Source organism: Enterococcus sp. S53 (genome assembly GCF_016516865.1).
GTDB classification, from domain to species: Bacteria; Bacillota; Bacilli; order Lactobacillales; family Enterococcaceae; genus Enterococcus_D; species Enterococcus_D innesii.
The window spans coordinates 57,672-114,795 of sequence record NZ_JACVUH010000009.1; the positions used below are offsets into that span (position 1 = coordinate 57,672).

59 protein-coding genes, 1 pseudogene and 1 other annotated feature (2 of these 61 only partly in view) are annotated in these 57,124 nt (G+C 41.8%); of the genes and pseudogenes, 15 read left to right on the plus strand and 45 right to left on the minus strand.

Annotation, left to right across the window (positions count from 1 at the left end; all coding sequences use genetic code 11):
- From alr to IAE45_RS12060, 5 genes are all read right to left on the minus strand, one after another.
- Nucleotides 1-1,111, minus strand: the 5' portion of a protein-coding gene (gene alr / locus IAE45_RS12040; RefSeq protein WP_086291642.1) for an alanine racemase. 11 nt of this gene lie to the left of the window's left edge; 1,111 of the gene's 1,122 nt are visible here — the first part of the coding sequence; its start codon is at nt 1,109-1,111; its stop codon lies off the left edge, out of view.
- A gap of 122 nt (nt 1,112-1,233) precedes the next feature.
- A complete protein-coding gene (acpS, locus tag IAE45_RS12045; RefSeq protein WP_077452274.1) occupies nt 1,234-1,599 on the minus strand; it encodes a holo-ACP synthase in 366 nt (121 codons plus the stop codon).
- Nucleotides 1,600-1,802: 203 nt separating this feature from the next.
- Complete coding sequence (gene cshA / locus IAE45_RS12050) at nt 1,803-3,329, minus strand: degradosome RNA helicase CshA (protein ID WP_200126446.1); 1,527 nt, start codon at nt 3,327-3,329, stop codon at nt 1,803-1,805.
- 290 nt (nt 3,330-3,619) lie between these two features.
- Complete coding sequence (locus IAE45_RS12055; RefSeq protein ID WP_200126449.1) at nt 3,620-4,969, minus strand: UDP-N-acetylmuramoyl-tripeptide--D-alanyl-D-alanine ligase; 1,350 nt, start codon at nt 4,967-4,969, stop codon at nt 3,620-3,622.
- Nucleotides 4,970-5,055: 86 nt separating this feature from the next.
- Entirely contained in the window at nt 5,056-6,150 is a 1,095-nt protein-coding gene (locus IAE45_RS12060) for a D-alanine--D-alanine ligase (RefSeq protein WP_061053332.1), read from the minus strand.
- Between the two features lie 182 nt (nt 6,151-6,332).
- Here IAE45_RS12060 and IAE45_RS12065 point away from each other — a divergent pair, with 182 nt between their 5' ends.
- Nucleotides 6,333-8,075 carry an ABC1 kinase family protein gene (locus tag IAE45_RS12065; protein ID WP_200126451.1) on the plus strand — a complete coding sequence of 581 codons (1,743 nt, stop codon included), beginning with the start codon at nt 6,333-6,335 and terminating at the stop codon, nt 8,073-8,075.
- A 52-nt stretch (nt 8,076-8,127) separates the two neighbouring features.
- Here IAE45_RS12065 and IAE45_RS12070 read toward each other — a convergent pair whose 3' ends face one another.
- The 6 genes from IAE45_RS12070 to IAE45_RS12095 form a co-directional block, all read right to left on the minus strand.
- The gene (locus tag IAE45_RS12070) at nt 8,128-8,580 is read right to left on the minus strand and encodes a YaiI/YqxD family protein (protein ID WP_015510428.1); all 453 of its coding nucleotides are present in this window, start codon (nt 8,578-8,580) and stop codon (nt 8,128-8,130) included.
- A gap of 157 nt (nt 8,581-8,737) precedes the next feature.
- Nucleotides 8,738-9,403 carry an ABC transporter ATP-binding protein gene (locus tag IAE45_RS12075; RefSeq protein WP_081117782.1) on the minus strand — a complete coding sequence of 222 codons (666 nt, stop codon included), beginning with the start codon at nt 9,401-9,403 and terminating at the stop codon, nt 8,738-8,740.
- A 10-nt stretch (nt 9,404-9,413) separates the two neighbouring features.
- The gene (locus tag IAE45_RS12080) at nt 9,414-10,898 is read right to left on the minus strand and encodes an ABC transporter permease (RefSeq protein ID WP_077452279.1); all 1,485 of its coding nucleotides are present in this window, start codon (nt 10,896-10,898) and stop codon (nt 9,414-9,416) included.
- 170 nt (nt 10,899-11,068) lie between these two features.
- Entirely contained in the window at nt 11,069-12,925 is a 1,857-nt protein-coding gene (locus IAE45_RS12085; protein ID WP_086291638.1) for a carbohydrate-binding domain-containing protein, read from the minus strand.
- Nucleotides 12,926-12,940: 15 nt separating this feature from the next.
- On the minus strand, nt 12,941-13,618 hold the full coding sequence (locus IAE45_RS12090; RefSeq protein ID WP_077452281.1) for a DUF4956 domain-containing protein: 678 nt from the start codon (nt 13,616-13,618) through the stop codon (nt 12,941-12,943).
- Nucleotides 13,608-14,330, minus strand: coding sequence for a polyphosphate polymerase domain-containing protein (locus tag IAE45_RS12095; protein ID WP_077452282.1), 723 nt, complete (start codon nt 14,328-14,330; stop codon nt 13,608-13,610). Before IAE45_RS12095 ends, IAE45_RS12090 begins: the two co-directional genes overlap by 11 nt.
- Before the next feature lie 131 nt (nt 14,331-14,461).
- Here IAE45_RS12095 and IAE45_RS12100 point away from each other — a divergent pair, with 131 nt between their 5' ends.
- From IAE45_RS12100 to IAE45_RS12110, 3 genes are read left to right on the plus strand one after another with little or no spacing between them, the layout of a single operon-like run.
- A complete protein-coding gene (locus tag IAE45_RS12100) occupies nt 14,462-15,136 on the plus strand; it encodes a response regulator transcription factor (RefSeq protein ID WP_077452283.1) in 675 nt (224 codons plus the stop codon).
- A gap of 3 nt (nt 15,137-15,139) precedes the next feature.
- The gene (locus tag IAE45_RS12105) at nt 15,140-16,456 is read left to right on the plus strand and encodes a sensor histidine kinase (protein ID WP_140965377.1); all 1,317 of its coding nucleotides are present in this window, start codon (nt 15,140-15,142) and stop codon (nt 16,454-16,456) included.
- A 13-nt stretch (nt 16,457-16,469) separates the two neighbouring features.
- Nucleotides 16,470-16,943 (plus strand): GNAT family N-acetyltransferase, encoded by a 474-nt coding sequence (locus IAE45_RS12110; RefSeq protein ID WP_200126453.1) that lies wholly within the window; start codon nt 16,470-16,472, stop codon nt 16,941-16,943.
- A gap of 347 nt (nt 16,944-17,290) precedes the next feature.
- Here IAE45_RS12110 and udk read toward each other — a convergent pair whose 3' ends face one another.
- The 3 genes from udk to IAE45_RS12125 all read right to left on the minus strand — a co-directional run bounded on the left by udk (nt 17,291) and on the right by IAE45_RS12125 (nt 19,412).
- Nucleotides 17,291-17,914: a uridine kinase gene (gene udk / locus IAE45_RS12115; protein WP_005227927.1), complete on the minus strand. Its 624-nt coding sequence runs from the start codon at nt 17,912-17,914 to the stop codon at nt 17,291-17,293.
- 83 nt (nt 17,915-17,997) lie between these two features.
- Entirely contained in the window at nt 17,998-18,681 is a 684-nt protein-coding gene (locus tag IAE45_RS12120; protein WP_194195233.1) for a YjjG family noncanonical pyrimidine nucleotidase, read from the minus strand.
- A 14-nt stretch (nt 18,682-18,695) separates the two neighbouring features.
- Nucleotides 18,696-19,412, minus strand: a complete 717-nt coding sequence (locus IAE45_RS12125; protein ID WP_194195234.1) for a 16S rRNA pseudouridine(516) synthase — start codon at nt 19,410-19,412, stop codon at nt 18,696-18,698.
- Between the two features lie 300 nt (nt 19,413-19,712).
- Here IAE45_RS12125 and IAE45_RS12130 point away from each other — a divergent pair, with 300 nt between their 5' ends.
- The 3 genes from IAE45_RS12130 to IAE45_RS12140 all read left to right on the plus strand — a co-directional run bounded on the left by IAE45_RS12130 (nt 19,713) and on the right by IAE45_RS12140 (nt 22,256).
- Entirely contained in the window at nt 19,713-20,327 is a 615-nt protein-coding gene (locus IAE45_RS12130) for a 50S ribosomal protein L25/general stress protein Ctc (protein ID WP_005227923.1), read from the plus strand.
- 317 nt (nt 20,328-20,644) lie between these two features.
- Nucleotides 20,645-20,962, plus strand: a complete 318-nt coding sequence (locus IAE45_RS12135; protein ID WP_200126455.1) for a DUF960 domain-containing protein — start codon at nt 20,645-20,647, stop codon at nt 20,960-20,962.
- Between the two features lie 241 nt (nt 20,963-21,203).
- Nucleotides 21,204-22,256 carry a helix-turn-helix domain-containing protein gene (locus tag IAE45_RS12140; protein WP_200126457.1) on the plus strand — a complete coding sequence of 351 codons (1,053 nt, stop codon included), beginning with the start codon at nt 21,204-21,206 and terminating at the stop codon, nt 22,254-22,256.
- A 38-nt stretch (nt 22,257-22,294) separates the two neighbouring features.
- Here IAE45_RS12140 and IAE45_RS12145 read toward each other — a convergent pair whose 3' ends face one another.
- The 6 genes from IAE45_RS12145 to IAE45_RS12170 all read right to left on the minus strand — a co-directional run bounded on the left by IAE45_RS12145 (nt 22,295) and on the right by IAE45_RS12170 (nt 27,197).
- Nucleotides 22,295-23,149 carry a MetQ/NlpA family ABC transporter substrate-binding protein gene (locus IAE45_RS12145; RefSeq protein ID WP_077452288.1) on the minus strand — a complete coding sequence of 285 codons (855 nt, stop codon included), beginning with the start codon at nt 23,147-23,149 and terminating at the stop codon, nt 22,295-22,297.
- Between the two features lie 44 nt (nt 23,150-23,193).
- A complete protein-coding gene (locus tag IAE45_RS12150) occupies nt 23,194-23,880 on the minus strand; it encodes a methionine ABC transporter permease (RefSeq protein WP_060791558.1) in 687 nt (228 codons plus the stop codon).
- Entirely contained in the window at nt 23,873-24,907 is a 1,035-nt protein-coding gene (locus IAE45_RS12155; RefSeq protein ID WP_077452289.1) for a methionine ABC transporter ATP-binding protein, read from the minus strand. Before IAE45_RS12155 ends, IAE45_RS12150 begins: the two co-directional genes overlap by 8 nt.
- A gap of 71 nt (nt 24,908-24,978) precedes the next feature.
- Nucleotides 24,979-25,228 (minus strand) — a binding site (T-box leader).
- Between the two features lie 77 nt (nt 25,229-25,305).
- Entirely contained in the window at nt 25,306-25,644 is a 339-nt protein-coding gene (locus IAE45_RS12160) for a glycine cleavage system protein H (protein ID WP_010749086.1), read from the minus strand.
- Nucleotides 25,626-26,003, minus strand: coding sequence for an arsenate reductase family protein (locus tag IAE45_RS12165; protein WP_005233612.1), 378 nt, complete (start codon nt 26,001-26,003; stop codon nt 25,626-25,628). The genes IAE45_RS12160 and IAE45_RS12165 overlap by 19 nt, the downstream gene beginning before the upstream one ends.
- 9 nt (nt 26,004-26,012) lie before the next feature.
- Nucleotides 26,013-27,197, minus strand: coding sequence for an FtsW/RodA/SpoVE family cell cycle protein (locus tag IAE45_RS12170; protein WP_034872154.1), 1,185 nt, complete (start codon nt 27,195-27,197; stop codon nt 26,013-26,015).
- A gap of 558 nt (nt 27,198-27,755) precedes the next feature.
- Here IAE45_RS12170 and IAE45_RS12175 point away from each other — a divergent pair.
- From IAE45_RS12175 to IAE45_RS12205, 7 genes are read left to right on the plus strand one after another with little or no spacing between them, the layout of a single operon-like run.
- A complete protein-coding gene (locus tag IAE45_RS12175) occupies nt 27,756-29,699 on the plus strand; it encodes a BglG family transcription antiterminator (protein ID WP_086291631.1) in 1,944 nt (647 codons plus the stop codon).
- A 2-nt stretch (nt 29,700-29,701) separates the two neighbouring features.
- On the plus strand, nt 29,702-30,157 hold the full coding sequence (locus tag IAE45_RS12180) for a PTS sugar transporter subunit IIA (protein WP_005233600.1): 456 nt from the start codon (nt 29,702-29,704) through the stop codon (nt 30,155-30,157).
- Between the two features lie 15 nt (nt 30,158-30,172).
- Nucleotides 30,173-31,513: a PTS galactitol transporter subunit IIC gene (locus tag IAE45_RS12185; RefSeq protein ID WP_016612941.1), complete on the plus strand. Its 1,341-nt coding sequence runs from the start codon at nt 30,173-30,175 to the stop codon at nt 31,511-31,513.
- Nucleotides 31,514-31,525: 12 nt separating this feature from the next.
- Nucleotides 31,526-31,810 carry a PTS sugar transporter subunit IIB gene (locus IAE45_RS12190; protein WP_010749080.1) on the plus strand — a complete coding sequence of 95 codons (285 nt, stop codon included), beginning with the start codon at nt 31,526-31,528 and terminating at the stop codon, nt 31,808-31,810.
- Between the two features lie 12 nt (nt 31,811-31,822).
- Nucleotides 31,823-32,671, plus strand: coding sequence for a class II fructose-bisphosphate aldolase (locus IAE45_RS12195; RefSeq protein ID WP_200126459.1), 849 nt, complete (start codon nt 31,823-31,825; stop codon nt 32,669-32,671).
- Entirely contained in the window at nt 32,671-33,363 is a 693-nt protein-coding gene (locus IAE45_RS12200; RefSeq protein WP_200126461.1) for a triose-phosphate isomerase, read from the plus strand. Before IAE45_RS12195 ends, IAE45_RS12200 begins: the two co-directional genes overlap by 1 nt.
- Before the next feature lie 4 nt (nt 33,364-33,367).
- Nucleotides 33,368-33,883, plus strand: coding sequence for a YjbQ family protein (locus IAE45_RS12205; protein ID WP_008379364.1), 516 nt, complete (start codon nt 33,368-33,370; stop codon nt 33,881-33,883).
- A 514-nt stretch (nt 33,884-34,397) separates the two neighbouring features.
- Here the strand turns inward: IAE45_RS12205 and IAE45_RS12210 are convergent.
- Complete coding sequence (locus tag IAE45_RS12210) at nt 34,398-35,189, minus strand: type II toxin-antitoxin system PemK/MazF family toxin (protein WP_200126463.1); 792 nt, start codon at nt 35,187-35,189, stop codon at nt 34,398-34,400.
- A 189-nt stretch (nt 35,190-35,378) separates the two neighbouring features.
- Between IAE45_RS12210 and IAE45_RS12215 the strand changes: the two genes are divergently transcribed.
- Nucleotides 35,379-36,134 (plus strand): hypothetical protein, encoded by a 756-nt coding sequence (locus tag IAE45_RS12215; RefSeq protein ID WP_200143131.1) that lies wholly within the window; start codon nt 35,379-35,381, stop codon nt 36,132-36,134.
- A gap of 43 nt (nt 36,135-36,177) precedes the next feature.
- Here the strand turns inward: IAE45_RS12215 and IAE45_RS19305 are convergent.
- The 24 genes and pseudogenes from IAE45_RS19305 to IAE45_RS12330 form a co-directional block, all read right to left on the minus strand.
- Nucleotides 36,178-36,315 (minus strand): annotated as a pseudogene (locus IAE45_RS19305) (phage holin); the annotation flags it as partial.
- A gap of 827 nt (nt 36,316-37,142) precedes the next feature.
- Nucleotides 37,143-38,150, minus strand: coding sequence for an Abi family protein (locus IAE45_RS12220; protein WP_200126467.1), 1,008 nt, complete (start codon nt 38,148-38,150; stop codon nt 37,143-37,145).
- 425 nt (nt 38,151-38,575) lie between these two features.
- Nucleotides 38,576-39,619 carry an N-acetylmuramoyl-L-alanine amidase gene (locus IAE45_RS12225; RefSeq protein ID WP_200126469.1) on the minus strand — a complete coding sequence of 348 codons (1,044 nt, stop codon included), beginning with the start codon at nt 39,617-39,619 and terminating at the stop codon, nt 38,576-38,578.
- A gap of 17 nt (nt 39,620-39,636) precedes the next feature.
- A complete protein-coding gene (locus IAE45_RS12230; protein WP_200126471.1) occupies nt 39,637-39,900 on the minus strand; it encodes a DUF6275 family protein in 264 nt (87 codons plus the stop codon).
- A gap of 231 nt (nt 39,901-40,131) precedes the next feature.
- A complete protein-coding gene (locus IAE45_RS12235) occupies nt 40,132-40,731 on the minus strand; it encodes a hypothetical protein (RefSeq protein ID WP_200126473.1) in 600 nt (199 codons plus the stop codon).
- 85 nt (nt 40,732-40,816) lie between these two features.
- Nucleotides 40,817-41,260, minus strand: coding sequence for a phage holin family protein (locus IAE45_RS12240; RefSeq protein WP_233619045.1), 444 nt, complete (start codon nt 41,258-41,260; stop codon nt 40,817-40,819).
- Between the two features lie 79 nt (nt 41,261-41,339).
- A complete protein-coding gene (locus tag IAE45_RS12245) occupies nt 41,340-41,477 on the minus strand; it encodes an XkdX family protein (RefSeq protein WP_200126477.1) in 138 nt (45 codons plus the stop codon).
- On the minus strand, nt 41,470-41,784 hold the full coding sequence (locus IAE45_RS12250) for a hypothetical protein (RefSeq protein WP_233619046.1): 315 nt from the start codon (nt 41,782-41,784) through the stop codon (nt 41,470-41,472). Before IAE45_RS12250 ends, IAE45_RS12245 begins: the two co-directional genes overlap by 8 nt.
- A gap of 5 nt (nt 41,785-41,789) precedes the next feature.
- Entirely contained in the window at nt 41,790-43,250 is a 1,461-nt protein-coding gene (locus tag IAE45_RS18975; RefSeq protein ID WP_233619047.1) for a BppU family phage baseplate upper protein, read from the minus strand.
- Between the two features lie 13 nt (nt 43,251-43,263).
- Nucleotides 43,264-43,485, minus strand: a complete 222-nt coding sequence (locus tag IAE45_RS12260; RefSeq protein WP_200126481.1) for a hypothetical protein — start codon at nt 43,483-43,485, stop codon at nt 43,264-43,266.
- Nucleotides 43,472-43,912: a DUF1617 family protein gene (locus IAE45_RS12265; protein ID WP_200126483.1), complete on the minus strand. Its 441-nt coding sequence runs from the start codon at nt 43,910-43,912 to the stop codon at nt 43,472-43,474. Before IAE45_RS12265 ends, IAE45_RS12260 begins: the two co-directional genes overlap by 14 nt.
- Nucleotides 43,909-47,082: a phage tail spike protein gene (locus IAE45_RS12270; protein ID WP_200126485.1), complete on the minus strand. Its 3,174-nt coding sequence runs from the start codon at nt 47,080-47,082 to the stop codon at nt 43,909-43,911. The genes IAE45_RS12265 and IAE45_RS12270 overlap by 4 nt, the downstream gene beginning before the upstream one ends.
- On the minus strand, nt 47,079-47,834 hold the full coding sequence (locus IAE45_RS12275; protein ID WP_200126487.1) for a phage tail protein: 756 nt from the start codon (nt 47,832-47,834) through the stop codon (nt 47,079-47,081). The genes IAE45_RS12270 and IAE45_RS12275 overlap by 4 nt, the downstream gene beginning before the upstream one ends.
- Nucleotides 47,831-52,489 (minus strand): tape measure protein, encoded by a 4,659-nt coding sequence (locus tag IAE45_RS12280; protein WP_200126489.1) that lies wholly within the window; start codon nt 52,487-52,489, stop codon nt 47,831-47,833. The genes IAE45_RS12275 and IAE45_RS12280 overlap by 4 nt, the downstream gene beginning before the upstream one ends.
- Nucleotides 52,476-53,057 carry a Gp15 family bacteriophage protein gene (locus IAE45_RS12285; protein ID WP_200126491.1) on the minus strand — a complete coding sequence of 194 codons (582 nt, stop codon included), beginning with the start codon at nt 53,055-53,057 and terminating at the stop codon, nt 52,476-52,478. The genes IAE45_RS12280 and IAE45_RS12285 overlap by 14 nt, the downstream gene beginning before the upstream one ends.
- Before the next feature lie 4 nt (nt 53,058-53,061).
- On the minus strand, nt 53,062-53,442 hold the full coding sequence (locus IAE45_RS12290; RefSeq protein ID WP_233619048.1) for a hypothetical protein: 381 nt from the start codon (nt 53,440-53,442) through the stop codon (nt 53,062-53,064).
- 53 nt (nt 53,443-53,495) lie between these two features.
- Complete coding sequence (locus IAE45_RS12295; protein WP_200126495.1) at nt 53,496-54,014, minus strand: phage tail tube protein; 519 nt, start codon at nt 54,012-54,014, stop codon at nt 53,496-53,498.
- Entirely contained in the window at nt 54,015-54,413 is a 399-nt protein-coding gene (locus tag IAE45_RS12300) for a phage tail terminator protein (protein WP_016610911.1), read from the minus strand.
- Nucleotides 54,413-54,778, minus strand: coding sequence for a minor capsid protein (locus IAE45_RS12305; RefSeq protein WP_200126497.1), 366 nt, complete (start codon nt 54,776-54,778; stop codon nt 54,413-54,415). The genes IAE45_RS12300 and IAE45_RS12305 overlap by 1 nt, the downstream gene beginning before the upstream one ends.
- Nucleotides 54,778-55,113, minus strand: coding sequence for a putative minor capsid protein (locus IAE45_RS12310; protein WP_200126499.1), 336 nt, complete (start codon nt 55,111-55,113; stop codon nt 54,778-54,780). Before IAE45_RS12310 ends, IAE45_RS12305 begins: the two co-directional genes overlap by 1 nt.
- Complete coding sequence (locus IAE45_RS12315; protein ID WP_200126501.1) at nt 55,110-55,565, minus strand: hypothetical protein; 456 nt, start codon at nt 55,563-55,565, stop codon at nt 55,110-55,112. The genes IAE45_RS12310 and IAE45_RS12315 overlap by 4 nt, the downstream gene beginning before the upstream one ends.
- 29 nt (nt 55,566-55,594) lie before the next feature.
- Nucleotides 55,595-55,714, minus strand: coding sequence for a HeH/LEM domain-containing protein (locus IAE45_RS12320; protein ID WP_233619049.1), 120 nt, complete (start codon nt 55,712-55,714; stop codon nt 55,595-55,597).
- 65 nt (nt 55,715-55,779) lie between these two features.
- On the minus strand, nt 55,780-56,664 hold the full coding sequence (locus tag IAE45_RS12325; RefSeq protein ID WP_200126503.1) for a hypothetical protein: 885 nt from the start codon (nt 56,662-56,664) through the stop codon (nt 55,780-55,782).
- A gap of 13 nt (nt 56,665-56,677) precedes the next feature.
- A protein-coding gene (locus tag IAE45_RS12330; protein WP_200126505.1) for a hypothetical protein crosses the window boundary here: on the minus strand, nt 56,678-57,124 show its 3' portion. Its footprint extends 129 nt past the window's final position; the window shows 447 of its 576 coding nt (coding positions 130-576); its start codon lies beyond the right edge, outside the window; it ends in the stop codon at nt 56,678-56,680.

A 57,124-nucleotide genomic window follows, 5' to 3' on the forward strand; every position in this document is an offset into this window, starting at 1 on the left:
ATTCTCGCGGAACCCTTGCTGAGAGGGTGCACGCTACTTCATAGTGAATCGTTTCTAACTGGTCTGCAACATCCTGCATCGTAATTCGTTTCCCATGATTCTCACCAATCAACGTGACCGTTGTACCGACAGCAAAAGCTCGTGGCAAACGAATCATCAGTTGATCCATACACACCCGACCGACGATTTCACAAGGTTCGCCTTCTACTAAGATCGAGAATCCTTGCATTTTTCGTAACCAGCCATCCGCATAACCGATAGGCACGGTGCCGATCCATTCCTGACGGGGCGTGATATATGTCTCACCATAGCCAATCCCCGCTCCTTTTTCAAGTAATTTCACTTGGATCAGTTCAGAAACAAGTGAAAGGGCTGGTTTTAAGGAGAATGGTTCCTTCAATGTATGACCTGACGGATTCAATCCATACATCGCGATCCCAAAACGGACCATATTCCCAACAGCCTCTTTGTGCCACAAGGAGGTCGCACTATTGCCTGTATGTATATATGTCGGCAAATAAGGCAAAACAGTTAAGACTTCTTTAAATCGCTGGTGCTGGGTTTCCCAATAAGTCGTATCAGCTTGATCGGCTGTAGAGAAATGGGTAAAGATTCCTTCCCAATCAAAAGAGGGATGATCTTCCAACCAAAGAACGGCTTGACGCACTTCTTCTGGGGTCAAAAAGCCGATTCTCCCCATGCCGGTATCCACTTTGACATGTACTTTAAGGGATGTCTTTATAGGATTTTCCTTTAAATAAGTATCAGCTTCTACCAACCAGTCCATCGAAGCGACTGGAAAAGAAAAATCGTATTCCGCAAGTAAGGGAATGTCATGCACGTTCACAACTCCTAAAATCAGTAGCGGCTCATTGATCCCTGCTTCTCGCAATTCGATCGCTTCATCAATCGTCGCAACGCAAAAACCTACTGCGCCGCCTTCTTTGGCTGCTTGAGCCGTTTGTACCGCTCCGTGTCCGTACCCGTTAGCTTTGACTACCGCAAAAAGAAACGTCTCACTTGGTAAGTGAGCAATCTCGTTTTTGATGTTTTCGGTAATCGCTGTTGTGTCAATAATCGCTTTCGTTGGTCTATGGTAAGCAACCACCATTTCCAGTTCCTTCTTTCTACTAATGCTTGATCAGACAAACAAATTAAGTTGGTTTTATGTAGTCGTCTGTTCGTCCATAAAGTATCGTAATTTTCTTCACCAAGTGACGACTTCCACTCAGATTACTCGCTATCCGATACTTCTAAGATAATTTGTGCAAAGGCAGTATCGTTTGTATGAGTGATACTGACAAAAATTTTTTCTAAAGGGTGCGGTGCTTTGGTGACGATCGGTGCACCGAATTCATTGGTCAAGACTTCAATATCGTGAAAAGAAACTTTGCCGATCCCTGTCCCCCAAGCTTTCGAGAACGCTTCTTTGCAGGCATAGCGCCCCCCGAGGAACTCAACTTGACGTTTCAGGGGCAAACGGGCAAATAATTTTGCTTCCTTCTCTGTTAAAATACGCGTTATAAACTGCGGTTTTTTTTCAATTAATTCTTTCATTCGAGGCAGCTCGACTGCATCGATCCCGATTCCTTTGATCATCCTTCTCGCTACCTTTACTTAAGATAGGGGTTTCCAAATTGGAATTGGCCCTTGTTTAGCTAGTTACCATTCTACCAAAAAAATGGCGAATTACCATTCAAATCTGACGAGTTTATACGGAGATTAAGATTTTCAATCACTGGCATTTGTTTTTTATATAAAAAAAGACCTTGCAAGTTTCCTTACAAGGTCCACAAACTTAATTAGTCTTGGTTATTTCTGATAACGAAACCGCGTTTTTTGTCGTTGCTGCGGCGATTGTTTTTACGGACACCATCTTTTGAATAGTTGCCGCGGGCTTTATTACCGTTGCCGCCGCCTCGGTTCCCACCGTTTTCTTTGCGGTTACGATTGCCGCCATTGCTGTTATTGCTGCGACGACCATTTTTGTTGAATGATTTTTTACCTTGAGGCAATGGACGCTCTGGTGTGATCTTGACTGGTGCTAAATCAGCAGGATCTTTCGCCATGGTTTTTAGAAGCAATGCTGCTAAATCTTGTGCAGAATAACGTTCTAATAGATCGTCGGCTGCTTGCAAGTATTTATCCAAACCATTTTCATCCAATTTGGTTTCAACAGATTCGATTGCGGCACCTAGTTGACCTTTGAATGCTTCTTTTTCGGTCGGTGGGCGCATTGGTGTCATCCGTTTTTTCGTTAAGTTTTCAATGACGTGCAGATAGCTCATTTCGTTTGGTGTAACGAAAGTCACAGACATTCCGCCTTTTCCAGCACGGCCAGTACGTCCAATCCGGTGAACATAGCTTTCAGGATCTTGAGGAATATCGTAGTTATATACGTGTGTCACGCCAGAGATATCCAATCCACGAGCTGCAACGTCTGTGGCAACTAAGATATCTAGTTGACCACTCTTGAATGAACGCAAAACGCTCATTCGTTTTTGTTGAGAAAGGTCTCCATGAATGCCTTCTGCTTTATAGCCGCGGGCTTCTAAGCCGCGCGCCAATTCATCGACACGACGTTTCGTACGACCGAAAACGATGGTCAATTCTGGCGTTTGCACATCCAATAAGCGAGTCATGATATCAAATTTTTCGTAGTCTTTTGAACGAACATAGTATTGATCGATCAAATCAGCGGTCATTTCTTTGGCTTTGATCTGTACATGTTCAGGCTCTTTCATGAATTTCACACCGATATTTTTGATTGCTGGCGGCATTGTTGCTGAAAATAGCAACGTTTGACGAACATCTGGAACTTGGCTGATGATTTTTTCAATATCTTCCAAGAAGCCCATGTTCAACATTTCATCCGCTTCATCTAATACAAGCGTTTCAACGGTGCCTAATTTCAAGGTGTGGCGGTTGATATGGTCTAACATACGACCTGGTGTACCAACTACGATGTGGGGACGATCTTTTAGTTGACGGATTTGACGGCCGATATCGGCTCCACCGTAAACTGCTTGTACACGAATTTTTTTGTCTTTACCAAGACGGTACAATTCTTCTTGGGTTTGGATCGCTAATTCACGGGTTGGGGCAATCACTAATCCTTGTAGTTGATGGTTCGTTGGGTCAATTTTTTCTAACATTGGCAAACCAAATGCGGCGGTTTTACCAGTACCGGTCTGTGCTTGACCGATCACGTCTTTGCCTGCTAAGGCTAATGGAATCGTTGCTTCTTGGATGGGTGTTGCTTCTTCAAAGCCGGCACGCTCAACAGAAGTCAATAATTCGTTGGATAATTCTAGATCTTTAAATTTCAAATGGATCCTCCTAGGCTGGTCATCTTTTCGATGCCTGTTTTTCTATCATCGAAGCGTAGGTTAGTTCTTCAGAAACACAAGAGTAGTCCCATTTACTCTTATCTTTCTCTCGGTACCGAAAAACCGCTTCACGAAGGCATTATAAAAGGCTAAAACAAGTGTTGTTTGTCTCAGCCATCATTTTATCTCAAAACGTCAATGTTTTTTACAGTAATCATTCTGTGCTTCATCTTTCGGCGTTAGATAAGTATAACACGTTTTGAAAGTTTCAGCAAGATTTCAACTCCCCTTTACATTCCTTTTAGTGCATCAACGACTTCGCTCAAGCCCATGCCATTGCTCCCTTTGATTACCAAGCTGTCGGAAGGTTCTAAAGTTTCCTTTAAGGAGGCGATCAGTTGCGGTTTTTCATCTGTCGCAAAATAGCGCACCTTATCAGCAAGTGGTGACTGAGCTAGTCGTTTTTGCAATGCTTGCATTTCTTTGCCATAAAGAAAAACTAGTTGGAACGAGTCGTCTAAGTGTTCGGCCATCTGCTCGTGCATTTGTGCAGAATCTGGTCCTAATTCAAGCATATCTGCTAATACGGCGATCCGTCGTCCTGCTAATGGCAATTTGCGGAAACTATCCAATACGAGACCCATGGCAGTCGGATTGGCATTGTAAATATCACTCAAAATCGCTGCCCCATTATCGGCAGTCACCCATTGGGTCCGATTTTTCGTTAATTGAAAATGCGCCAAGCCTTCCTTGATAGCTTCATCTGCTACACCAAAATGACGTCCTAACCCAATCGCGATCAAGGCATTTTTGACATTATAGCCGCCTAATACCGGCAGGGTAAAGGTGGTACCTGCAACCGTAAAAATCGTATGGTCTTGCGATTCCTCTACGATGTCTCCTTGCAGGTCTCCCTCAGTTAAGCCAAAAGTTTCAATGGTTTGCGTCAAATTAGGAACAAAGGGCTCTAACAATGGTTCATCTGCCGGCATCATAAAGAAGCCGTCTTTTTTCAATCCTGCGGTGATCTCCATTTTGGCTTTGGCGATCCCTTCTCTGGATCCTAAATTTTCAATGTGGGCTTCCCCAATCAAAGTGATCGCCGCTGCATCAGGTTCTGCTAAGCGCGAAAGGACCTCGATTTCTCCTGCATGATCCATTCCCATTTCTAAAATCAACACTTGGGTATCTTCTGGTGCATGCAAGATAGTCAAAGGCACGCCTAATTCATTGTTGTGGTTGCCTTGGGTTTTATAGGTCTGGTACTTTTGGGCCATGACCGCTTCCACCATATCTTTGGTGGTCGTTTTCCCGTTACTTCCAGTAATACCGATGATTTTCGGTGCAAGCTTTTCTTTATACGCTCGTGCCAATTGTTGAAACGCTTTGACGGTATCCGTGACAGGAATCACAAGGATGTCTTGCGGCGGTTCGATCGTAGGGTGGCTCCACAGTGTGGCGATCGCACCATTGTCTTTGGCTTGCTGGGCAAATTCATGTCCATCACGGGTCCCCGCTAAGGGAACAAAAAGACTGTTTTCTTTGATCAGACGGCTGTCGAATTCCACAGAGGCAAGTGGCGTTTCATTTTCAATTTGCTGACCAAATACGGCAGCGGCTTCTTTTACAGTAAAATTCATCAGGTTTGCTCCTTTTTTACAAAAAAAGAAAGCACAAGATCGCTTCAAGTATTTTCCTTGAGTTGAGCTGGCTTTCTTCCTGCTATTTATTCTGCTTCGTTTTCGTTTTCTGCTTCCGTTTCGGTTGCTTCTACGTTGGTCAAGAACGAACGTCTTTGGTTGAAACGATTCATCCCTAATTGGATCAATTCTTCAATCAAATCCCCATAAGGCAAGCCGGTCTTCTCCCATAACAGTGGGTACATGCTAAATTCAGTGAACCCTGGCATCGTGTTCAGCTCATTTAAAAAGAGCTCATTTTTATTGGTCAAAAAGAAATCACAACGGCTCAATCCGCTGCCGCCTAGCATTGTATAGGCTTTTTTCGCAAACTCTTGGGCTTTGGCTTGTGTTTCTTCGGGGATTTGTGCAGGAATCTGCATCTCGATTCGGTTGTCAATGTATTTGGAATTGTAATCATAAAAGGCAACATCTTTCACGATTTCTCCCGGCATGGTGGTCCGCACGTCTTCGTTTCCAAGAACAGCGACTTCGATCTCACGAGCTTCGATTCCTTGTTCAACGATCGCTCGGGTATCGTAGCGATACGCTTCTTGCAACGCATTTTGCAGTTCTTCGCGGTTCTCGGCTTTCGAGATACCGACACTTGAGCCCATGTTGGCTGGTTTGACAAACATCGGATAAAGGAGACTGCCTTCGCATTGATCGAAAATCTTTTTCGGATTTTCTTTCCACGCATTTTTCAAGACTGGTACATACGGAACTTGCGGAATTCCCGCAGCTTGCAAGATGTACTTGGTCATGATTTTGTCCATCCCACAGGCACTAGTCAAGACACCGGCTCCGACATAAGGCATTCCTATGGTTTCTAAAAACCCTTGGATCGTGCCGTCTTCGCCATTTGGTCCGTGAAGTAAAGGAAAGACGATCGCGTCTTCTTCATAGATTGCCCCAGGTGAAATTTCTTCCCCTTTGGTCTCTTCATTGGTCAATGCCAAAGTATCTGGTGACGTTGGCGCCTCAGACAATAATGGGCCTTTTAACCAGCGTCCTTCTTTGGTGATCATTACTAATTGAACTTGGTAGTAATTATAATATACAGCATTAACAACTGAAAAAGCGGATAACAGTGATACCTCATGCTCTGCACTGCGTCCCCCGTATAATAAAATGATTTTCAAAAGAATTTCCTCCTGTATTCATTGATTCTACCAAACTAAGTCTTCCACATTTTAGCACAAAATCGACCAACCGGCATTAAATCTTGCAGAAATTTCTTTAAGCTTACACAGTCGTTAGTTGAATGTTTTTGATTTTGTCAGTACTATGAATATATCACGGCACGTTTAAAGAGGTGGGACCTATGACAGAACAAACCGCTCCTTCTAGAAAAGGACGATTAAAACAAATCGTTCATGTCTTTTTGAAATACAAAGTCGTTCAAAATATCAGCAAACAGCAGCACCCCGAAATGGTGCGGCAAGCGTTTGAAGAATTAGGACCAACATTTATCAAAATCGGGCAGATGCTTTCGGTCCGCAATGATCTGCTTTCCAGCACTTTCGTTGATGCCTTCAAGCAGCTGCAGGACAATGTCAAAAGCGATCCATTTCCCAAGGTCAAAGCACTGCTGGAAACAGAACTGCAGCAGCCGTTAACGGAAGTTTTTTCCGCTTTTGATGAGATTCCAGTCGCCTCAGCTTCCATCGGACAAGCCCATCGAGCAAACTTGCTCAGCGGCAAAGAAGTGATCGTCAAAGTACAGCATCCGGGGATCATTGCGGCGATCCAAGTGGATCTCGATCTTTTTGAAAAAGCCCTGCCGTTGGTTCGCGCAATTCCAGAAGCCAATGTAGTGGATTTAAAAAGCGTGCTAAGCGAAGTCCGACGATCCCTTGCCAATGAAACGAATTTTTTGCAAGAGATGAAAAATGCACAGGAATTCTACCGCAACAATCACCAAGACCCGCAGTTGGCATTGCCTAAAGTTTATCCCGAATGGTGTACTCAAAAAGTATTAGTCATGGATTACATGGCCGGTGAAAGCTTGAATTGCTTGCTGACCCGCAACAATCAAGACATCGTTTATGACAATCAGTCCGTGAAAGCCGTGAAAAAACAAGTGGGCACGCTATTAGTCGAAAACTTTATGAAGCAAGTCTTTGAAGATGGCTTCTTTCACGCTGATCCGCATCCTGGCAATCTGTTCTTGCATGTCTTCACAGATCAAGCCAATCGACCAAAACCATTTCAGGTCAAGCAGCGCGTCGGTGTCCTTGGCGGTGTCGATTATTCGTTGAAATGGCAAGAAGAAGCGGTCATGCCGCCTTACCAAGTGATTTTCTTGGACTTTGGGATGATGGGGCATTTGGATCAGTCTTTACGCAGCCGTTTAGCCGATGCGTTGATTGCTCTTTATACCCAAGACACCCAAGAAGTCGGTAAAGCTGTCTTACGGTTGTGCAACAGCAGCGGCAGTTCCTTTGACGAAGTCGCCTTCTACCAAGACCTACAAAAATTTGTTGAAAATTACTATAATATGCCGCTAAAGGATATCGACTTGCAAAAAGTGATGGCGGAAGTCATCACAATCTGCCATGATAACCAACTGCAGATGCATCGAGACATCACCTTGCTGATCAAGGCTTTTGGCACCTTGGAAGGTGTAATCAAAGCTTTAGACCCCGAATTGTCAATGATGGAAGTCACTCAGCCCTTTGCACAAAAATATTTCCTACAGCAGCTGAGTATTGAAGATGAGGTGAAAAAAAGCGCCTTGGCAACCGCAAAAAGCTTGCGGGCACTTAGCCATCTTCCTGATCGGACCTTGGCTGTCTTAGACACGTTTGCGACTGGTAAACACCGGTTGAATCTAGAAATCCGCGAACAAAAACAGCTATTGGACCGCTTTGATCAGATGGTCAATCGACTGGTGATCGGTATTATTCTAGCTGCGGTCATCCTTGGTTCTTCTTTATTGGTGGTGGCCAGTCCGCAACAAGGAGCTTTCGTCCATCAGATGGGGATCTTCGGATATACCTTGGCATTTTTCGCGATTGTGGCTTTAGTTGGTAAATACTTCTATGATCGTTTTCGTAAGAAATAAATAAGCACCTTCAATTCCCGTGTTTCATGCAGAAGCTGGGTCTTGAGGGTGCTTATTTTGCAAGGGTCTGTCGCAATTCGTTTTCAAAGATTCGTTTGAAGGCTTCCCGATCCTCTTTCGTAAAAGGCTTCGGTCCTTTTGTGCGCTTGCCTGCTTTACGCATCTGCGCACCTAAGTAGCGTTGTCCGAGTAAAAAATCGATCGTTTCTGGCAAATACTCTGTGCCATTATGGTGAAAAACCCGCGCTTTTTTCGGCAAGACCAACGAGGCTAAGCCATAATCTTGGGTGACGAGAAAATCGCCGGGTTCTATTTCCTTCACGATTTCATAATCCGCGCGATCCGAGCCTTTGTCGACATAGACAAAGTGAACGTGGGCAGGATAATCTTTGGTCGTATAATGATCGACACTGGTCACGATCACTACCGGCAGCTGATACTGCTGAGCCAGTTCAATCACTTCATTTTTCACTGGCGAACCGTCGCCGTCAATAAAAAGCCGCATCTGCTTGCTCCTCTCACAAATTTCTTCGTTTACAATTACTTCTATTGTAAGAGGAGCACCTAGAAGATGCAAGCAGACTTTGCGGTATTTTCATTTCAGTCTTGCTCAATGAGGGAACTAGAATGACGATCTTTCTTTCACTAACGAGCAGTTAAGCTCACCTATCAACTTTAGAAAAGGCTCGTTCCTTCAGCTCATAAACGACATCGCAAGCCTTTGCTACTTCTTGTTCATGGGTCACTAAGATAATACATTTTTTTTGCTCATGGGCAATTTCTTGAAACAGTTTAACGATTTCTTTGGAGGTCGTTTCATCCAAGTTTCCAGTCGGTTCATCGGCTACGATCAGCTCATGCTCACAGCACAACGCGCGAACGATAGCGACCCGCTGCTGTTGCCCACCCGATAATTGGGTCACTTTTTTCAGTGCCAGCTCTTCTGTGATGCCAACTTTGGCTAAGTTGGCTAAAGCATAGGCCTTTTTATCGGCTTGCTGTGACTTGGCGATCGCCATGGCTGTGATCACATTGTCCAGTGCCGACATATAAGGCAGTAGATTATAGGCTTGGAACACGATGGAAACATCTTTGCGACGATATTCCCGCAATCCGATTTTCGCTAACGTTTCTTCGTTGTAAAGGATCTTTCCTTCTTTCGGGGTATCTAGGCCCGTGATCAACGACAAGAAGGTTGTTTTCCCCGATCCGCTGGAACCTAAGATCGCATACATCTTGCCAGGTTCAAAGGTCAAATCAACGCCACGAAACAGCGCTTCTGCTTCGCTTTGATACCAATAGCCTAATTGTTCTGTTCGTAATGTCATGTCGTTCCTCCTAAGAAACCAAGATTTTTTTCGGATTCAACCGCAAAATGCCCGCGGAAGAGAGTAAGATCGAGCCAAAACTGATCCCTAGACCGAGTAATGCCAATAGACCAATTTGTTGAGGGGAAACGGTGATTTCTAAGGACTCCACTTCTGCTGATTGGGTGAAGGATGGGAAAGAACCACCACGATTGCCGCCCATTTGCGGCATCTCCCCGCCTCCAGGACCAGCGTTTTCAGTGGCTGCTTGGTCAGTCGTCGTCTCCGTTTGTTGCGCCAATAATTGCTCTCCGACAGCATTACCGACAAGATTGCCGCTAGCGGCCGCAATCCCTAAAGCAAACACCATACAGACAAAAATCTCTGTGAAAAATTGTAGAATCACTTTGGCCCGTGACTCACCTAAAGAGAGCAATACGCCAATCTCATAGCGACGTTCCCGAATCGACATCATCACGATCAACGTCAAAATAATGATACCGGCAGCAGCAACTAAGACAATAATATTTTTTGCAAAGCTAGCAACATTATTCAACGGTGTCAGCATCGATTGATACATTTGATCGTTGGTTTGGATGCTGTAGGTTTCTGTATCGATCAACCCTTCTGCTTCTTCCACGAATGCTGTCATTTCAGACGGATCACTCAAGGTATAAGTTGCCGAATCAATGGTGTCCTCATTGCCGCTCAACGTATTGGCAAGGGTATAAGAAGCAAAGATCGTGTTGGCTGGGTTGAGAAAGTTAAACATTTGGCTCATGCTGTTGCCAACTTCACTCGTTTCATAGATCCCTTTGATAGTCACTTCTACTTCATTGTCCTCTGCATCAGTGATCGAAAACGTATCTCCGACCGCCAAATCATTCGCTTCAGCTAGTGAGGATTCGATCAGGACTTGGTTCGTACCTTCATCCTCAGAAGTAATGCCTTCCCCATCCGTGATGGTCGCTGTTCCTTCCGAAAAAGTCGTATACGCCGCACTGGTTGATACGCCAGTGATTTGGAAATCACCTGTACTCATACTCCCACCAGGCATACCTCCTGGCATACCGCCCATTTGCCCCGACTCGCTGCTATCGGTTGCTTCTGACTCTGTCGAGGAGTCACTGCTAGAGATCGGTTCGATCCCGCTGACGGCATCAGCGGAGGTACTGACTTCAAAACTATATGAAGCAACCCCGTCTAAATCAGCGATTGCTTGGGCATCTGTGATCGCTACGGGTGTCGATTGAAAACTCCCTGGATCTGGACGTGTGCTCTGGTCATCGCTGTCAGATGAAGAACTTCTTTGCTGAAAAGCCTGCTCACGGTTGGCTTGCAACGTCACGGTTGCGCCGACACTTTTCTGAGCATTTTCAGTCGCTACTAGCGCTGCACTGCGAATCGTCAAACCCGCCAATACAAAAATCAAGATTGCAGAAAATACAGCGATCAGCAACAGGCTCCGGCCTTTTTTCGCCCATAAACTTTGAAGACCTCGTTTCAAAAAATTCATCTTTGTTCCTCCTGAATAGCTATTTATTGTCTTTCGACTATAAGGATCCTAGCTTAAATTGAACTTAAACCATCTCCTGATTTTTTGAATCGTAGAAACAGACCGCAGCTGCTTCCTGCGATCTGTTGATTTTTTTGATAAACATTTGGTGATGATTGGTGAAACTTCAACTAACGACCAAAACCACCGCCCATCTGATTGGTTGTCGCCGTTGCACCTGATTGGGTCAAGTTAGCGATCGTATCCGTGACGGACAATGTTCCTAATTCTGTCCCATCACTAAGGGTTCCGCCAGCATAATAACCGGAGACTGCTTGTGCATCATTTGTTCCCCCACTGACCAATGTATAGCTGCTATCGGTCAAATCTGGGCTAGAAAGAACCACGTGTTGGTAGCTTTTGCTTGGTGCATAAGACAAGATCGTCTGTCCTTGACTATCCTTTAAGGTCACTAGGGTCTCTGCTGATTGGGTTTGATCGAAACTGATTCCGATCGACTGTTGACTACCACCGCTAACGTTCATGGCCATATCGGTCGTGCCTGCCGCTAACAAGACGCCGCCGGTGAGTTCAAATGTGCCGTTATAGTCCAAAGCACCATTACCTCCGGTCGTTGGACCATTTACGATGACGACGCCATCACTCATGGTGACATTGCCATTACTATCCAGGCCATCCCCTTCGGCATCAATGACCAACGTTCCACCAGTGATCGTGATCTGTTTACTGTCATCCGCGGTATCGCCACCGCCAGGGCCGCCGCCAAAACTGTCTTGACCAAATTGTCCCGTTGTTTCATCCGTATCACTGCCACCACCGGCATTGATCCCGTCATCGCTAGCCACGACGTGTGTCGTGCCACCTGCAATCGTGATTACACTTGCTTCTAAGCCCTCATAGGATTCTTCGATAGAAATCGTTCCGTCGGAGATCGTCAATTCATTGTCGGCGTGGATCCCATCATCGCCACTGCTGGCAGTGATCGTGCCACCTGCAATGTTGATCGTATCATTGGCATGCAAGCTATCATCCGCACTATCGATCGCAAAGGTACCACTGGTGATGGTCATCACACCGCCAGCTTTCAATCCTTTGTAACTTTCATCCGTCACTAGCGACTGACTTTGTGCCCCATCAGCCGTTTTGATCGTAATATCAGCTGATTGTACGCTTAAATTTGTTTCTGCTTGAATCCCGTCACGACCACTTTGGATCGAAAAAGTACCACCATCGATCGCAACGTAGCCTTTTTCCTCATCTTCCGTATTATTCGCTTGGATACCATCTCCTTCAGTGGTGTTCAGTGTGTAGTTCCCCGCCAAGATCGATACGGAATCTTTTCCTTTGATGGCGTTGTTTTTCGCTGTGATTTCAATCGTACCACCTGCTAAAACCAAATCATCTTTGCTGCGCAGTCCGTTGCTGTAATTTCCTGTGATCACCAGCGTCCCATCGCCATTGATGGACAAATCTTCTTTACTATAAAAGGCAGCATCTGGTTCTGTCTCGCCTTCAGCCAAGGTGTAGCTGCTGCCATCCGTCAGAGTATTCGTCGTATCACTGGCTAAGGTCGTGATGACTTTTTCTGCTTGTTCGATGACGACGGCCGCCCCGTCTTCATTGGTGATCGTGACACCTGCAAAGATCAGATGGACTTTTTCTTCTTTGTTGACGTTGACAACCAGTTGCCCATTACTTAACGACCCGCTGACGACATAGGTGCCGGCTTGGGTGATCGTCACGGTTTGGTCTTCCACTGAAACGCCATCAACAGCCGTCGTGTCGCTGCCATTCAATTCAAGTTGCGTAGCAGTTGCCTCATCGTAGGAAGCATCAACATCTTCTTCTTCGTAACTACCGTAATAGTCCACAGAATCATCAAGGGTCGTTGAAACGTTGGTCACTGCGGCCGAACCAGAAACAGCTGCTGCGGAACTGGAACTGCTGCTCGTGCTAGTACTATCGGTTTGCCCGCAAGCGCCTAAGAGCAGTGATGAGAGCAAGAGTGGATAAATGAGTTTTTTCATAAAAGGTTCCTCCTTCTACAGCTCATCGCGGTTAGCGGTGAGCTTGCCTAAAACAACAGGTAAATTGCCATTACGAACCCGAACTTCATCAATGATTTGCTTTTCTTGCGCTTGGTCTTTTAACAGCAACTGATAGCGCAATTCATACAAGCTTCCCATCGTCGTCGTTCGAACCGATGTCAGTTTGGCAGAATGCGTATATTTTTCAAAGAGATCATCGAATAATTGCGGATAATCCAAATCTTCCGGAATCGTGACCTTCAGTTCCCGTTCACTCGTAGCTTGTCGATCGCCAAAGGGCACCGTATATAAAAGGGTCAAGAAAAGCGCCACGATAATGGAAAAAATGACCACATAGCCGACATACCCCATCCCAGTTGCCAGACCGATCCCCATCGACCAAAAGACGCTGGTGATCTCTCTAGAACCCCCGGGAACCGAGCGGAAACGAATCAAACTGAAAGCGCCTAAGATCGCCACCCCTGTGCCAAGATTGCCGTTGACTAGCATGATCACCGATTGAACGAGAATCGGTAAGACTGCCAAGGTAATGACGAAGTTTTTCGTATAGACATTGCGGATCATATGGATCGCTGCCACTAATAACCCTAAAAGCAATGAGGCGGCGATACAGATCAATAAGCTACTCCATTCAAGGGTGCTCGTATCGCCAGAAAATAGACTAGATAACATGTAACCGTTCCTCCTTCTTGAATAAATGCCGTTGATAGGTTTGGGCATACTTTGAAAAGCTGCCTTTGCGCACACTGTATTTGTTCAGTAGTTCCACAAACCATATTGGATAAGAGCCGAGGGCTTTGACTTCCATCAACACTCCGACTTCCGGTGCGACTAGCGCACCGTCACTGCCAGAACCTAACATGAGATCACAGGTGCGAAAGCGAATGTTTTGATCGAACGTCACGCGAAATTCACTATCATCATCAACAAACAGCGACAGGCGATCATAGGCAATCAAGACTTTCGGCAGTAGGTCCGGGTTTTTCTTAAATAACCAGTGGATCTCCGCGGCGATTTGCGGGGCTTCCTCCATTGACGGCAAGACCCCCGTTTGCATCCAACGGCAATAGTCAGCATAGGGCATCGGAACGCGGCGTTTGTAGACCACGCCACTGACTTTCTTTTTGATCTCTAAAAAAATCAACTGTTGTTCTGTCGGTACCCCATAGCTACGGACCCGAAATTTTTCTTTGTATTTCGGTTTGTCCATCGAATGACGAATAAAGCGGTAATCCTGGGTATCGTAATACAAGGACATAATCGTGTGTTGCCCATATTCATCGATCGCCATTTTTTGCTGCAACTCGCCAAGAAATGCTGGAAATTGCTCCTTAGTTAATAGATATTTCGTCTCTTTTCTTTGAAAGACTTTTTTTAATTTCATAAAATGTTCCTCCCTTGAAATCCATGCACTGAATTTACGGCAGCTATCTTAAATGCAGCTTAAGACAAAACAGTTTTTTTAAGCATTTTTTATGCTATTCGTGCTATTCTTATCCTTAAAGAGGTGGGAACATGATTAAATTATTAGTAATCGAAGATGACAAAACATTATCTGAAAATATGAAAGAAATCATCAGCGAAATCGGTGAAGTCACTCAAGCATATGATGGCAGCGAAGGCTTGTACGAGGCAGAAACGGGGATCTATGACTTGATTATTCTTGACTTGATGATGCCTGAGATGAACGGCTATGAGGTGCTTTCAGCATTGCGAAAAAAAGGACTCCAAACACCCGTCCTGATTTTGACCGCTAAAGACGGCTTAGAAGACAAAGTAACCGGCTTTCAAAAAGGGGCTGATGATTATTTGACTAAGCCTTTTTATCGGGAAGAGTTATTGATGCGGATCAAAGCGTTACTAAAACGCTCCTTAGGTTTGTTCAATGAAAATACACTGGAATATAATGGATTGCTCTGTAACCTTGGCACCAACGAGGTCAGCTACCAAGGAGAGCTTTTACCGATTCAAGGGAAAGAATTTGAGCTACTGCTTTATTTTCTACAAAATAGAAACATTATTTTGACCAAGGAACAGATTTTTGATCGCATCTGGGGATTTGATTCAGAAACGACCCTAACTGTCGTCGAAGTCTACATGAGCAATCTGCGAAAACACTTGCGCCAGACAGGAATCGACAAAGAGATCCGCACGTTGCGAAATGTCGGCTATATCATGCAAGGAGCCTAGTCTATGAACAAAGAACGCACTAAGAGACAACGACTGCACTCTTTTCTCCTAAATGTCAGTGCCTTTGCCTTGGTTTTCTTACTTTTAGGAACCATCGTCCTCCAATTATTCAACCAATCGGCTTATCGACAAACCGACATTTCTTTGGAACAAGCAGTCAAAGATACCCGCTTGATCCAAGCAGAGATCAGCGCTTCGCAATCCAATCTAGAGGTATTGCCGCCGGATAGTGCCATGCCAAAGATCCCTGGGACCAATCGCTTCAATACCCAGTTGATCCTCTGGTCTGAGGACGGCGAGATTTTAAACAAACAGACCTTAGGCGGACGTTTTTCACAATTGGCAAGTCTATCTTTAGATACGAGCCACTTAGACAGTATCACGTCTTTTTCAGTGGTGGATCAGTCCTTGTCAGAGGAAGAAGAAACCCTTTTGTTTCGCTCAATCACCACTAAAGCCCCAACCAATGACGCCGGGGTCGGCTATATCCAAGTCTTAGCGAACACCAATCAAATCAAAAATGCCATGAACAATTTCCAAACCATCTTGATTTTATCGATGATTTTTTTCTGGATTCTCTCGATCGGGATCAGCTACTTGCTTTCCAGCTTGAACATGCGCCCGATTTTAGCCTCGTGGAAGAAACAACAAGAATTTGTCGAAAATGCTTCTCACGAGCTGCGCACACCATTGACGATCATTCAAAACAGTCTGGAGCGCCTGTTTACCAAGCCCAATCATACGATCATTGAAGAATCTGAAAGCATTGCCCAAGCGTTAGCGGAAACCCGGCGGCTGACTGGTTTAACGGCGGACCTGCTGACGATCGCCCGCAGTGATTCCAATCAACTGCTGTTAACGAAAGAAACCGTCGAATTAGCTCCGTTTATCGATGACTTAGTCAAACCTTTCAAAGAAATTGCCGAATTGGATCAAAAACATTTTATTGTCGAAAATTTTGCCAAAACGACCGCTTGCTTTGACCAAAAGAAAATTCATCAAGTCCTCGTGATTCTCCTAGATAATGCCTTAAAATATACCAGCAGCGGTGATAAAATTACGCTCTTATCGGAGATTTCTAACAAGCAATGGCTGCTCGAGGTCAAAAATACTGGCCCAACTATTTCCGATGAAGAGAAAGCTCGCATCTTTGACCGCTTCTACCGCGAGGATCGTTCCCGCTCCAAGGAGACCGGCGGCTATGGTTTAGGCTTAGCAATCGCCAAGCAAATCGTCGAAGAGCACAAAGGACAAATCCAGGTCAAAGATTTGCAGCCACGAGGGGTTATTTTTCAGATTCGCTTACCTAAAGAAGGATAAAGGAGAAAAACAAATGCAGGTCATCACCCTTAAAGAACAACCTGAATACTTAGCAGAAGCCATTCGTTACTTCCAAAATCAGTGGGCTAGCCCCAACTCCCTCATGGTTTATGAGGATAGCCTGACCCATAGTTTTTCAGCAAATCCTTTGCCGCAATGGCTGCTGCTGGTCAACGAAGAAATCGCAGCAGACGGACGTTATCAAATCATCGGCTGCGGCGGCTTGATCCCCAACGACTTCATCAGTCGGATGGATTTGACCCCTTGGCTTTGCGCCTTGTATGTGGACCCTTTGTGGCGTGGCCAAGGCGGTGCCCGCCTTTTGATCGAAACAGCCAAGCAACGTGCTGCTGGAGCTGGTTTTGATTCTCTGTATCTATGTACGGATCTTTCTACTTTTTATGAGAAGTTTGCTTTTGAACCGATTGGCACTGGTTACCATCCTTGGGGAGAATCTTCCACCATTTATCGCTGTTCCCTCACTTAAATAAACAAAAAAAGCTGTGAACAAAAATGTTCACAGCTTTCTTCACTCACAGTACTATTGCTAGTAGAATACCCTATCTCCACAAAAGGAATATTCCGACACCCTACAAATCCGGTAGGTTGCTTACGCGGTGTGCCTCTGCTATCAATCTGGTCAGCTAATGCTAGACCTTCTCGACTCGTCGCATGAGGATTACTTTACCATAAAATTAGTCGGAATACTACTGTTTTTTTATAAAATCAAAAACTGCTGATACGCATTTCTCGAGAAAGAGTGCTTATCAGCAGTTTTTCATGAATCAATGGTTACTTTTCAATAGAAACATTCCCATCGACGGTTAAAAAAACTTAGGATAAGAAGGTCGCTACTTTGGTCGTAATCAAATCGATGGCTACGTGGTTTTCGCCGCCTTCTGGTACGATGACATCAGCATACCGTTTTGTCGGTTCGATGAATTGATGATACATTGGTTTTACGACCGTCAAGTATTGTTCGATCACAGAATCCAACGTCCGGCCACGTTCTTCCATATCACGTTTGATTCGGCGAATAATCCGAATATCATCGTCTGTATCAACATAAAGTTTAATATCCATTAAATTACGTAATCGCTCATCTTCTAAAATCAAGATCCCTTCCAAGATAATGACTTCTTTGGGTTCTTGAATGATCGTTGCTTCGCTGCGAGTATGAGCGACATAATCATAGACAGGTTTTTCGATCGTTTGATATGCAAGCAGCTGCTGCAAGTGATCGATCAACAAATCAGTATCAAATGCAAAAGGATGGTCATAGTTGGTGTTCAACCGTTCTTCAAAGCTCAGATCACTTTGGTCTTTATAGTAGGAGTCTTGTTCAAGCATCATAATAGAATGGTTGGGGAAATGATTAAAGATCGCCCGACTCACGCTTGTTTTTCCACTACCTGATCCACCTGTCACACCAATAATAATGGGCTTGCCATTCGTCATTCAATTAACCTCTTTCATCTTAAAAAATTCACACTGGTTCTATTATAGCGAAAATTCGGCAAATTACTACTGTTTCTGTAGAATCAGTGCTGTAATAAAGGAAGTAATTGCTGCAAACGTTCGATCTCATAAGTAGGCTGAATCTCACCACTGTTTTTTTTCTTTGGATTGAACCAAATCGTGTCGATCCCTGCCAATTGTCCGCCTAAGATATCTGAAGTCAGTGAATCGCCAATGATAACTGTTTCTTGTTTTTTTACGTTTGGTATGCGAGCAAACACGTAGTCAAAATATTCTTTCATTGGTTTTTGATAACCCGTATCTTCTGAAACAAAGATATCACGGAAATAGGGCTTTAATTTGGCATCTTCCAAGCGGCGATATTGGGTTTCAGAAACCCCGTTCGTCACCACGTATAGGTCAAAATGTTGCGCTAACTCCGCTAAGACCTCATCACTGTTGTCTAACAGTTTATGTCCTTCATTTAGAAATTCCCGATAGGCCAATTCAACTGCTGGGCTATCGACCTGAATGCCTTGCGTTTCAAAAAACAAACCGAAACGCTCATTGATGACTTGGTCTCTCGTAATTTTTCCTTGCTCAAACTGCTGCCACAAATCATGATTGATGGTTTGATAGCTTTGTTTGCGCTCTGAAGTCATTTTCAAGCCATGAGCTTCAAACAGTGCTTTTAAGGCTTGATCTTCGGTATCTTGAAAGTCGAGGATCGTGTCATCGACATCAAATAATAATGTTTTGTACTTCATTTTCTCCCTCTTTCTCAGCGGAAATGCGCCGCCAGTCCTTTTAATTCTTCTTGCGTCAGCGAGCGATAACTGCCCACTGCTAAATCATCTGGTAGAACCAGCGAACCCATCGCTGTTCGTTTCAGCTGAATGACTTTTTTCCTTCGGGCTAAAAACATCTTTTTCACTTGATGGAACTTGCCTTCAGCAATTTCTAACGAAACAAAGGAATGATCCGCTCGGGCATCGATGATCGTTAAGTCAGCTGGTTTGCAGGTGACACCGCCATGAAAGGTGATCCCTGCGGCAAATGCCGCCACATCCTCAGGGGTCACCAAGTCATTGACCACCACTTCATACCGCTTGGTCACTTTTTTGGATGGATGCAGCAAGTCATAGCCTAACTGACCATTCGTTGTTACCAATACCAATCCTTCCGTGTCCCGATCCAGCCGCCCCACGGCATAAAGATCCGGATGTTGATCCTTTGGTGCAATCAAATCGATCACTGTCTGGTGCTGTTGATCCAGATTGGCTGTAACGACACCATTGGGCTTATTGACGATATAATAGCGTTCCTGTGTTTCCAGCTGCCGCCCCGCAACCATGACTTGATGCAAGGCACTGTCGACATTGCGCTCGGGTCTTCGCTCAATCCTTTGATCCACAAGGACCTTTCCTTGCTGGAACAACCGCTTCATCTCTTTCCGAGAAGTATTCAATTGTTGCTCGATCACTTTATCTAAACGCATAAGTTCTTCTCCATAGTGGCTATTATAGCTCAGGATCTAGCGAAAGGAAACTGCTGGGATTTCATATGATTTGACTTTCTTTGTCTTTTTGCGTAAGGTTAAAGAGTAAAGTAAATATAGTTTCTCATACACAGCGTTATGACCTGGTGGAGAAAAGTTGAACCAAAACTTTCTGGGGCAGTTGTGTACACAACTGCCCTTTTGCGTGTTTTCACTCACGTACCACTTAATGTGCAGAGTTAACAAAATTTGCTTAAAAAATCTCGTTATTAACGAGAAAATTTTAGGAGGAATTGAGTTATGTCAGTATCATTAGAAGTTACGAAAAGAGAAGTTCGCCCACGTTCTTTACGGAACAAGTTGCGTCACGAAGGAAAAGTACCTGCAATTGTCAATGGGTACAAAGTAGAAAGCACACCGATTGCTGTCAATGCAGCAGAATTAGAAAAGATCTTGCGTGAAAATGGATTGAATACCGTTATTACGATCAGTTTAGAAGGTAAAAAAGTCAATACACTGATCAAAGAGTATCAATCAGATACCTTCACACGCAATTTAACCCACGTTGAATTCCTATCTGTCGATATGAATGAAGAAACCGAAGTAGAAGCAGAAGTAACCTTGATTGGCGAATCTGCTGGTGTCAAAGCTGGTGGTGTTCTAGCACAAAACTTGTATACAGTCGTTGTATCAGCAACACCAGACAAATTGCCGGAACGTGTTGAGATCGATGTAACGTCATTAGAGATCGGTGATTCATTAACAGTGGCTGATCTGCCTAAGAACGACGAGTACACGATCGTGACCGATCCAGAAGAACAAATCGTTGCGGTTACTGAACCACAAGAAATCTCTGAAGATGAAGAAGCCGGCGAAGCTGCTGAGCCAGCAGTTATCGGTGAAGACGAAGAATAATCATAGACCGACATTCTTATAATCGCGTCTTCAATCAACAGACAGTTCTAAGAAATGTAAGACTCTTGAAGGGCTTCCCCTTTAAGAGTCTTTTTCATTCTTACGAAGGGCTAGTGCGCTGCAACTGGCTATTTTCCGCTGAAAGGCGTCATTGGAAAACTTTGTCCAACCATCCCAACAAATTTTTAAGAGAATATTTAAAATGCGTCGCTGACCAAAAAGAAAAGCAGAAGTAGTTGCATTTTTGACGGTTCTTCATTATGATAAATAGACAAATTTGATGTTAATGGCAAGCCTACTTGAAGGAGGGGTTTATTATGTTTGAAACATTTGATGATCACCGCAGTCGTTACGCTTCTGGCGGTATTGTTCAAACACTACCTAGCGAACTGATCGATAGTATATGGTTAATCATTGATCTTGATTTAAAAGGGTTTATTTCGTTGACAAATCTGCTCACCTTTGAAGTCCAAAACAATCATGGTCGTGTCACCCTGCTTTTTTCTCAAGCCCAAAGTCAAATCGAACTTGGTGTTGATCTACCGTACCGGTATTCCGACCTGTATCCCCAAAAAGTCTATGTATATGACGATGGGCAACGGCAAACGATTTTATTGCCTAGTGAGACCCGTTAACGTCCATTCATATTGATTTTTTATAACGATACCTATATAAAAAACCACCCTTTTTGTTTTAGAAGGTGGTTTTTTTTGCATCCCTCCTCTCATTTAATTTTATCTAGCAGCAATTTCAAATAAATGCTCGACAAAAACCTCGTTTTTTATTACGTTTTATTGACTATTTTTTGTGCATTAAAATAACGAGTGAATTTCCCTTATAATAAGGACAGTTGTAAAATTCAGCTGAAAGAGGTGCATGATGTTGAAAAATATTCTTGAAAAAGATATTATGCAAATGCTGCGACTGTCCACAACACTCTTAACCGAAAATCCCCTCCCCTTGAGTAAAGCTGCTGCCGCCCAAAATCTCTCTGTCAAAACGATCCGTCGACTGTTATCAAGCTATTTAAACGAGGATCTTTCCTTCCACTATGATGTAGAACAAGGACATATTCGCGCAAACCATCGTTTGCAGCAGCCATCAACCGGCCACTCCCTGTCCCATACAGAAATGATTGCTGCACTGTTCAACAAAAGCGTGAATTATCAGCTGCTCTTGCTCTTGTTAAAAATGCCGACTATTTCCTTTGCAGATCTCTACAAACGCTATTATCTTAGCCCATCCAGTTTGCATCGGCGCTTTTCAGCCTTTTCCAGCTTTTTAGCACCTTATCAACTAGCTATCGATCGCCGCAGCTATCCTTTGATTACTGGCAATGAACGACAACTGCGCTATTTGCTTTTTCGCCTTACCCTCTTAGCAAACCCAACGCTTTCCCCAAAACAAGCGTTTCAAGAACTGAAGAAGATCCATCAGTTACGAGCAAAGGCTTTTTATCCTAGCACCCCCGCCCCGTTTACTCAGCAAATTTATCCAACATGTTTTGTGCCACGTTTTTATTTAGTTGGTGAACGCAGCTACTTATTTTTATGGAAACAGCTGCTAACACTGGAACCTTTCTATGTGCCAACAGAAGAAGCCTTCCTTTTGCGACGAATCATCACGCCGATTTTGTTGGAGCATCCGCTCCAACAGCCGTTAGAGGTTCTTTTGCCGAAAATTTTTCAAACCCATCTGCTGGGGGCATTGTTGGAAGGCAATTTATTTGTCTATCCGCCACTAAACCCTCGCTTATCTGAACGTTCCCGACGTTTGGTCCAGGCTTTATTGACACAGCTTCCCCATTACGAAAAACTTTTAAAGAAGCACCCTGAGCTTCCCTTGCTTTATGAATGCATTTGGCAAGAGCTCTCTTTTTTCCAACCGATCATTGCCTTTCCCCAACAAAAAGAGCGCCCGCTTGAATAGCGGTACGCTCTTTTTAAAATCATTTTACTGTCAGTAAATTATTGTGCGTCAGCATCAACGATTTTCACTGAACCTTGCCATTGTTTTTCAACAAAGTCTTTGATTTCGTCTGAATGCAACACTTCGATCAATTTCTTGATTTTGTCGCTATCTTCATCACCACTGCGGACAGCGATCACGTTGACATAAGGAGAATTATCCGCTTCTAACAAAACAGAATCATCCGCTGGATTCAAATCGATTCCGAAGGCGAAGTTCGCATTGATGGCAATTAGGTCTGCTTCGTCGTTTTGATAAGCAGTCGCCAAAAGAGATGGATCGACGTCATGTTTAAATTCTAAGTTTTTCGGATTTTCAGCAATATCATCAAAGGTTGCCGTTTCTGTATCAACGCCGTCTTTTAAGGTGATCAAGTCAGCATCTTGTAAAATCGTTAGGATACGACCCCAGTCAGACTCAGAAGTGGAGGTAAGAACCGTTGCACCATCTTCTAGTTCCGAAATATCAGAGATTCGTTTTGAGTAAAGACCCATTGGCTCGATATGGATCGCACCGGCATTGACAAAGTCATAGCCATTGTCTGCGATTTGTTTGTTTAGATAAGGAATGTGTTGGAAGTAATTGGCATCGATATCACCATTTTCCAATGCTTTGTTTGGCAACACATAATCATCGAAGGTTTTGATTTCAAGGTCAATGCCTTCTTCTGCTAGTAAAGGTTTGGCTTGTTCTAAAATTTCCGCATGAGGGGTAACTGATGCACCGATCACTAATTTTGTTGATTCTCCCTCAGCCGCAGATGAGTCAGAGCTTCCTGAATTTGAGCCCGTTCCGCAAGCAGCTAAAGCGGCAGTTAATAATAACGTTGTTGCAATACCAAAAATCTTTTTCATATCCATTTCCTCCCATATTTTCCACTTTTTGTTCTTCGTTTCATTTACCGTTTGTCGGTGGCCTTCGCAAGGAAATCGCCGACCCCTTGGATAATGAAAACGATAATTAAAATAATCACTGTTGCGACAAGGGTAACAGTGTAATTTCCACGTTGAAATCCTTCTTGCCAAGCCAAAGCGCCTAGCCCACCGGCACCGATCGCGCCTGCCATGGCGGTATAACCAATCATTGAGATCGTTGTGACTGTCAGTCCTGAAATCAATGCCGGAACACTTTCTGGGATCACGATCTTATAAATGATCTCCCAGTAACTAGCGCCCATCGCTTCTGCTGCTTCAATCACACCGGGATTGACTTCACGAAAAGCAATTTCCACCATCCGAGCATAAAACGGTGCTGCCGATAATACTAATGCTGGGATCGCTGCTTTTGCCCCTAGGAACGAACCGACTAATAACGTTGTAAAGGGAATGATCAAAACCATTAAAATCATGAATGGTGTTGAGCGAAAGGCGTTACTGATGATGGAAACCACATTGTAGAAAATGTTGGCTCCCGCCGTTTGTTTACGCCCTAGTGAATAAAGCGCCAATCCTAGAAGCAAACCGATCACAACCACTAAAACCATGGAGAAGAAAGTCATAAACAAGGTGTCTAGGGTTGCTTGCTGCATGTTGGCCCAATCGACTTTTTCAAAATTAAAATAGGTTTCTACAAATGACTTATCCACGTTCAATCACCTCCACGCCTACTTGCTGCTCTTTGAAAAAGGTGATCGCTTTTTCGATCTCATTTGCTTCACCTGTCAATAAGACCGTCAAGCCGCCAAAGGATCCTTCATTGGTTTGTTGGATCTTTCCATAAACGACATTGACATCGATCTGGAAGCGGCGAATTGCTTGTGAAATGACTGGTTCATTGGCGTTATCTTGCGTGAATGTCAAGGTCACTAAATGCCCTTGCGGATTTTCTCGTAAGAAGGCTTGCCGTAGTTCTTCGACATCTTCTTCTGGTTCCAAATCTTGCTGAACAAAACGTTTGGTCACTTCTTGCTGTGGGTTACGGAAAACCGATTGTACTGATCCTTCTTCAACGATCTGCCCATGCTCCATCACCGCGACTTTGTTGCAGATTTTGCGAATGACGTTCATTTCATGGGTAATCAGCACGATCGTCAAATGCAATTTTTTATTGATGGAAAGCAAGAGATCCAACACTTCTTCTGTTGTTTGTGGATCTAACGCACTCGTTGCTTCATCACACAGCAAAATTTCTGGTTCATTCGCTAATGCACGAGCAATCCCGACTCTTTGCTTTTGTCCGCCAGACAATTGTGCCGGATAGGCAGTTTCCCGTCCTTCCAACCCAACTAACTTGATCAGCTCTTGCGCTCGTTGCCGGCGTTTTGCTTTTTCAACGCCAGCCAACTCCAATGGCAATTCGATGTTCTCCGCCACCGTTCGAGACCATAATAGATTAAAGTGCTGAAAAATCATGCCGATTTTTTTGCGGAAGTTTCTCAATTCTTTGTTTTTCAATGCCAAAATATTTTGACCGTTAATGACTACATCTCCTGCTGTCGGCAATTCTAAGCCGTTCAACAAACGAACTAATGTACTTTTCCCAGCACCAGAGTAGCCAACGATTCCATAGATATCGCCTTTTTCCACTTGCAGTGAAACATCATTGACGGCATGGACAGCCGTTTGCTTTTTGCCGAATGACTTTTTTACATGCGACAATTCGATTAATGCCATGTTATTCCCATCTTTCCTCTTTGGTTGGTTAAACACAAAAAAAGCTTTCATCCTCTGTACATTATACTGTTACAAAGGACGAAAGCACAACTTCCGCGTTACCACCTTGATTTACTGTCGATTCACATCAACAGCCTCGCTCAGTACTTGAATTGCTTCGCATACTGCTGCACTGTAACGGGTGCCTCCCGTGATAGGCTTGTTTCCACTCACCTCTCATGCTCAAAGACCATCTTCCATCCTCTCTCCGTTGCCCATTTGCACCAAACAGGGCTCTCTGTGTACGTTAAGAACATGTACTCTTCTTTTCAAAGCATTCATTTATTGAGCAAATTATAGCAACGTCTTATCCGACTGTCAATTCTTTTTGAAAAAATAGTCGTTTTTACAGATTTGACTTACAAAGCTTCAAATTGACTTGGGTCAACCTCTTTGAAGCTGACCAGCCAAGCATTCATTTCGTCTTCATCATTTAAGGTATCAATGGATTGATCGATTTTTTCATTTACGGAAGAAATCACGCCCGTCAATGGACTTGGAAATTCACTGACTGCTTTTTCCGCTTCTAGCTCAACAAGGGTCTCTCCTTGTTTTAAAGCAGTTCCTGCTTTTTGAATCGAAGCAAACGTGACCGCACCAAGTTCTTCTTGCGCTTCTTTTGTTAAACCGACACAATATTCTTTCCCGTTAAACAAAACCCACAAATTATCTTTTTTTCTTAAGCATTTCTTTTCCATGATTCTAGTAAGACTCCTTCATATTCATTTTCTTTAAATCCATTAATCAAAAAGCGGTCGCCGCTAACTAGCAGTGGGCGCTTGATCAACATACCATCGGTTGCCAGCACGTCGGCTGCGTCTTGGGCAGTCATGGTCGGCACTTTTTCTTTTAATTGCAATTCACGGTATTTCATGCCGCTTGTGTTAAAGAAACGGGTTAACGGTGCTTCGCTTGATTGGATCCAAGCCAGCAATTGTTCCGGTTGAGGCGGTGTGGTCACCATATCGATCGCTTCAAAGGGAATCTCGTGCTCTTCTAACCAACGCTTCGCATTTCGGCATGTACTGCATTTTGGGTACCAATAAAATGTAATCATGTGAACTCCTTAAAGTGTTTTTGGTGCGGTCTCAGCTTGATAGCGCATCGATAAAATCAAACCGATCCCAATCATATTGCTTAATAGGGCAGATCCTCCTTGGCTAATAAACGGCAGTGGAATCCCCGTCAACGGTAAGAGACCGATGTTTGCGCCAATGTTTTCAAACACATGGAAGAGAATCATCATAATGATCCCAGTTGCCAAGTAAGCATAAAATTCATTGTTGGTATCGAAACATACGCGGATCATCCGATAGATCAAAATAAAATACAATAAAATGACAAACGCGCTGCCAATAAACCCAAAATTCTCACCGATCACCGAAAAAATCATATCGGATTCTCGGACTGGTACATACACATCGCTGACATTAAATCCTTTCCCGAACATCCCGCCAGAGGCGATCGCCATCAGAGCGTACGCCAATTGGAAGGATTGCCCTTGGGTATCATGAAAAGGATCTAGCCACGAATCGATACGGGCGAACTGGTACTCTTTAAAGATCCCTGTATTGTACAGCAACTCACGACCAACATCGGTAGTCACTAAGAAAATCGTTCCGCCGCCGAGAATCACGAATGCCGCAATCACTGGCACAACGATTCGCCAAGAGATCCCCGACATCAAGAAGACCCCACCGAAAATCGCCAGAAATACCAACATCGTACCAAAGTCGTTTTGCAAGGTGATCAGGATCAGTACTGGAATCGTGACGGCCAACATTTTCGCAATCAGCAACCCATCTGTTTTCAGATCTCGTTCCCGATGCTTGACATTGTGCTGTGTGACGACTAAGGCCAACATCATAATATAGGCGATCTTCATCAACTCTGACGGCTGGAGAGTAAAGGCCCCAAAACGGAACCAGTTTTTTGACCCTGTCGAGGCAGCCATTGTCCGGTCGTAAAATTTCAAAAGCGCCAACATGACGGCTAGCCCAGCTCCATAAATATAGGGCGTCAATTTCCAAAGCCATTTTGATTTGATCTGCATGATAATAATCACCGCAATAATACCTAGCACATACCATAAAGCTTGAAACCCTAAAGTTCGCAACATATTCGGGTTATTTGGATCGTGGGTCAACGCCACATACAAGGACGCCACACCAATCAGACATAATAAAAATACGGGTAGAATCACACCGTAGTCAATTCGATTATCGTTCGTTTTTATTCGTGAATTTTCCATGTCCACACTCTCTTCTGTAGAATCTTTATCCATTATAGTGATATTTGAGGAGAAAAGAAAGGATTGTCCACGAGCATTCACAAAAAATTTAGAAACTTTAATGATTTTCGGGAAAAGAGGGTTAAAAACAATCCGAAATTGTTTAGAATTACAATGAAAGAAGGGCTATATTCTGATTCATATCTGATCAATCAGAGTAAAACGATCGTATATGTACTAGATAGGAAGTTCAGCGACATACTTTTCAATGAAAACTCGCTGAATTCGTCTATTCTCCTTACTTAATAAAATATCTTATTCTTAGTATTCTTCTTTATTTTTGATAAATCTTTCCTCAATGTAACAGAATAAATCAACTTTAACTCCATGATAGATCGCCACCTAGTTTTCGTTTCAAATAGATAGCAACAAATGACTACTCTTAACTACTTTTTCCAAAATATAAATTGATACATGACAAGCCTAATTTACCACATTAATGTGGTAATGAAATGTTATTTACGCCACCACATAATTTCACTAGAATACAATTAAGGAAGCGCTTCCGGAGGTGAACCAATGATTTTAAATAATCGAGAACAACTGCTGTTGCAACTACTATTAGAACAAACGGAGTTTCGCCCTGCCTCTTTTTTTCAAAAGCAGTTAAATGTATCCCAAAAAACGGTTTATAACAATTTAACGACTTTAGAAAAGAAACTAAAAGATTCGGGACTAGCTCTCAAAAAAGTACCAAGAAAAGGAATCTTTTTATCTGGTTCTGAATCAGCAAAACAGAATGGTTATCGATTGTTAGCAAAAAAAGAGACTAAACTCGAACTATTTTCACCTAATTATCGTAAAATCTTTATTTTCGCTAACTATCTGTTTTCAGTAAAACCAATGCATTATCAGGAATTCTCTGAATATTTTTATATTAGCAACCAGTCAATAAAGAAAGATGTTGATGAAATCGTTGCTTTCTGTCGATTCCATCAAGTATCAACAAAAATGACTACTAGCGGACTCAAGCTAACCTCAGTTGAATCTGCTGCTCAAAACGTATTCAAATCTTTTTTAGAGAAGTATACCGACGCCAAAGCCAGTGAAAATCTTTTGGTCAACAATCTCTTTGACTCTAAGGTTCTCGATTTAACGAAGAAATTTGTCTCAGACATGACTCAAACAATCGGCCATCCAGTCAATAATTATTCTATTGAATCTTTGAAGCTTTCATTGCGAATTTTTCTTTCAAGACTTCTTATAGATAAACACATTGAAAAACAAGAGCAGCTAGTATTTGACGAACTTAGACGAATGAAATTCTATATGATCGCGGTTGATTTTTCTGAAATGATCCAACAGCAACTACCTGTTCAATTTAGTGATACAGATATTCAATATGTATGTTCCTTGTTATTAGCACACGGCATCGAGCCTTTTGGTCAAATGGATGAGCCTCACGAATCTACTATCACAAATTGTACGAAACAAATTATTCAAAAAATGTCACATATGTTAAACGCAGATCTGACACAAGATAAATTATTGCTGCAAACATTATTGGCTCATATCGTTCCCATGATCCATCGATCAAAGACAGGAATTTTATTGAAAAACCCACTGATAAAAAGTATCAAAAAACAATACTCAACAATGTATACATTGACCAAATATGCAATTGGAGATTTAGAGGAGCGATTTCAAATCTTATTAACAGAAGACGAAGTTTCTTTTCTGACGATCCATTTTCAGCTAGCCTTTGAAAAGATAAAAATTACTAACCATATACTAATTGTTTGCCAATCTGGTTTTGCTACATCGGAGTTGATTTTTAACCGTATCAAACAAACGATCGCTGCTGATACCGTATTGGAGATCATTCCTTTGAGTAAACTGGTCAGTACATCTCTTGAAACTGTTGATCTGATCATATCAACTATTCCATTGGACATTACAGCACCGCCAGTTATTTATATTTCGCCGCTTCCTACTACCGAAGAAATAGGAAGAATCTCAGCAAAGATATCTAATCTTAATGAGAATGAGAAAAATTTTTACTCAAAAAAATACCAGAAAACGACTTTATTACAAAAATATTTAGATCCTACTTTCCTTTTTGTCAAAAAAAAGTTTCGAACAAAAAAAGATGTACTGGATTTTTTAGCAGATGATTATCTGAAAAAAAAGCTTGTTACAACAAAATTTAAGCATTCTCTATTTGAACGAGAGGAACTAGGAAGCACTGGCTTAAAGACGGGAGTAGCCATTCCACATGCTGATCCACATACAGTGAAAGAAACAAAACTTGCTTTTCTCACCCTCGATGCGCCAATTACTTGGGGAGACACAAAAATCCAACTAATTGTTTTGCTTGCGATTGCTGAAGAAAACATGATCGAGGCAAAAGAGTTGATCGCTTCGATTTACGGATTGTTTAACTCAGCCGAAGAAATTCAATGGATCGTTAATAGTCAAACGCAAGAAGAACTGTATCAAAGATTGTTAAGAGGAGGAAATTGATCATGTTTTTTGATCACCAAATCGTGTTACTTGAAAAAGATTCTAAAACAAAAGAGGAAGCTTTTCGACTATTAGCAGACGAACTCATCAAAACTCATTGTGTAAATGATCAGTTCTATCAAAATATCGTACAGCGAGAAGAAACCTTTCCTACAGGTTTAAAAATTAACGGCATTGGGGTAGCGATCCCACATACGGACAGCAAATTTGTTTTACGATCCCAAGTCGCTTTTATGTCACTTGCCTCTCCCCTTTCATTTATTGAAATGGGTTCGCAAGAAAAGAAAATCGATGTATCTCTGTTGTTCATGCTTGCATTGAAGGAACCACATGAGCAATTGGGTATGCTACAAAATCTTATCTCTATGTTTCAAACACCAGGGGTTTTGGAAGCCCTATCCTCAGTAACGACTAAAGAAGCGTATCTTTCGATTATTGAAAAAAATGGACTGCAATAAAAAGGAGGAACAATTATGTTAAATGCATTACAGTGGTTCGTTGATCTAGGTTCAATCGTTGTTTTGCCTATTTTAATTTTTATTTTTGGAATAATTTTGGGAACCAAGCCTGGCAAAGCCTTTACTTCAGCCTTAACTGTTGGTGTCGGGTTTGTTGGATTGAATTTGGTGATTGACCTTCTAAGCAGCAGCTTGGGTCCTGCCGCCCAGCATATGGTTGAACGTCTAGGATTAAATTTGACAACGATTGATGTCGGATGGCCTGCCGCAGCGGCAATTTCTTACGGGACGATTTTAGGAAGCCTTGCGATTCCGATTGGTGTGGTCCTAAATGTTTTACTCATCATTTTAGGGCTGACTAAAGTATTGAATGTAGATATTTGGAATATTTGGCACGCAGCCTTCATCTCTTCTCTGATTTATGCCCTCACTGGAGACTTTGCAATGGGGATCGCGGCCACCGTCATCTATTTGATGATGATTCTTTTAATGGGAGATATTTTAGGTCCGATCATTAATAAGTTCTACGGATTTCCTAATATCACTTTTCCTCATGGTACCGCCGCACCAGGATTCATCTTTGCACTTCCGATGAATTGGCTCTTTGATCGTATTCCGGGACTAAAAGATTGGAAAGCAGATCCAGAAACCATTCAGAAAAAATTTGGTGTCTTTGGTGACTCTACTGTTATGGGCTTTTTGATTGGTCTCATCATGGGAATACTTGCCGGATATGACACAGCAGGTGTCGGCCAATTAGCCGTCCAAACAGGCGCTGTGATGGTTTTGATGCCTAAAATGGTTGCTTTACTGATGGAAGGTCTAACGCCTATTTCTGAATCTGCAAATGAATTCGTCAAAAAACGGTTTCCTGGAAGAGAGCTTTACATCGGTATGGATGCAGCATTATCGGTTGGTCATCCAGCTGTCCTTTCTTCCTCATTGCTGCTAGTTCCGATCACTATTTTGTTAGCCGTAGTTCTACCTGGCAATACGACCTTGCCTTTTGGTGATTTAGCAACCATTCCCTTTCTGATTTGCTTGATGGCTGCTGTTTTTGGAGGAAACATCATTCGAACAGTAATTGCTGGAACGATTTATATGGTAAGCATTCTCTATATTACTTCGTGGGCAGCACCGCTTGTCACTACTGCTGCTCGATCCGCAAACTTTGATCTACAAGGAAACTCTATGATCACTGCTATGGCTGAAGGTGGTTTATGGACCACATTCCTTTATGTCGGCTTAACCAAAATATTAAGCTGGGGCGGTTTAGCCATAATTGGCGTCTCTGTTTTGTTTGGATTGATTTATGTAAATAAAATTCGTCCCAAGAAACAAACATCGAAATTATAGGAGGAAATGATAATGAAAAAACTATTGATTATGTGCGGTACAGGTGTTGCAACTTCAACAATTGTAACAAATAAGGTAAAAGAATGGCTGAAAGAAAAAGGGATGACTGATCAAGTGAAACTGTATCAATCCAAAGTGGCAGATGAGATGAATAAAATTGATAACTATGACATCGTGGTGAGTACAACGGTTGTTCCAGACTCAATCAAAGATCGCGTAATTATGGGGCTGCCACTCTTAACAGGGATTGGTACAGAAGAAATGTACGCGGAAATCGAAAAGAAAATCAAAGAATAAGGAGAATGCCCTATGTTGGTCACAACAAAAGAACTATTCGCACATGCAGAAAAACACAATTATGCATTACCCGCAGCAAATTTTTTCGACTTAACTAGTGCAAGAACATACGCGGAGACTGCTGAACGTTTAAACAAGCCTTTGATATTGGCCTTCGCTCAGTCCCATATGAACATGTTGACTTTAGAAGAGGCTGCCATGATTGGAAAATTTTTAGCAAAAAAAAGCACTACACCTATCGCTTTGCACTTAGATCACGGTACCGATGAAGAGGTCATCAAAAGAGCCATTCATTTAGGTTTTACTTCCGTAATGATCGACGCTTCTGAGGAGTCATTCGAAGAAAATGTCCGTCGGTCAAAGGAGATCGCCGATTACGCTCATAAAAATGGTGTCGTTGTTGAAGCCGAAATCGGGCACGTTGGGTCGGAAAACAGTCTGGAATCAGCCGTAAATAGTCAATCTATTTACACAGAACCTTCTGAGGCTGTTGCATTTGCCAAATTAACCGGGGTTGATTCGTTGGCAGTTTCTATTGGCACCTCTCACGGACATTATCAAGGGATACCCAAAATAAATTTTGACGTTTTAAAGGAAATACACCATGCCGTCAATGTTCCTCTTGTTCTGCATGGCGGATCCTCTTCTGGCGATGAAAACCTTGAAAAATGTGCCTTAGAAGGTATCCGGAAAATAAATATTTTTACTGACTTTGTCACTGCTGCTATGAATGAAATTCACAAAAATCAACCAAATGACTATTTCGATTTACTTCATTCAGCAAGCAATGGAATGTCCAAGACACTCGAGCACTATTTTACAGTCTTTCATACCAAACCTTACCGTGAAGGAGAAAGCTAATGAAAAAAAGAACTTTAAGAACGCCATTCTTTGTCATCAATCCTAAAGCCTATCTTTATGGAAAACAAGCATTGGCATTGGCAAAAGCTGCTGATGAGTTGTCATCTTTGTATGACATCGACATTCTATTTACTGTTCAGCATGCAGACGTTTCTTTAATTAAACAGGCAACAACACATTTATTCGTCACTGTCCAACATTTAGACGGAATCAAAATTGGTCGTGGAATGGGCTATGTTTTACCCGAAGCAGTGGCAGAAGCCGGAGCTGAAGCTACCTTTTTAAACCATGCTGAACACCCCATGACATTGCAAGAACTGACTAAAGCGATTCAGCGCTCAAATGAATTGGGTCTCTTAACAATTGTCTGTGCGAATTCATTGACTGAAGCGAGAGCCGCGGCTTCCCTAAAACCCGATGTGATGGTTTGCGAGCCAACCGAACTAATTGGGACAGGACAAACCAGTGATCTTCAATACATGACGGAAACAAATCGTGTTGTTCGGGAAATTGATCCAGAAATCCTGATTTTGCAGGCTGCTGGTATATCTAGTGCTGCCGATGTTGAAAAAGCTTTGTCGTCAGGTGCTGATGGTACCGGAGGGACAAGCGGTATTGTGCAAGCAGATGATCCAGTTCAAACCCTTACAGAAATGATCAAACAAGCGGTGAAGCACAAAAAGGAGGATTAACACTGTGAAATTTTTAAAAGAGCAACTGACGTTAACTTCTAACGGGAATCGAGTGTCTTACCACAACATCACAGAAGAAGTGAAAGCAATGGTTGAAAAAAGCGGAATTTCAAATGGAATCTGTCTCGTACAGTCTCCCCATACGACTTGTTCTGTTATCTTTGAAGAATACATGCATGATACAGACTTTAACGGAGATGAATTTCTTCAAGTTGATTTAAACCGAATTCTCGATAAAATTATTCCTCGTGAACTATCAGAAAATACCGATTATCGTTATCCTGGACCAAAGCATTTAGAATTTTTGATGAGTCTGGACGATCCAAACTACCCAACAGATCCAGCAACGATTTTAAACGGCGATGCACATATTCGCTCGAGTTTTTTCGGTGCAAGCGAAAGCTTTATTTTAAGTAATGGCAAGCTAGAGATCGGCTCTGTAGGCTATATCTATTTTGTTGATTTCGATCAAAATCGTGTGCGAAATAGGACATGCCATGTAATGCTAATGGGCGAATAAGAACAGTTATCGGGTAAATCAGGAAAAATTTAGATTACTTATCGCCTGCAAAAGAAAAACCATGAATCCTCTAAAAGAAGATTCATGGTTTTTCATTTCTTATGCCAGCTGCAGGCAAATACATACCTAATAATGTTAAATCACGTTAGAAAAAGTGCTTTTTGCTAACACTTACTCTATAACCATGCATACTAGTTAGTACTGGTATGAAATTTATTTGGCACATAATTTGGCACTTTTTCGCAATGAAATATTATTTATTCTCTTTACAAATGTTAGTTAAATTTTGTATTCTGTTTCACGAAGTAAACTTGCCATTTAACGAAACATCTAGTGGAGCTTTGATTAGATTAAAATAATCTAATTGCGCATAAAAAAAGAGACACCGTATAGATGCCTCCAACTATGGTTCTCTGTGGGCGCTTGCGTCCCAATGTGTACATTAAAATAGGCGCTTATGTCCTTCTATATCTTTATACTAGCTAATACAGAATAAAAAGTCAATTGAAATATTTCAACATTTAGTGAATTTTTTCTTTATCGCTTCATCAATCTCATCCAAAACTGTTGCAGGAGCACTCATATTCCCTGATGGGTCAAACTGATTAATTCTTCGTATCCTATTTTTACTTATAGTTTGTATATTCAAAGGCATCACGTACGATTCTTGCGTATATTTCCTATAACAATCAAATACTTTCTGGTATTTCATCATTTCATCTAGTAATGTGTTAAGCTCTGATATCACTTGATCTTTAGTCTCACAATTAATGTTATAATTGACAGCTTTTCTTTCCACTTCTTCTTCAGAGAGCACTTCACCTTTTTCTACAATTTCCTTAAGAAAATCGATCAATTCATCTTTCTTAATAGTTCCCTTATTTAGCGAATATAAGGCAATTATTCTGAGTTTCTCCTTTAATTTATCCGCATGACTCACAAATTGTTTTATACTGGCCATTTCGAGAATTTTTCCTACAGCTACGTAATTTTTTTTTTCTTTAGATGATATCGGTACTACACAAACAACACCGTTTTTACAATTGTCATGATTATTTAGAACAATCGCAAAATGGTTACCTGACAATTCATAACCAACATTTACACCAAAATCTACATATACGATTGTTCCTCGCTTGTATACTCTATAATTTTTATAAGGACTATTTCTTTCCCTACTCAAATAAAGACTTTTGTTTGCTAACCAATTTGGCAAATACTTATATTTTGGATACCCCGAAAGTGATTCATTAATGAATCTATTGTTAGCATCGTCACAAATCTTCTTGATACGTATTTTATCCAAATTATCACCTCCTATATTTACTTAATAAATTACAGTACTCAGGTCAATTAATCAACAAAATATTATATGATCTACTAACTAAATAACATTATTTATCCAAAAAATTGATTTGTGATGTTCTAGATGGAAATATATTGATATTGATTTATTATTAAAATAATGCTACTTTTTCATAAAAGGAGTGATATTATGCATAAAAACGAATCTAACCAAATTAACCACGAGGTTTCCATTTTAGATAGAGTCATTAATGAAATTTATGAAAAGAATGCGTACGGAATTCATATTAAAGATTTTAAAAACTTTGTCGAAGAACTAAAATCTGCAAAGCCAAATGAGAAGAATAATGACTTTCCTGACTTCTTAACACCTAATGGATTTATTGAGCATTTCCAAATAACTTCCTCATTTGAAAATAAAAAAGGTTCTCCTCACAAAATTAGTATGATGAAACAACAAAGAGAACATGATTTAAGACTTGAAAACATGAATGAAGATCAAAATAAGATTTCAACTGATAATATGTATAAAAACCATTCACACATACAATTAGTAAATTCCTTTAAAAAAAATTTTGAAAAACATCTTGAACGTTTAAAATCTTTTGAAGTAAAAAAAGACGAAAGTATCTTTTTAATTGAATATGATGATATCAATGCATTATCTATGTGCGAAAACATTGATATCGATTTAGAGGAAGGTATTTTAACTGGAGACATTAAAATTAATCCTGAGTTTTTTCATAATTATCGTTTAAGCAGAGATAAAGAATTATTAAAGTATATATCTGGATTTTCGTCAGATTTAAAATACCTTATTTTTGTATCTAATGATATCGAGATTATCGCAACTAAAAAAATAGACTACTTCACAAATTTTATACCTAATAATTATCTTTGTGCCGAAAATACTACTTTTTCGGTAATAAGGACAACAAGATTTTAAAAAAATCCCTCCTACTCAACTCTGAGTAAGAGGGTTCTTCTTTTTACCACGGAAGTCTATTATTGTTCAATGATCGTTGTAACGCCTTAACCATATCAGATACTGGACTGATAAAACCGTCTACTGTCGTTCCTAATGCTTTTTGCATGGCTTTGATTGTTCCTTCACCGCAGAGACCATCGATTGCACCATTGTAATAATCTTTTGCTCAAAAATAACCCACCCTCAAGGAGAGTGGGCCTGAAAAAAGATATAAAATGAAATAGCCCCGGTCAAGGCTATGATTTCATTCTACAAGAATATGATTTTTATTTCAATAAAAAATCCACCCTAGGGATTCTAGAGTGGATCTCGAAAGAGTAAACGAAAAATAAACATTTTGGGTATGAGTATAAGATACATCTTTTATTAATCAAACTCAACCAATTTATGACGGTTTTCTAATCAATAATATCTATTACATAAAAATGATGATAAAATAAATAAGAAGAGTATCAGGCACACTTCCCCAGCTTCCCCGGCCTGATACTCTTCATTGACGATTTATGTCGTCAATAAAAATTTTACATTAGAAGTATTTTAACAGCAAGCGTATAGCTTATCCATCTTGCTCTACGTAAAAGGTACCTAAAGAATATCTAAAAGAATTAGAATAATTGATCGAAGAACACAAAAAAGCCTCCTACTCGAATCTGAGTAAGAGGTATTTATTAGTTATAATAAATATTTATTGGCAAAATCTATAAAATAAGCTTGCTGCTAAATCATTTTATCTCTAAGACAAGAACTGTCAGTTTTTGTTCATAAAAGAGCTCTTATATACCTATCGTATAAAAATGGTATATAGAATCTTTGAACTACGTTAAAAACTTTTAGGTATTATTTATAGCATAAATCAAATTAGATAACTCTGTTTTATGAAACAAAAAAATTAAAAATTTATTACAAAGTTTATAATCAATATTATGATCAATAAGAAATGATATTTTCATATATCAAGTTCCAATTTTAATTTTTTGAGTAATCTTTAATTCTAAAGTTCTCATCAAAGCCCATTCCACTCAACAACATCTTCTCATCGTCAGGAAATTCTTTTAAATGTGCTGAGATGTTCCAATTCAAAGAGAAATCTAATTGGAAATGTGCATTGAAATTAGCAAATTTTTCAATTCCATAATACAACGTAGCTAAATCAGATTTTCCACGCGTACCAGTACTGTATGCATTCCTACTTATCCCCATTTCTTCATGAAATTCTCTAAAGTAACTAACTTCACTTTCTTTTGGACTATAATTATACATACGGCCTGTGTGTGCTGCCCTATTTCTAAATTTATGGATTAAAAAAATCATATCAATATAGAAGGATTTTAATTGATCATTATTGTTAAAGTCATTTTTTTCTCTTCCGCTCATTATACTTAATATTTCATTTTTTAAATCGGCCTTTTGCAATTTCAAAAAATTAACCAAATTACCAAAAGTAGCTCCTTTTAACAATATCCACGGTGGAACATTACCATGAATATCTCGATAATGCTTAATTGGTTGGACATCATCATTCAAGATGTTTGTAAATTTTTCGAAAATTTGATCGATTTTATAAAATTTAACATTTCCATAATCATCCTTAGTAGCTTTTCCTTTATTATAATGAGTTTTTATTAAATAATCATTTTCTTTGTGACCAAAATTACGTGCAATCACATAAGCAATAGCGCTTCTCAATGAGCATTCTATTTCCAGAGTAGCATCTAAAATAGAATTTCTAATTTTTTTATCTAATATGAACCTTGCGAAAATTTGCTCAAAGTATGAATCCTCTTTATACCAGTCTTCATTTCTTTCTTTAGTTATTGTTTCATCTAGAAGAAAAAATTTGTATCCGTTTACTATTTCATAATAACCATAAGTGTATAAATTTTTCTCGCAAATACTCTCATTCAAAAACTTCAAGTTCCTACTTTTCAATAATTCTATTTGTTCATTTATGAGCTTAAACTCTTTTTCGATCATTTTGAAGCTCCTTTACAAAAATAAAAAGGGACCTTGGAATAAGGCCCCTAGTTAGCTACCTGGTAGCTCTTCTTTAAGATTGAATTAACTATAATACGTCTTGAATATTTTGTCAAACATAAAATTCATAAGAAAAATCTCATATTAACACTTAAAACACTACATACAGAACCCACTCCACCACAACAACTATATGTAGTATCAAAACGTTTTTTTTTTTAATAATAAATTTTTTTCAACTTTACTATTAAATTTAAAATTTGAAATATACTCTTAGATTAAATTTTTGAAAGAAAATCAGATTTAACAGGTAATAAGCGAACTAATCCGTATATATCATAGGTCAAATGTCGTCAAAATTGCATATACTCATTCTTTCCTGTATTATTTACACCCGCAATACCTGCGTAATGTGGTATTTTTCTTTAAATGGAAATACCAGACGTCCAGTAACCAATTACTTTACCATTTTTAGTTGGCCCAATCGTTAGCCATCCGTAACCGTCTACTCGTGGTTGACGTACAAAGGCATGACCATTACGTTGGACCAACAGGCGATCATATTTGACTTGCTGGCCACGTCCCAACAAAGCAAGAACGCCTAGATTAGTCGGTGTAGTTGTATCTCCGCTAGAAGTTCCTCGCAAATTGATTCCCTTAGCTGCAGTTACTGTGACGGTTCCTGAACGACTATGCCAAACGTTAGCTGGCGTTGCTGCTGAAGCTGTATTATTACTTGAAACCTCAGTAACTAAAGCACCAGATACCCAACCAGCTCCATCAACTTCAAACCAGGTAGTGAACCCATTGACGCTTTCACCGTTCCGAGTGATACGAGTAGCGTTGAACGTTTGTCCACGTTTTAGCGTTTTAATGATAGCAGAGTTCGTATTTTGAGCTGCACGTACATTTAGCACGTCAGTGCTCACTGTTTGGCGCTTATTCCAAGGTTCCACATTGTAGGTAGGTGTAGGAGCAGGGCTTGGTGTCGGTGTAGATCCAGATGAGCCACTTAACCGACTGCGAACAGTCGCCATATTGATTCCGGGACAAGTATTAGATCCGTGTCCTGAAAACTCGTTATGCCCTAGCACATCGGATGCTTTCAGATTAAATCGCTGCATGGCTGCTCGTGCACGCTCGTCAAAAGCTTTTTCTTGTTCTGCAGTAAAGGAGCCGTTACCCACCACGCAAATGTGGTAAGTCTTGCTGTTGTGATTCCCTACACCATTGGTTGTAACATTATCCCGATAAACCAACTGAACTGATCCATCACGCAGGATAATCTCGTGATATCCACCAGTCCCCCAGCCAAGTGTTCCTCGCCAGTGATTTTGGAATGCCCAAACATCACCGGTAGCTGTTGCGCTATGATGCCGAGCAATCTTGGTGATTCCTGCCACGGATCTGTTAGGGTTAGATGGTCCTAAAATTCTTGAATCGCCTCGTAAATCTACAATTTTTGTCATAGTGTTTTCCTCCTATTTTAAGCTTTAATAGCTTTGTTTTCCCACTTTTTATATGCATCAAAGTAGTACTCGTCTTTATCACCGTTGTAGGTGATCTCGTAGTACATCCCATCAAATAGCTTTGTACTTAACAGCGCCTTGTTGTTCTGCAGTACCTTAACTTGCCAGACAATAAACACATCATCCGGTGTAATTTCTTTCTGATCACTCTTATCCAAGTGATCATTGGTATAACTGGCTACTAGTTCTCGACATTTGTCACTAAATTTCTTCTCGTCCAAGATAATTCCTCCTAAAATTTTGGTATAGAAAAAGATCAGCCCTTCGACTGATCCTGAATCTGGTAATTAATACTCGTCTTTTTCTTCGATTGTTTAATACGCAATAATTATTGTTCCCCCTTGGATAGTGTGTTCACCTTCACCTGTTTTTAACTCCGTAACATCTAATTCGATTTCCATAATTTCCACCTCCACAAAAAAAAGACACCTGATGTGCCTTTTTTCTTTTTATTATTTCAATATTTTATCTTCAAAACTCACATTATTCACACTAACTGAAGTTCTTGCTACCATTCGTTGTAAATCTTTTTGAATCTTTTGAATTTGTTTAACAGTTCTGGGTTTTCCTCGATTAACTAAAGATTGGAATGCTGATTGAGCATTGAAGCTTAAATCAGGTGGATTAAGAGTAACCAACTTCTTATCTGAATCACTAACTATCTCATAATTTGTTTCGGTCAATTCATCGTCAGATCGCTTATAACCAGAAAAAAAGATGTTGCTATTTTCGTTTACTCCACATACTGCTAAAACTGAATTAACTTTATTTCCTTCATTATCCACTACTCCTTGTAAAGAATTAAAAACAGCTTCTTTGAGTTTTCCTCTTACATCTTCAGCAGATATGTTATCAACAATTTGGTTTTGTGAAAGAATTAACTTCATTCTATCAAAAACATCTTTGTTTCCCGTACCTGTTAATATCAGTTTCGAATTTAATTTAAAGAATTTTTGATAGTTATTACCTACATTTTCCGCGCCATAAGTCTCCTGTCCATCTGATACAATTGATAAAAAATTAGGATCTAAAAATATACTCACAAAGCTCATAACATTCCTCCAAGTATTCATTTACTTTAAGAATACTATAGTTCTTTGAAGATTCCCATGGCTTTTATGTGATATTATTACTTACCTAATTCGACTGATCTTGATCCTTGTGCTGATAGATTGTTTTTTCTGTTTCGCTTTGGCCATCGCCGTAGTCTGCCGGTGTTGATTCTTTGTGTACACTTTCCTTGAAAACTGCAAGCCACTTTTGTAAGAAACCAACCTTAACCCCTGACTCATAAGCATTTTCTAGAATGCTGCTAATCTCGTAGAAAATAAGTAAGACTGTCCATACAAGCGCAATGTTGATTGGTAAACTAATCCCGATGATTGGTGCCACTTTATCAAGAGAAGCAGCTGCGAAAATTGTCGCAAACGTAATGAATTTCGTAAACAATCCCTCTAAATTCACCGCAGACATCCAACTATGTGACTTGAGGGCTTTAAAATACCCTACGACCAAATCAATAACGACAAAGGTCAAATAAACATCAATGACATCTAAACTTCCTCCAAATAAATGAACCATAAAATCTCCTCCTATAAAAAGACTGACAAAATAAAACATACCGATTACCTTCACTTTCCGAAATTGAAAAAGAGAAGCCCTAAGACTTCCCTCCTCCCTCTAAAATTGTCTTTGCCTGTTCCTCTGTGATTGCACCAAGTGCCAGAAACTGATTGACATCATCTTCTGTCATCCATCCACGATTGTACCAATCTTGAATCGTCTCAAAATTAAGCATTTTCTTGCCCTCCTTGAGTCAATTCTCTTACTTGTTGTGTCAGTTGTAGATTTTGTAAGGTCAGCTGTACCACCGAACGCCCTAAGGAATCCGTGGTTTCTTGTAACTCCTCGACTTCTTCTGGTGTTGCAGCACTCACCACATTCCAGCGTTGGCGATTAAAGTCAAACCCAATAACCACCACGTGCGGATCAATTGGTGGTGCTACTTCCGTATAGGGATGGAATACGGTGCGATCTTCTGGCATATATAGTGGCCGCAAATCCTGTAAATCCCTTGTGTCATAGATTGCTTTGTGTCCTTCCATCGTTTTCATCCTCCTAGGTCAGTTATTCGTTGTGCCAACTGATTCATTTTTTCGTTTTGCTGTTGCTCTTTTAATCTCACTGCTTCTTTAGTAAGTTCAAACCTTGTATATAGGGTAGGATCTTCAAACGGATAAATCGCAAATGCATGATAGGGCGGAATTGCATTTAGCGAATCTACCCAAGTTCTTGGTGTGTAGATTGATTTTTCGACAGGGCCCAAGAAGTTCGTTAGCGTCTGACTTTCCGGCACCAATATATCTTCAATCTTTAACTGTTCAAAAGTAATCGTTCGACCAATCATTTCAGAATGAGCTAGGGATAGAGAAATGTTGAACATGTCCCCATTTGTAACTGCAATTCCTTCACATGCCTCAAAATACCCATCTTCATCAATTTCAAATTTTAAAAACCTTGTTACATTTGACCGATTACTATTCAAACGCGGAATGGGATTGGAAGCAGTTGTCTGAAAGTACTCTCGTTTAAAAGGCTCTCCATCCAATAACATCCGCCCCTGATAATAACGCCATGCCGGTCTTTCAGGAGTAACGACTTCATTATTGGCATTACGATAACGATATCGTGCGAGATTTCCGTTTAAGTTACCAGCATTGTGTGCCCGCAAATGAAGTGTTCGATAATCATTTGACCAAGTTGCTTGCCAGATGCCGTACGAATTTAGGGTATGTTGCGAAAAACCGCCCTCAGGCCAAACAGCAATGTTTTCTCTAGGATAAACCGTTGTTAGACGGTCCGTTCCATCTTTTGACCAAGCCCATGCCTCGCTAATCGTTAGCCCGCTTTTCAACTCTTTCAATTGTTGCTGAGCTTCTTCAAGCTGCTCACTCATTTGCTGCAACTGATCTAGAACTTTCCGTTCCAGATCCAGAGCGATTTCTTTTGCAAGGTCATCGACATCAAATGAATCAATGGCCGACTCTATGTTTTGAATACGATCTTCGAATTCAGTCAAATCATGATCAATCCCTGCTGCTTGTTCAAGCACCAAGTTCCGTAAGTCCTCGAATCTTTTCACATAAAACTGCGCCATCTCTTCAAGATCCTGATCAATCCAAGATTCTTGGAATTCAGTACTAAATGCCGGATAGTCTAACGATTGACCATTGGAAAACTCCACAAAGACATAAATGATTACTGATCCGGAGTACGCGTAAATGTCATTTGGCAACATCACATTTACTTTTCCGGCTGTGGGATCCTCGATTTTGATTGAGCCATCATCACTTTCTAAAATGACTGACTGACCTGCAGTCACGAAATCAAAGCCCAAAATGACATTGGCTTCTGAAAGGTCCAACGGCTCCCCTTTAAACTGAAAGTTGATCGTCTTTTTTGCGACGCGTTGATCATAACTGAAAAACTCTGTATTGGTCGGTATAGGAGAAGAACGTTTTTCCGCCGTTTTGTTTAACGTGATCTCACTGGTTACGTAGAGATTTTCCATCGTCCGTCCTCCTTCAAGCTTTGTCTTCTAACGCCCACAGTTCTTTCAAAAATTCTTGAATCCCTTCACGGCAAGTCTTTTTATTCTTTTGGTATAACTCAGGATCTTGAATACTAATGCTTGGTGAAGTTGAAACGTCTTGATCTCCATCAATCGATGCAGAGAGGTAGACAACCATCTTTTCATCGATCATGACCTGCCCTGTAAAGTTGCTGCTCGTATTAGTCTTTAACATCTTGATTTTCCTCCTTTTCAAATTCATCCATCAAGCGATCGTAAATATCGGCTTCTTTCCCTGAAATCACACCATTGTAATCAGCTAGCACCTTACCAAACAAAGAAAAATTCTTGGCATATAAGCCTCTCTCGATCACGACCTCTTCATCTAACAAGGCATGCAGTTCTTGTGCAAACTGATTCTTTTCGGAATCTTTCACTTCATATCCTGTCTGTGCTTCGTTGATGACCAGCTTTCCATCAGCATCTTTTTCACCATACTGATCGTACAATTCCATTTCTGACTCTTGTAGCCCTTCAACTGCTTTCAACAGTTCTTTTTTAAATTTTGATCGGTGTCGGCTAGCACTCGCAGCCTTTAAGTCCATTTTTGCAACAAAGGCTAAGGCAGTACCTAGTTCATAATTCTTTAGTGTAATCTTCATGCGATTTTCTCCATTTCTCGTTCTAAATTTTGAATACGCTGTTCTTGGCTTTCAACAATCGCAATCAACTCCTGATTGGTCTTGGTATTCAGGTTTACTTGCTTATTCATGTCAATTCTCAAATAATGGTCATCGTCTTCAATTGGTGCTTGAAGAAACGGTACATCCTGAGCGATCATCCCGAACTGTTTTCCATTTGGAATAGTAACTTTAGAACTCTGATTTCGGTAACCCTGTTTCCATTCAAAATCAACCATATGGATCCGTTTTGTTTCTTGGATCCCATTTACGGCTGTATCTTCAATGTTTTCTTTTAGGCGAACATCGGATTGATTGGTTACCGACCATCCGTTCATGTTCAAATTTCCGAACATTTGAATGATTCCACTGTTTGCTCTGATTTCAAGAAGAATGATTCCCCCGGTATTCGTTCCACGTCCTAAAATCAAACTTGCACTATTTCTAGCGTGATAGGCAACACATGGATTACCAGCAGCTGTGGTACTTCGTTCAAATCCACCAATATTGGACGTAGCGGTGTTGTAGAATTGTAAGGACGTCCCTGTCAGTTCCATAAACCGGATATTAGCCGATCGGTTAAACGTCAATGTGGTTGGCGTTAAAGTTAAGGTATTCCCCATTGCATTAAACCCAACCTGTATAGCATTCGTAGCCAATTTATCTGCTGAAACGGCACGTGCTGCAATCGTAGTAGCTGTGACTGCACCTGCCGCAAGTTTTGCAGTAGTTACTGCTCCCGATGCAATCTTACCTGCTATGATTGAATTAGCGGTAATGTGACGAGCGATAATGGCGTTAGAAGCAATGCTGTCTCCCACGATCGTCTGCGCACGGATTTCATTGGCAGTAATTGTGTTCGCTGCTATCTGCGCTGCTGTGATCGTATTTGCTGCAATCTTTGCTGCAGTCACCGCTTCAGCATCTAACTTCACTGTTGTCACTGCATTAGAAGCGATTTTCACTGCAGTAACTGAATTAACGCCTAAATTATCAGCAGTAATCGTATTTGTAAAAATATGATTTCCTCGAATCGTATCCGCCGCAATCTGCGTTCCTGTAATCGTTGCTGCTGCGATTTCCGTTGCTGTGATTGTTCGTGCTGCGATTTCATTGGCCGTAACTGCGTTGGTCCGAATATGACGAGTCATAATTGAGTCACTAGCCAGTTCGTTCGCAGTAATTGTTTGGGCATTGATTTCTCTAGCTGTAATTGTATTAATGGCCAAATCATTACCCACAATACTCCCTGCACGAATTTGCGTGGTAGTGATACTTCCAGCAACGATCGATAAAGCTTGGATCGTATTGGCTCGGATCTTGCCCCCATCAATCTCGACTGTGTCCTCCCATTGCCAATCAGAAAGCAGATCCTCAACATCTCGAATATCTGCCATTGCATCATCGATTCGTTTTTGTGCATCGAGGAAATTTTGTTCGGCTGACTTCAACCGCTCATCCAATAGTGGTAGCGAGACATTATTCAACTCATTCAACGCAAGCTCGTTATCGATCAATTTCTGCTCAAGTCCCGGTAACCTTACAGTGGTGAGTATATCCATTTCGACTTCTAGATCTTTTAACCGCCCTTCAAGATCCGGTAAAATATTTTGCTTCAGATCATAAAGCAGCTGATCATTCTCTGTCAGACGTTCATCTAATTCCGGAAGAATCCGATTGTTTAGATCGTCCAAGATGCCTTCGAGTTCATCGAGATCTTTGGTATTTGCCGTCTGGCCAAACACTTCTTCACTGAAATTACCTGTTACATCATGATGATTGACCGCCCTTACTCGGTAATACCACTGCAGTTTTGTTTCTGTTCCGTGGGTATAGGCATTGACATTTGTCTTTCCTAACAAATTACTAGGCCCCGGAACAAATCCTTTTTCTTGGGATCCATAGATCTCATACTCTCGAACGGTCAGCCCCTGCATATCCCAATGCAGTAGTACTTGGCTAAAACCACCATAGGCGACTAAATTTGTAATCGTGCCAGGTCGAACATTGGCTATGTTTCCGGGACCAATAATCGGTGGTCGATTGATCTGTTCGTCTCGATCGCGATCTTGTTCTTTTTGATTAGATCCTAGCGTGGCTCTTGAATCGCCAATCTCAATGGATTCGTATTTGTCTAACGAGACATTCCAGACCGTCTGATTGATCTTCGCATTGACGTTAACACCTAGCTTATTAAAGGCCACTGTCACAGTGTCGTACAATTCTAGCTGTTCTAATTGTCGATGTTGTTCTTGTCCAGTTGCGCTGTATAGATCCGCAAACTTCACTTTTAGATTGACTTTAGGTACCCCTACTTGGTTGCTCGAAATATAGTACTGCCCAAACTGCCGAAGCTCAGCCACAGTCTGAGGATTGCGGCTGCTGAAATCCACCGTCTGAACTCGACGTTCCGGAAACTTGTCGACATGGGAACTATCCAGAATGACTTCCGGAAGAACTAACTCACTGGCACCTTCTTCATTTGCCCGAGCATAAGGGCGAATCGATGTGTAGGTACTCTCAATCGTTTCCTCTTGCACGAGATCCACTAAGTTCTTACCATAAGCAATAACAACGCCGGTCTCCTTACCACCTTCTCGCATCAAGCGAATTTCATTGTTATCGAAAATATATTCACCATTGTATTTTTGAAGAATTGAGCCTTCTTTACCACCTAGTGCCTCCGCTGCGCTTTCGAAGTGGCCAACTTCGGAAAAGTCTATCGCGGTGACGGTCGTCAGATCCGTAAACACGCTAAAATCACGTTGCGGAACTAAAAGAGCACGCCACTGGCTCAACGCTTCTTGCGCCGAAATAGCAGTGTGCTTCTGTCCTTTGTTTAGTGCTGTTTTTTCAGTAATCAATGCGATATGTTCACAGTAAACCGATACAATCCCATTTTGTGGTTTAGTGATCCGGACGATTTCAAATCGTTGATGCTTTGATCTCGTTCCTGGTCCTACATCGACCACAACTTTCTTCCCTTTCTCAAGCTGTGAAAATAGGACACCAAACACAGGATAGGTAAACTCTAAAAAAGGAAAGTTATTCCTTTTTCTTGTCGCAAAAACGTTGCTTGACTCTTTTAAAAGCCCTAGACCAAGCGTGCTGTAATCATTGTTTGCTTTGTCGTATAAAATCGGCACACTCATATTGCAGTCACCCTCCATCTTGGCGTAATCGTCATTTGTGTGATTTGAGTTGTAAACGAAATCGTGTTTGTTCCCGGTCGTAACTCGGGGACATGGTAGCCATCACTTTGCATCAAGATCGCACTTGAGATATTGGCTATGCCATCTCGATAAGCCGTTCCTAGCTCGCTGTCGATCGTAATCATGCCAGCACCGGCCGCTCTCAGGATTCGAAACTGCCGACTATTAATGGTCAGGGTCGCGTCTGCCGTACCGCTATATCTAAATTGGATCAACGGCAATGATTCAATTGGTTCGGGGTTCTCCAAGGTTCGCCCAGACACGTGGGCAGTTGAAGTTTGGCCATCAAGCCGAAACATTACTGGCTTGCATCGAAAAGGCAAGGCCACGTCAAAGTGATCACGCCATCGATCGAGAATACGAACTTGCGAATGAAAGATGCCTTCGTAGAAGTATTCCGGATCCTCAGAAAAAAGAAGCCGACTGTATCGCTTGGGTTCCTTCAGCCAGTGAGTAATTTCTCTGACTTGCTGGAAAAGCGAGTTGTCTGCTTCTTTTCTAAGTTCCATGGGAAATGTCTTGATAATATCTTTTTCTCGTTCATTGTCGTAAATGATCGCACCTTGTCGGCCATCGACCTCGTCAAAGCGTAGATCCGATTCAGGAATCGTCAACTCCATCTCATTTAGGAGATAAAGATTCTTATCGATCGACTTATGGCCATTAAATTCAAAATACGGTTCATTTGTCATTCTAATGACCTCCTCATTTCATCAGCTGTGTGTGCTGCGAGCAATTCAGATAACTCAGCAATATCAAGATTGTCATTGATTGTAATTTCATCAAAATGAATATCGATATGCGGTGTATTATGGATCGTTTGGTTGGTGGTTGTCGATTCACTCTTAACCGCTGGCAACGATAATCCAAAGCCTGCATTACCCGCAATGGCCACCGATTCTGCTTGGATATTCGGCAAGACCAACTGTGATCCTAAGTCCTCAATAGCATCTAGTGCAAAATGCTTGAATCGTTCAATCCCTTCACCGATACCAGCTGGAATCCATCGTCCCACATCCATCATCATCACTTTCGATGGTGAATTGATATCTAAGGCGCGCTGCATCGTTTGAGACACTTGATTGGCAATCGTAGCTGCAGTATTCAATACTTGTGCTTGACCAGCGACCAATCCGTTATTTAAACCGATCATAGAATTTTGTCCGATACGATAAAATTGATCAGGCAAATGGCTCATCTGGTCAGGCATGCGTTGAGCACCTTCACGGATTGTGTCATTCGCATCTCGCATCCCCTCACGGTAGGCTTGATTTGATTCACGCATAGTGGCTGTGGCGATCCTTGGCATGTTCTGCAAAGTTCGATCGACATCACGATCCATCTTTTCAAATTCCTTAACGACGTCTTCTGCAGCCTTCTTGGACTTTTTGACCATTTCATCCGTCATCTTGGCAATTGAACTAAGTACTTTGGAAGAATTCTGATCAATCCCTTGGGCGATTCCTTCGACCATCGGCTTCCCGATCTGTTTGCCCATCTGATTGGCATTGAGTTCTTTATCCAGTAAAGACATCAGTTTTTTAGCCAACTGTGTGATTACTCGTTCAGGTGCGCTGCTATTTTGCTCGATCCCTTGGGCAAGACCGGTCGTAATGTTACCCCCATATTCTCGGTAAACACCGGACGGTGAGTTGATATCATTTTCCTTCCGGAAGGCCTTGTTTGCCAGTTCAGCCATATTTTTTGTGGCGTTTTCGACTTGCGGTGCAGATTGATCTATCCCTCCAGCTGCACCTTCCCCAATATTTACGCCGAATCCTTTAAACGTTTCTGGATCCATTTCTTTTTCAAAGACTTCTCGTGGCACACCTGATAATTCGGCGGCACTTGCCTGAACTGCTTCCTTACTTCGATTGATGCCTTCCACGTATCCTTTACCCGGCGTCTCACCGTGAGCGACAAAAACATCTTGATCGATCACTTCACCAAATAGTTTCTCAGGTGTTTCAGCTAATTCTTTTGAAGCATCTCCCACAGGTTGGATCCCACCCAAAAGTCCATCTCCGAACTCTTTGACTAGCGGGTCAGTGACTTGCGAATAGTCTTTTTCGGCAATCGTTTCTTCGATCACTTGTCCCGGGACTTGGGCGATACTCTCTGCTGCTTCTGCAACTTGTTCTTCGCCTTCTTCTAGACCTTTTGTAACCTCATCAACCGGGTATTTTCCCCACTGAGCAAAATCTTGACCTTCAAAACCTTTTCTGAGAGAGGCTTCGGTTTTTTCAGGAATCAGACCGATTTTTTCAACAACAACCTCTGCCTCTTCACCAGCAATACGAGCTGTACTATCCATCGCTTCGCTCATTGAGGTACCCATTGCCTCGTTTAGCTTCTCAATCTGTTTTCTTCCTTCTTCCGGTAGCTCATCCAAGCCAGCACCGGTTTCTTTCACCAATCGCTCAGCTTGTTCAGCCCCAGCAGGTCCCATCTTTTCAAGTTGCATTATGATACCATCGTCAACACCTGCTTTTGCAAGAAGTGCGACATTAGTTGACCATTTTTCCATGGCTTCTGCATTCTTCTTGAGGTTCTCCGCCATTTTGTCTAAACTTATGGACTCTTTTTGTTCCATGGTCTCAAATGCATTCGTGGATTGTTCGACAAGTTTCTTGTACATGTCGTTCATAGAATTGAGCGCTTCTTTTTGGGCTTCTGATAAATGGTTGTATGAATCGATCATCATTGCATTAGCTTCATTGTTTGTTGCGGCGACTTCTTCTCTCATTGCCATTTCTTCTTCGTAAAGTTTAGCTTGTTCTGCTTTAATGGCTTCTAATTGCTCATGTGCAGCATCTTCTTTACCGGCTAAGTCTTCAAGGGCTTCGCCGTATACCTTCTTGCCATCCACACCTTCAACTGCAGCGTCATAAGCAATTTTCGCTCGTGCGTCCGTAGCCTCTTTTAGTGCAGTCTCATATTCAGCAGCCTCTTGTGCTAACTGATTTTGACGATCGACGAGGCGACTAACTTCTTCCATGCCTTTCGAAGCTTCAATGCGTTTGTTGATTTCTTCTGTTGTGGCACTCAGTAACCCTGTTTCTTCGTCATAAGACATATTCAATCCGGACACAGAATTGTTTAGTTCATCAACATAATCGGTCATTAGCTTCTTATCAGCCGCTGACTTGTTCTCGATTTCAGATAAACGTTGCAACTCAGCTGCGAGATCTTTGTTTCGCTCCATATTGGATTCAATGACTTTTCCTTGCGTCTCAAAAGCGGTCGCATTTGATTCAGAATTCTTTTCAAGGCTTTCTAATCCACTACCCAGATCATCTAAATCACCTGCTAACTCTTTGGCTTTCTTACGTGCCGCAAAGAAATCTATACCCATTTTGGCGGCCGCTACTCCAGCTGCTCCCAATGCTAGTACGGTTAAGCCTAGTGCAGGATTTAAAACAAGGGCTTTAACAACTCCGAAAGCCTTAGTAGCTACAGTTGCTGCATTAGTTGCTAACGTATAGGTCTTCTGTGCTGCAATCGCACCTTTAAGAGAGGCAGCATTCGCTGTATTTGCACCTGTTGCTAGCTTAGTTGCGACAGTATCAACTTTAGTAGCCATGGTAGCTGCAGAAGTAGCACCTGTCAGATATTTCAACATTTGTATATAGGTTGTCGTTCCAACCGCAACTTTTTGAATAATCAGCAAACCACCAAACGCTGTCCCAAGCCCAATGATATAAGGCGCTGCATCCGCAGAGGCGTCTTTCACAGCAATCACCCCACCGGCCATTGTGTCAACAGCCGACACAACAGGAGGGATTACACCAGCAATTCCATTCAGTGCTCCTTCGAACGTTTTACCGAACCCCTGAACATTTTCTTTCATGGATCCGAAACGCGTCTCCGAAAAAGCATCATCCATCGATGCAATAATGTTGGCAGTTCCTCGGCTTGTAGCGGTGGCCATATTGGCAAATGATCCTGCCCATGTATCTCCGGCTTGCTGAGCCATGCCGGAAACTGAGGTGAGTTCGTTCCCACCATCCCGCATGGCTTGCTCAACCTTGTCGAAGAAATCATTGGCTTCTAAAGATCCATCACGTAATGCATCACGGATACTTTGCATACTCTCGCCAGTCGCATCTTCATAGATTTTCCAAGGATCAACACCACGACGGACCATTCGATCCATTTGAGCCATGTTTACTGTGCCGGTGGCTCTCATTTGGATCATTGCATCCATTACGTTATCCATCGTTTCCGCAGCACCGTCACCATACATGGCCACGGCGTCACCCCAGATTTGATAACTCTTCGTCGATTGTTCCAGTGAGCCATTTTGCATTACGAGGCGCTGTACAGTCTGAGCGGCACTATCTAGCATGTAGTTTGTACCAACAACCACATCTCGAACGCCTTCCATCCCTGCAGCTGCTTCTTCAGAGCTACCAGTTAAGCGAGTCATTGTGTTCTCAAAGTTGTTCAGTGTATCGATACGCCCAAACGCGCCATCTAGCGATCCCTTAGCCATCGATAGAGCTGCTGTTGCACCCTTGGTGATCAACATTGCTGCACTTAATTTCCCGACGCTGTCAGTCAGGATATTGGCTTTAGGTGTCGGTTGTTCAAATGAAGCACTCATTTTCGAGCCAGACTTTTCCGCCTCATCTGCTAAAGAAACAAGATCTTTCTTCATAGCATCAACGGCGGCACTGACTGTTTTCGCGCCATCTTTTGAGCCAGATTCTAGGCTAGTCGCAATGCTTTTCCCAGCCTTAGTAGATGAAATTTCTACGTGAGAAACCATTTGAGCAGCGGACTTTGTAATGGCATCGGTCGAAGTTGTTGCCTGTTTAGCACCAACAAGAAACGATTCGCTGATACTTCTACCCATGCCAGGTGTCGAAGATTCAACAGAAGAAACAAGGCTCGCGACCGATTTTACAATGCTATCGTTTGATTGATTCGCACTCTTAGCACCTGATTCAAAAGATTCACCCATCACACGGCCTGATTTTGCTAGTTCTGTGCTTGTGGTGGCCGTCAGCGAAACGATGCCCTTTACTACGCTGTCCGTCGCTTGATTCGCTCCCTTGGCTCCAGAGTCAAAGTTATCTCCCAAAGACTTACCGGCTTTTGCCGTTGAGGATTCAGTCGTCTTACCTAATTCTGAGACAGTCTTTTCAACCGAATCAACTGCTTTGTTCGCTGATTTTGCTCCTGATTCAGTATTTACCCCCATATCAGTGCCGACTTTTTTCATCACATCATCGGCATTTTTACCCAATCGGGAAAAGCCTTGTTCGACTGTGTCGATCTCTTTCGTAACTTGTTTCCCATTGACGATTATGTCGATTGTTACCTTACCATCACTTCTGCTCATCTTCTTCACCTTCTTTCGGTAGCGCATAAAGTTTCTTCAATTTTCGAAGTTCATCCTTTGCTTCTTTGTTCCCTTTTCCTGTTGGCATTTTTTTCGTCCGAATGGATACGATTTGGCGGAATCTTGTTTCATCCGGCAGTCCCCCGAATAAAGCAATAAATTTCTCCCACCTCATTTTTCCTCGCTGATCAAACAGATCGATTCCGTATGCTTGGTAAAAGGCTGCGTAAATATTTGGCGCATCGTAATTAAAAGAGAAATGCTGTTCCGCAATCTCTTTCATTTTTGGTTTTAATTTGTTGCCTTTCTTGTCGTATCGTGGTTTCGGCTTTTCCCAAATATCAAACGTCTCCAAGATAGATAACAAAATCGTATTTTGTGTTTCAATGTCATATAAAAATGAAACACCCAGCAACAGATTGATGCCTAAAAGTATTTTTTCTGACTCCGATAGAACCGGGTCTTTTAATAAATCGAAAAGGCGAAGTACCGTATCGAAAGAAAGATCGATCGGATAACTTACATCTTCGATTTCCACCGTGTCTTCTAATCGATACTGTAATTTCATTGATTTAACCTTCTAAGTAGTGCTGCATTTTTTCAAAATACTGCTTCTTTCGACCACCAAGCTCTTCTCCTACCGCTGAACAAATTTCCATGTAGTACTCAGAAATGAAGGTATAGTCTGGGGAAAGCTCATATAGTTTTTCGAATGCTCCATCGCCCAAAAGCTGATTGATCACTTTCTCCAGTTCTTTTTGCGCTTGCTTATCCGCTCTTTCAGGTGTGATCGTCTCTTTTTCTATTTTTTCAGTGATCTTTGCAGAGTTGGACGCATACCCTGAAACTAACTTCCAAAAGGCTTCTGCACCTTTTTCCGATGTGTCGACGTAAAATGTATGTTCGCCAATTTCAATTGGTAACTGTGTTAGTTTTACTTGGATTTTTACCATTGTTGTTGCCTCCATTCGTTTGTATGTAAAAAGAGAAGCGATAAACGCCTCTCTTACTTGGTTTCTTCCTTCTTGTTTGCCTTAGCATTAACTGGCGCCGAATTCAACGCCGCATCTGCATTATTCCCCCCAGATCCCGGGACACTCTCTGTTGGTGTTGCGTCATAGGTAATCGTACAAGAAAAGTCCTCCGTAGTATCCGCTGCACCAGATCCTGCCACGATGTCCGTCACTGTCGCATGACCAGTCCATTGTTTCGTCTTGTCGGCACTTACCACTCGATGCCAAACTTTTCGTCCAACACCCGTTTTGTATTTCATATCTGCGACAATTTTCTGCGCAGGATCTTCAGAATCGTAATCTCCGCTGACATTGTAGGCACCAGATACACGGTTAACCAAGTTTGTTGTCACGCCATTGTAGTAAGACTTTTCTTCTGTAGCCTCCGTACTTGCGTCCGAAATGTCTTCAATTCCGTCAGCCAATTCTACCCATGCCGACTCCGTAGGTGCTGTGTTGATACTCGTAAATGGCGCAATAAAATGGCCACGCTCGCTGTTTACATTTTTCATTTAGTCTTCACTCTCCTGTTTTCGTTTTTTGATATAAAGTTTTGCTTGTACAACTAAGCGATAATAAAAGAATTTTTGATCATCTTGTCCAAGTAAAAAAGGTTCATTGGCAATCGTCAACGCCATGAATTGATAAGAACCATTTTCAGATGGGATAGATGTCACATTTTCTAAGATCTCTGACAATTGATAAATGATTCGATCGCCAGAAAAACTTTTCGTTTTAAATCGGAATTCAAAAGGCAATTCCTTGACCTTGTCGCCATTCATGTACGATTTCGCTGTACGTCCTCCCGGTAAAGGTGCCAACCGGATTGACTCCTCCTGATCGATGGCTTGGATGATCACTGGTACATCGATTTTGCTGGCTACTTCTTGCAGCCGATCAATAAAATCCATTATAGTTTCGCTCCAATCTTAAATGCCTGTAACCAGTCACTCATGAATAACGGTTTAGCTGCTTCATCCCAAAAAGGACCAGTGCCAGGTTGTTTATTGACAAATGGGATCCAAAAACCAGTTACCGGATGTTTCCGGCCACCATAGTACTGAGGTCCGGCATAAGGTGCATCAAATATCAGCTGATTTCCACGTCCAGAGACGTGTCCAGTGTCTCTCAAATGCATGGTGTCCCACGGCACCACAGTTTCGTTCATGGTTTGAAGCATCCGGTTGGCCATGTTCAATTGACCAAGCCCCAAGTTATCTTCACTAAGCTTTGACCGGACACCACCTAGCTCAATGTCAATCTTGATTCCACTCATCAGACCACCTCAATCTCATAGCCAAATGGATCAGGTGAATCAGCAGTCAGCGGTACAACTTTTGCGATCGTGTACTGCTTTCCAAAGAGTTCAATTTGATCCGCAACCGAAAACTCCGGTAATGGTCCAGTATATTTCTTCACCATAGAGATCAATGCATTGGGCGTTTGTACTTTCCCATCAATATCCCTCGGCTCAAACTTGACTGTGTCATCGAAACGGACATGCTCAATGACAAGCTCATCCTCAAGAATTGGTTCGCCTCTTGTGGTTACACCAATTTTCTTCCGATAGATCATTGCATGAGGGAAGAATCGTTTTGGTGGCATTCTCATCGACTCACCCCACGATATAACAGCCCGGTTCCTGACAACTGCAGCATAGCGTCCCCAGAAAGCAAAGGCGTTTCATTTGTGGATGATGAACCACCTTTGCTCTTAGAAACACTCATCCGTCCTATGGACCAACTGTCAGGCTCCTGCATGCCAAACGTGGTAGTGGCATCTGCTTCATGCATGTACTCGATTTGATAGGCAACAGCCAACTTAAAGGCATTGCGGCGCATTGGAATATCTGATTCGAGATCATTGCGTTGATAGAAACGTCTCGTTTGGATGTCTAACAATGCACTGGCTCTCCTAAGAAGCTTCCGGAAATCTTTTTCTGTCAGTTCCGTTTCTTTGTCTACCAAGCGTTTATACTCTTTGAGAGATAAATAGCCACATGACTCGATGCTTTCCTGATCGTCAAAGATTTCATTCAACGGCTTTCTACGTAATCGCTCCATGGTTTCACCTCCATGAAAAAAGAGAGTGATTATTCACTCTCTCTTAACAGCTCAATTAATTCTGGTTTCTTGGCAGCAGCCGGGTACTCAATCCCTAGACGATCCAACTCAGCTTTAAGCTCATCAACCTTCATGTCATCGATAACCAATGACTGACCTTCTACCTCATTGCCACTTTCGTTCTTATCAGGCTCCCCCGGCTCCTCCGGGGTCTCTACTTTGACAACGTAGAAGCGATTACCGCATTATCCTGATGCTTCATCTTGAACAAATCATGGTAAATGCGATTTTGGTATAAATAACCATCGCCTTGGCCTACTTGACCTGGCGCAAATAAATAGACACTTGCAAATTTCGCTTTTGCAATTACTGCAGGTTTTGCTACCAACAAATAATTCAATTGTTTAGAATCATCTTTTGGAACAAATCCTTCTGTAAAATCAAAAGAGTCATAAAAACGCTCTTCTGCCCATACCTCTTTAATACGAACGCCATCAAGACTCGTCACACGAGTTTCAATTTGCGTACCTGCAGAATCTACACTAATAGTCCGTGTAAAGTTAGGGGCTTGTTCTAGGCAATCCATAACTTGAGAAGAAACATAAAGAATCAAATTCTGTGTCCCGTAACGACGCGTTTTTAGAATAGCTGCTTTTAATGTTCCAACAACATTTTCTTTGGTGATTTTTTCATCCTGTGAAAGTCCCTCTTTTTCAGCATAGGCTGCTAATTTAGAAAAACGGTAAGCATCCATCTCCGGAGTTGCATTCTCCTTAGAGAATTCACGGGTAATATTTCCAGCTGACGCTGCCTGATTCGTTTCATCAACATCTGCTTTATCAACGTAGAATTCAATATCACGGTCAAAATCCAAAGTGTAAGGGACATCCTCAACCGTAATTTTCCCAGAATTGAACCCTTTTTTCTCACGATTATGATTCTGATAACCCGAAGTTTTAATATGAGGAACACGGAACGTTTTCGCATCTAACCAATTCACCTCGGGCGTTTCTAACTCTGCTGTTAATGATTCTTGTTGCAAGGTTTGATCTAACTCTTTCTGCCATTTCTCTGCGTAATTTTGAACTGTAACTGTCATTTAAAAATTCCTCCTATTTTCCTTTTAATCCCGCTAAAAACGGGTCTAACTGATCCGGGTTTCCCGACTGAGGATTCCCACCACTGACAAACTGCTTTTTCTTTTTCTTTGAGGTGTTTTCGCCTAAGATCTCTTTAGCCAATCCAAAGGACGCCTCTGCTTTTTCAGCATCACTGCAATCAATCAAATCAATGATCTTCAACGGTAGCCCTTCTTCTTGTGCCTTCTCCCGGTATTCTAGACGGATTTCTTTTTTAGCTAGCTCCGCCTCTTTTTGAGCCAGTTTTTCTTGGGCAGATGTTTCATTCTGGTTCTGACCTGAGGATTCTTCTCCGGCATCGTTGGAGTTGGTTTTCTCCCACTCTTTTTTTGCTTTCTCCACGGCTTTCTTGGTTTCTGCAGCAACCATCTTGCCTACATCATCACGAGAATACTTCTTCGGGGACGTTTCTTTTTCCTC

Bases quoted from the DNA above. Each gene is read 5' to 3' on its own strand.
- IAE45_RS12110 (WP_200126453.1), top strand. From the start codon at position 16,470: ATGCAGGTCATCACCCTTAAAGAACAACCTGAATACTTAGCAGAAGCC.
- IAE45_RS12325 (WP_200126503.1), bottom strand. From the start codon at position 56,664: ATGACAGTTACAGTTCAAAATTACGCAGAGAAATGGCAGAAAGAGTTA.
- IAE45_RS12190 (WP_010749080.1), top strand. From the start codon at position 31,526: ATGAAAAAACTATTGATTATGTGCGGTACAGGTGTTGCAACTTCAACA.
- IAE45_RS12125 (WP_194195234.1), bottom strand. From the start codon at position 19,412: ATGCGTTTAGATAAAGTGATCGAGCAACAATTGAATACTTCTCGGAAA.
- IAE45_RS12260 (WP_200126481.1), bottom strand. From the start codon at position 43,485: ATGTTAAAGACTAATACGAGCAGCAACTTTACAGGGCAGGTCATGATC.
- IAE45_RS12245 (WP_200126477.1), bottom strand. From the start codon at position 41,477: ATGCTTAATTTTGAGACGATTCAAGATTGGTACAATCGTGGATGGATG.
- IAE45_RS12290 (WP_233619048.1), bottom strand. From the start codon at position 53,442: ATGGTAAAAATCCAAGTAAAACTAACACAGTTACCAATTGAAATTGGC.
- IAE45_RS12280 (WP_200126489.1), bottom strand. From the start codon at position 52,489: ATGAGCAGAAGTGATGGTAAGGTAACAATCGACATAATCGTCAATGGG.
- IAE45_RS12055 (WP_200126449.1), bottom strand. From the start codon at position 4,969: ATGAATTTTACTGTAAAAGAAGCCGCTGCCGTATTTGGTCAGCAAATT.
- IAE45_RS12085 (WP_086291638.1), bottom strand. From the start codon at position 12,925: ATGAAAAAACTCATTTATCCACTCTTGCTCTCATCACTGCTCTTAGGC.
- IAE45_RS12195 (WP_200126459.1), top strand. From the start codon at position 31,823: ATGTTGGTCACAACAAAAGAACTATTCGCACATGCAGAAAAACACAAT.
- IAE45_RS12165 (WP_005233612.1), bottom strand. From the start codon at position 26,003: ATGATTACATTTTATTGGTACCCAAAATGCAGTACATGCCGAAATGCG.
- IAE45_RS12265 (WP_200126483.1), bottom strand. From the start codon at position 43,912: ATGAAGATTACACTAAAGAATTATGAACTAGGTACTGCCTTAGCCTTT.
- IAE45_RS12180 (WP_005233600.1), top strand. From the start codon at position 29,702: ATGTTTTTTGATCACCAAATCGTGTTACTTGAAAAAGATTCTAAAACA.
- IAE45_RS12240 (WP_233619045.1), bottom strand. From the start codon at position 41,260: ATGGTTCATTTATTTGGAGGAAGTTTAGATGTCATTGATGTTTATTTG.
- IAE45_RS12100 (WP_077452283.1), top strand. From the start codon at position 14,462: ATGATTAAATTATTAGTAATCGAAGATGACAAAACATTATCTGAAAAT.
- IAE45_RS12270 (WP_200126485.1), bottom strand. From the start codon at position 47,082: ATGAGTGTGCCGATTTTATACGACAAAGCAAACAATGATTACAGCACG.
- IAE45_RS12175 (WP_086291631.1), top strand. From the start codon at position 27,756: ATGATTTTAAATAATCGAGAACAACTGCTGTTGCAACTACTATTAGAA.
- IAE45_RS12120 (WP_194195233.1), bottom strand. From the start codon at position 18,681: ATGAAGTACAAAACATTATTATTTGATGTCGATGACACGATCCTCGAC.
- IAE45_RS12135 (WP_200126455.1), top strand. From the start codon at position 20,645: ATGTTTGAAACATTTGATGATCACCGCAGTCGTTACGCTTCTGGCGGT.
- udk (WP_005227927.1), bottom strand. From the start codon at position 17,914: ATGACGAATGGCAAGCCCATTATTATTGGTGTGACAGGTGGATCAGGT.
- acpS (WP_077452274.1), bottom strand. From the start codon at position 1,599: ATGATCAAAGGAATCGGGATCGATGCAGTCGAGCTGCCTCGAATGAAA.
- IAE45_RS12140 (WP_200126457.1), top strand. From the start codon at position 21,204: ATGATGTTGAAAAATATTCTTGAAAAAGATATTATGCAAATGCTGCGA.
- IAE45_RS12145 (WP_077452288.1), bottom strand. From the start codon at position 23,149: ATGAAAAAGATTTTTGGTATTGCAACAACGTTATTATTAACTGCCGCT.
- IAE45_RS12310 (WP_200126499.1), bottom strand. From the start codon at position 55,113: ATGAGAATGCCACCAAAACGATTCTTCCCTCATGCAATGATCTATCGG.
- IAE45_RS12130 (WP_005227923.1), top strand. From the start codon at position 19,713: ATGTCAGTATCATTAGAAGTTACGAAAAGAGAAGTTCGCCCACGTTCT.
- IAE45_RS12155 (WP_077452289.1), bottom strand. From the start codon at position 24,907: ATGGCATTAATCGAATTGTCGCATGTAAAAAAGTCATTCGGCAAAAAG.
- IAE45_RS12235 (WP_200126473.1), bottom strand. From the start codon at position 40,731: ATGAGCTTTGTGAGTATATTTTTAGATCCTAATTTTTTATCAATTGTA.
- IAE45_RS12105 (WP_140965377.1), top strand. From the start codon at position 15,140: ATGAACAAAGAACGCACTAAGAGACAACGACTGCACTCTTTTCTCCTA.
- IAE45_RS12185 (WP_016612941.1), top strand. From the start codon at position 30,173: ATGTTAAATGCATTACAGTGGTTCGTTGATCTAGGTTCAATCGTTGTT.
- IAE45_RS12295 (WP_200126495.1), bottom strand. From the start codon at position 54,014: ATGAAAAATGTAAACAGCGAGCGTGGCCATTTTATTGCGCCATTTACG.
- IAE45_RS12300 (WP_016610911.1), bottom strand. From the start codon at position 54,413: ATGGATTTTATTGATCGGCTGCAAGAAGTAGCCAGCAAAATCGATGTA.
- IAE45_RS12315 (WP_200126501.1), bottom strand. From the start codon at position 55,565: ATGGAGCGATTACGTAGAAAGCCGTTGAATGAAATCTTTGACGATCAG.
- IAE45_RS12215 (WP_200143131.1), top strand. From the start codon at position 35,379: ATGCATAAAAACGAATCTAACCAAATTAACCACGAGGTTTCCATTTTA.
- IAE45_RS12225 (WP_200126469.1), bottom strand. From the start codon at position 39,619: ATGACAAAAATTGTAGATTTACGAGGCGATTCAAGAATTTTAGGACCA.
- IAE45_RS12160 (WP_010749086.1), bottom strand. From the start codon at position 25,644: ATGGAAAAGAAATGCTTAAGAAAAAAAGATAATTTGTGGGTTTTGTTT.
- IAE45_RS12075 (WP_081117782.1), bottom strand. From the start codon at position 9,403: ATGACATTACGAACAGAACAATTAGGCTATTGGTATCAAAGCGAAGCA.
- IAE45_RS12285 (WP_200126491.1), bottom strand. From the start codon at position 53,057: ATGAAATTACAGTATCGATTAGAAGACACGGTGGAAATCGAAGATGTA.
- IAE45_RS12220 (WP_200126467.1), bottom strand. From the start codon at position 38,150: ATGATCGAAAAAGAGTTTAAGCTCATAAATGAACAAATAGAATTATTG.
- IAE45_RS12275 (WP_200126487.1), bottom strand. From the start codon at position 47,834: ATGACAAATGAACCGTATTTTGAATTTAATGGCCATAAGTCGATCGAT.
- IAE45_RS12095 (WP_077452282.1), bottom strand. From the start codon at position 14,330: ATGAAATTAAAAAAAGTCTTTCAAAGAAAAGAGACGAAATATCTATTA.
- IAE45_RS12200 (WP_200126461.1), top strand. From the start codon at position 32,671: ATGAAAAAAAGAACTTTAAGAACGCCATTCTTTGTCATCAATCCTAAA.
- IAE45_RS18975 (WP_233619047.1), bottom strand. From the start codon at position 43,250: ATGGAAAATCTCTACGTAACCAGTGAGATCACGTTAAACAAAACGGCG.
- IAE45_RS12065 (WP_200126451.1), top strand. From the start codon at position 6,333: ATGACAGAACAAACCGCTCCTTCTAGAAAAGGACGATTAAAACAAATC.
- IAE45_RS12080 (WP_077452279.1), bottom strand. From the start codon at position 10,898: ATGAATTTTTTGAAACGAGGTCTTCAAAGTTTATGGGCGAAAAAAGGC.
- IAE45_RS12305 (WP_200126497.1), bottom strand. From the start codon at position 54,778: ATGAGTGGAATCAAGATTGACATTGAGCTAGGTGGTGTCCGGTCAAAG.
- IAE45_RS12070 (WP_015510428.1), bottom strand. From the start codon at position 8,580: ATGCGGCTTTTTATTGACGGCGACGGTTCGCCAGTGAAAAATGAAGTG.
- IAE45_RS12090 (WP_077452281.1), bottom strand. From the start codon at position 13,618: ATGTTATCTAGTCTATTTTCTGGCGATACGAGCACCCTTGAATGGAGT.
- IAE45_RS12250 (WP_233619046.1), bottom strand. From the start codon at position 41,784: ATGGAAGGACACAAAGCAATCTATGACACAAGGGATTTACAGGATTTG.
- IAE45_RS12170 (WP_034872154.1), bottom strand. From the start codon at position 27,197: ATGGAAAATTCACGAATAAAAACGAACGATAATCGAATTGACTACGGT.